The sequence below is a fragment of the Pseudomonas sp. RIT409 genome (genome assembly GCF_003052515.2).
In the GTDB taxonomy this organism is placed as follows: domain Bacteria; phylum Pseudomonadota; class Gammaproteobacteria; order Pseudomonadales; family Pseudomonadaceae; genus Aquipseudomonas.
This window is the reverse complement of the sequence record NZ_QARE02000008.1, coordinates 115,344-173,014: the sequence shown is the minus strand read 5'-3', so window position 1 is coordinate 173,014 and position 57,671 is coordinate 115,344. Positions and strand designations below refer to the sequence as shown.

General features: G+C 59.0%; 34 protein-coding genes (2 of these 34 cut by a window edge). 21 read left to right on the top strand and 13 right to left on the bottom strand.

Going from position 1 to position 57,671, the window contains the following annotated elements:
* The 4 genes from DBP26_RS12630 to DBP26_RS12615 all read left to right on the top strand — a co-directional run.
* Nucleotides 1-1,271, top strand: the 3' portion of a protein-coding gene (locus DBP26_RS12630) for an MFS transporter (protein WP_108238185.1). It extends 55 nt beyond the left edge of the window; 1,271 of the gene's 1,326 nt are visible here — the last part of the coding sequence; its start codon lies beyond the left edge, outside the window; its stop codon occupies nt 1,269-1,271.
* Nucleotides 1,272-1,343: 72 nt separating this feature from the next.
* Nucleotides 1,344-1,634, top strand: a complete 291-nt coding sequence (locus DBP26_RS12625; RefSeq protein WP_108238186.1) for a DUF5629 family protein — start codon at nt 1,344-1,346, stop codon at nt 1,632-1,634.
* Nucleotides 1,635-1,891: 257 nt separating this feature from the next.
* Entirely contained in the window at nt 1,892-3,058 is a 1,167-nt protein-coding gene (locus tag DBP26_RS12620; RefSeq protein ID WP_108238187.1) for a lactonase family protein, read from the top strand.
* Between the two features lie 188 nt (nt 3,059-3,246).
* On the top strand, nt 3,247-3,429 hold the full coding sequence (locus DBP26_RS12615; protein ID WP_108238188.1) for a hypothetical protein: 183 nt from the start codon (nt 3,247-3,249) through the stop codon (nt 3,427-3,429).
* A 299-nt stretch (nt 3,430-3,728) separates the two neighbouring features.
* Here DBP26_RS12615 and DBP26_RS12610 read toward each other — a convergent pair whose 3' ends face one another.
* Together DBP26_RS12610 and DBP26_RS12605 are read right to left on the bottom strand one after the other, a co-directional pair.
* Complete coding sequence (locus DBP26_RS12610; protein ID WP_108238189.1) at nt 3,729-5,846, bottom strand: TonB-dependent receptor; 2,118 nt, start codon at nt 5,844-5,846, stop codon at nt 3,729-3,731.
* Nucleotides 5,847-5,996: 150 nt separating this feature from the next.
* The gene (locus DBP26_RS12605) at nt 5,997-7,916 is read right to left on the bottom strand and encodes an IucA/IucC family protein (protein WP_256600485.1); all 1,920 of its coding nucleotides are present in this window, start codon (nt 7,914-7,916) and stop codon (nt 5,997-5,999) included.
* A 342-nt stretch (nt 7,917-8,258) separates the two neighbouring features.
* On the opposite strand from DBP26_RS12605, the gene DBP26_RS12600 reads away from it, so the two are divergent.
* Complete coding sequence (locus DBP26_RS12600; protein ID WP_108238190.1) at nt 8,259-8,450, top strand: hypothetical protein; 192 nt, start codon at nt 8,259-8,261, stop codon at nt 8,448-8,450.
* Nucleotides 8,447-8,677: a hypothetical protein gene (locus tag DBP26_RS12595; protein ID WP_108238191.1), complete on the top strand. Its 231-nt coding sequence runs from the start codon at nt 8,447-8,449 to the stop codon at nt 8,675-8,677. The genes DBP26_RS12600 and DBP26_RS12595 overlap by 4 nt, the downstream gene beginning before the upstream one ends.
* A 103-nt stretch (nt 8,678-8,780) precedes the next feature.
* On the opposite strand, the gene DBP26_RS12590 is transcribed toward DBP26_RS12595, so the two are convergent.
* From DBP26_RS12590 to DBP26_RS12555, 8 genes are all read right to left on the bottom strand, one after another.
* Nucleotides 8,781-12,425 carry an AAA family ATPase gene (locus DBP26_RS12590; protein ID WP_108238192.1) on the bottom strand — a complete coding sequence of 1,215 codons (3,645 nt, stop codon included), beginning with the start codon at nt 12,423-12,425 and terminating at the stop codon, nt 8,781-8,783.
* Nucleotides 12,422-13,663: an exonuclease SbcCD subunit D C-terminal domain-containing protein gene (locus DBP26_RS12585; protein WP_108238193.1), complete on the bottom strand. Its 1,242-nt coding sequence runs from the start codon at nt 13,661-13,663 to the stop codon at nt 12,422-12,424. The genes DBP26_RS12590 and DBP26_RS12585 overlap by 4 nt, the downstream gene beginning before the upstream one ends.
* Before the next feature lie 70 nt (nt 13,664-13,733).
* Complete coding sequence (locus DBP26_RS12580) at nt 13,734-15,407, bottom strand: BatD family protein (protein WP_108238194.1); 1,674 nt, start codon at nt 15,405-15,407, stop codon at nt 13,734-13,736.
* Nucleotides 15,404-17,146 (bottom strand): VWA domain-containing protein, encoded by a 1,743-nt coding sequence (locus tag DBP26_RS12575; RefSeq protein WP_108238302.1) that lies wholly within the window; start codon nt 17,144-17,146, stop codon nt 15,404-15,406. The genes DBP26_RS12580 and DBP26_RS12575 overlap by 4 nt, the downstream gene beginning before the upstream one ends.
* An 8-nt stretch (nt 17,147-17,154) precedes the next feature.
* Entirely contained in the window at nt 17,155-18,222 is a 1,068-nt protein-coding gene (locus DBP26_RS12570) for a VWA domain-containing protein (protein ID WP_108238195.1), read from the bottom strand.
* On the bottom strand, nt 18,215-18,709 hold the full coding sequence (locus DBP26_RS12565; protein WP_108238196.1) for a DUF4381 domain-containing protein: 495 nt from the start codon (nt 18,707-18,709) through the stop codon (nt 18,215-18,217). Before DBP26_RS12565 ends, DBP26_RS12570 begins: the two co-directional genes overlap by 8 nt.
* On the bottom strand, nt 18,706-19,650 hold the full coding sequence (locus DBP26_RS12560) for a DUF58 domain-containing protein (protein WP_108238303.1): 945 nt from the start codon (nt 19,648-19,650) through the stop codon (nt 18,706-18,708). Before DBP26_RS12560 ends, DBP26_RS12565 begins: the two co-directional genes overlap by 4 nt.
* 4 nt (nt 19,651-19,654) lie before the next feature.
* A complete protein-coding gene (locus tag DBP26_RS12555; protein ID WP_108238197.1) occupies nt 19,655-20,614 on the bottom strand; it encodes a MoxR family ATPase in 960 nt (319 codons plus the stop codon).
* A gap of 381 nt (nt 20,615-20,995) precedes the next feature.
* Between DBP26_RS12555 and DBP26_RS12550 the strand changes: the two genes are divergently transcribed.
* The 4 genes from DBP26_RS12550 to DBP26_RS12535 all read left to right on the top strand — a co-directional run bounded on the left by DBP26_RS12550 (nt 20,996) and on the right by DBP26_RS12535 (nt 37,539).
* Complete coding sequence (locus DBP26_RS12550; RefSeq protein WP_108238198.1) at nt 20,996-25,996, top strand: Tc toxin subunit A; 5,001 nt, start codon at nt 20,996-20,998, stop codon at nt 25,994-25,996.
* Between the two features lie 141 nt (nt 25,997-26,137).
* The gene (locus DBP26_RS12545; RefSeq protein WP_108238199.1) at nt 26,138-28,624 is read left to right on the top strand and encodes an Ig-like domain-containing protein; all 2,487 of its coding nucleotides are present in this window, start codon (nt 26,138-26,140) and stop codon (nt 28,622-28,624) included.
* Between the two features lie 110 nt (nt 28,625-28,734).
* On the top strand, nt 28,735-32,967 hold the full coding sequence (locus DBP26_RS12540; protein WP_108238200.1) for a neuraminidase-like domain-containing protein: 4,233 nt from the start codon (nt 28,735-28,737) through the stop codon (nt 32,965-32,967).
* Between the two features lie 33 nt (nt 32,968-33,000).
* Nucleotides 33,001-37,539, top strand: coding sequence for a neuraminidase-like domain-containing protein (locus DBP26_RS12535; RefSeq protein ID WP_108238201.1), 4,539 nt, complete (start codon nt 33,001-33,003; stop codon nt 37,537-37,539).
* Here the strand turns inward: DBP26_RS12535 and DBP26_RS12530 are convergent.
* Nucleotides 37,518-37,877, bottom strand: coding sequence for a hypothetical protein (locus tag DBP26_RS12530; protein WP_108238202.1), 360 nt, complete (start codon nt 37,875-37,877; stop codon nt 37,518-37,520). The two genes, DBP26_RS12535 and DBP26_RS12530, sit on opposite strands and share 22 nt — an antisense overlap.
* 425 nt (nt 37,878-38,302) lie before the next feature.
* Here DBP26_RS12530 and DBP26_RS12525 point away from each other — a divergent pair, with 425 nt between their 5' ends.
* From DBP26_RS12525 to DBP26_RS26950, 6 genes are all read left to right on the top strand, one after another.
* Nucleotides 38,303-43,159: an NAD-glutamate dehydrogenase gene (locus DBP26_RS12525; RefSeq protein WP_108238203.1), complete on the top strand. Its 4,857-nt coding sequence runs from the start codon at nt 38,303-38,305 to the stop codon at nt 43,157-43,159.
* Between the two features lie 258 nt (nt 43,160-43,417).
* Complete coding sequence (locus tag DBP26_RS12520; RefSeq protein ID WP_108238204.1) at nt 43,418-47,689, top strand: RHS repeat-associated core domain-containing protein; 4,272 nt, start codon at nt 43,418-43,420, stop codon at nt 47,687-47,689.
* Between the two features lie 6 nt (nt 47,690-47,695).
* The gene (locus DBP26_RS12515) at nt 47,696-48,019 is read left to right on the top strand and encodes a hypothetical protein (protein WP_108238205.1); all 324 of its coding nucleotides are present in this window, start codon (nt 47,696-47,698) and stop codon (nt 48,017-48,019) included.
* 198 nt (nt 48,020-48,217) lie between these two features.
* Nucleotides 48,218-48,541 carry a hypothetical protein gene (locus DBP26_RS12510; protein ID WP_108238206.1) on the top strand — a complete coding sequence of 108 codons (324 nt, stop codon included), beginning with the start codon at nt 48,218-48,220 and terminating at the stop codon, nt 48,539-48,541.
* A gap of 310 nt (nt 48,542-48,851) precedes the next feature.
* Nucleotides 48,852-49,343: a hypothetical protein gene (locus DBP26_RS12505; protein ID WP_108238207.1), complete on the top strand. Its 492-nt coding sequence runs from the start codon at nt 48,852-48,854 to the stop codon at nt 49,341-49,343.
* A gap of 193 nt (nt 49,344-49,536) precedes the next feature.
* The gene (locus DBP26_RS26950) at nt 49,537-49,686 is read left to right on the top strand and encodes a hypothetical protein (RefSeq protein WP_158541388.1); all 150 of its coding nucleotides are present in this window, start codon (nt 49,537-49,539) and stop codon (nt 49,684-49,686) included.
* A 680-nt stretch (nt 49,687-50,366) separates the two neighbouring features.
* Here DBP26_RS26950 and acnB read toward each other — a convergent pair.
* Entirely contained in the window at nt 50,367-52,967 is a 2,601-nt protein-coding gene (acnB, locus tag DBP26_RS12500) for a bifunctional aconitate hydratase 2/2-methylisocitrate dehydratase (protein ID WP_108238208.1), read from the bottom strand.
* Between the two features lie 394 nt (nt 52,968-53,361).
* Between acnB and DBP26_RS12495 the strand changes: the two genes are divergently transcribed.
* Both DBP26_RS12495 and miaE read left to right on the top strand, forming a co-directional pair.
* Nucleotides 53,362-53,829, top strand: a complete 468-nt coding sequence (locus tag DBP26_RS12495; protein ID WP_108238209.1) for a DUF1289 domain-containing protein — start codon at nt 53,362-53,364, stop codon at nt 53,827-53,829.
* A 107-nt stretch (nt 53,830-53,936) separates the two neighbouring features.
* A complete protein-coding gene (gene miaE, locus DBP26_RS12490; RefSeq protein WP_108238304.1) occupies nt 53,937-54,542 on the top strand; it encodes a tRNA isopentenyl-2-thiomethyl-A-37 hydroxylase MiaE in 606 nt (201 codons plus the stop codon).
* Nucleotides 54,543-54,587: 45 nt separating this feature from the next.
* On the opposite strand, the gene DBP26_RS12485 is transcribed toward miaE, so the two are convergent.
* On the bottom strand, nt 54,588-55,259 hold the full coding sequence (locus DBP26_RS12485) for a class I SAM-dependent methyltransferase (protein ID WP_108238210.1): 672 nt from the start codon (nt 55,257-55,259) through the stop codon (nt 54,588-54,590).
* A 264-nt stretch (nt 55,260-55,523) separates the two neighbouring features.
* Here DBP26_RS12485 and DBP26_RS12480 point away from each other — a divergent pair, with 264 nt between their 5' ends.
* The 3 genes in view from DBP26_RS12480 to DBP26_RS12470 are tightly spaced (at most 10 nt apart) and all read left to right on the top strand, a layout consistent with a single transcriptional unit that may run on beyond the window.
* Nucleotides 55,524-55,997, top strand: coding sequence for a MarR family transcriptional regulator (locus DBP26_RS12480; RefSeq protein WP_108238211.1), 474 nt, complete (start codon nt 55,524-55,526; stop codon nt 55,995-55,997).
* Nucleotides 55,994-57,514 carry an efflux transporter outer membrane subunit gene (locus tag DBP26_RS12475; protein ID WP_108238212.1) on the top strand — a complete coding sequence of 507 codons (1,521 nt, stop codon included), beginning with the start codon at nt 55,994-55,996 and terminating at the stop codon, nt 57,512-57,514. Before DBP26_RS12480 ends, DBP26_RS12475 begins: the two co-directional genes overlap by 4 nt.
* 10 nt (nt 57,515-57,524) lie before the next feature.
* A protein-coding gene (locus DBP26_RS12470) for an HlyD family efflux transporter periplasmic adaptor subunit (RefSeq protein ID WP_108238213.1) crosses the window boundary here: on the top strand, nt 57,525-57,671 show its beginning. It continues 1,122 nt past the right edge of the window; 147 of the gene's 1,269 nt are visible here — the first part of the coding sequence; the start codon lies at nt 57,525-57,527; the stop codon falls past the right edge of the window.

Below are 57,671 nucleotides of genomic sequence, written 5' to 3'. Positions count from 1 at the left end.
GCATCTACCGCAAGGTCAGTTGGCGCATCGTGCCGCTGTTCATCTGCTGTTTTCTCTTCGCTTACCTGGACCGGGTGAACATCAGCTTCGCCAAACTGCAGATGGCCAGTGACCTGGGGTTCAGCGAGACGGTTTACGGCTTGGGCGCCAGTCTGTTTTTCGTGGGGTACTTCCTGTTCGAAGTGCCCAGCAATGTCTTGCTGCACAAGATCGGCGCGCGAATCTGGATCGCTCGCATCATGGTGTCTTGGGGTGTCGCATCGGCGTGCATGATGTTCGTGCAGACCGAATTCTGGTTCTACACGCTGCGCTTCCTGATTGGCGTCATGGAGGCGGGCTTCGTCCCAGGGGTGCTGTATTTCTTCACACAGTGGTACCCAAGCACCCGCCGGGCGCGGGTCAATTCCTATTTCAAGAGCTCCATTTGCCTGTGTGGAATCGTGGGTGGTCCGATCGCCGGGTTGATTCTCGGTCACTTCGATGGCGTCATGGGCATGGCGGGCTGGCGCTGGTTGTTCTTGCTGGAAGGCATCCCTTCGGTGCTGCTCGGCGGGGTGGTGTTCTGGCTGGTCAAGGACCGGATCGAAGACGCCCCCTGGCTCAGCGCTCAGGAAAAGCAGGTGGTGCTGGCGCGCATGGCCAACGAATCCCGGCCTGCCACATCGCAAACGGTCAAGGACATCTGGAAGCACCCGACCACGTATGTGATGTCGGCGATCTATTTGTGCCTGGTCATGGCGCTGACAGGGCTGTTGTTCTGGATGCCACAACTGATCAAGAGCGCGGGCGTGGTGGACACGATGAACATCGGGCTGCTGACCGTCATTCCTTATCTCGGGGCGGTCATCGGCAACCTGCTGATCGGCGCCAGTTCCGACCGCCATCGCGAGCGTCGCTGGCACATGGCAGGCTGTGCCACCCTCACGGCGCTCGGCTACTTGGTCTGTGCGCTGTTTCCAGCGCAGTTGTTGCCACTGATGATCGGGATGACGCTGATCATGACCGGCATCATCGCCTGGATGCCGATCTTCTGGACCATCCCGCCGCGTTTTCTGACCGGTATCGCGGCCGCCGCTGGGATCGCGCTGATCAACTCCCTGGGCCAGCTAGGCGGCATCATTGCGCCGTTCATGGTGGGGCGGATCAAAGACCTCACTGGCACGGCCACACCGGCGTTGTTCGCACTTTTCGCCGTGAGCGTGTTGGCAATCGCCCTGATCGTCTGGGGCATACCGGCGCGCTATTACGCGAAGGAGGCCAGCGCCGAATGACGGGTCGATTGTCTGGGAGCGCGACTGACTTTTGGCCTATCATTCGCGCTTTACCCTATGCGAAGCCTTGCCATGACCACCACCCCTGAAAATCTGCGTGCGGTACTGCAACAAGCCCTGACCGCTCACGGCATGCTGGAAATCGACGGCCTCCACGCGTTCGAGTTCACCCTCGACGAAGGGCTGCAAATCGAAAGCATGGACGGCCGCGAGCGCAAGGTCTGGCGTTTTTCGCTGGCGCAGGTCGACACCGCGGAATTCGACGAGACCTTGCAAAGCTGGGTGATCAACGACGGTAACGCCGACCACCGCCTCGTGGTGCTCGAGGCGTTCTCGGCGGGGGATGACGAAGAAGACGAATGAGTACGGCTGTTCTCCACTCGCGAGTTTGGCTTGCCCAGGCCGCACTCGGACGGCCTGGCCCGCAGCGACCGGCAAGCCTGCCCATCCCCTCTGCTTGATACACCCCGGTTTCAAGGCGGCTGTGCCGCCGGCGTAAAGGACACACCTGGCCACCGCGTCTGCTCTGTGGGGGTGGCAACTACCTCCCGTGCTCCGCTGTCTTAGCCCTGACTCACGCGTGAACGCGCGCCAACACTATCAACAACGAGATAGCTCAAATGACTCCCCGACTCTTGCCCTGGCTGGTGCTTGCCAGCAGCCTTACCGCTCTTTCCGCTCAGGCTAAAACCATGACCGATTACGATGTGCTGGTCGGCGCTTATACTGCCGGTGCCAGCGAAGGTATTTACCGCTATGGCTTCAATACGCAAAGCGGGCAGCTCGATGCCTCCCCGCGCCAAGTGATCAAAAGCGAGAACCCCTCTTGGCTCACCCTCTCCAAGGACCAGCGTCATCTGTTCGCCGTCAACGAAAACGGCCCAGGCCAGACTGACGTGGTGGGCAAAGTCAGCAGCTTTTCCATTGACCCCAAAACCCACGCCGTTTCGTTCATCAATCAGATCGACAGCAAAGGCGAAGAGCCTACTCACTCCAACCTGAGCGCTGACGGGCGTTTCCTGTTCGTCGCCAACTATGCAGTCCATCCCGATCCGGGGGGTTCCCTGGCGGTAGTACCCGTGGGCAAGGACGGCAAACTGGCCCCGGTCGTTCAGACCGCCACCCACCCCGCGAGCAAGGTCAATCCCGAGCGCCAAGCGTCGTCCCATGTGCACGCGGCAGTGCCCACGCCGGATGGCAAATACCTGGTCGCGATGGACCTGGGTGCCGACAAGCTGTTCGTTTTCAACTATGACCCTCAACAGGCCCAGCCCCTCAAACCTGCCAAAATGCCCGCCGTGGAGCTGCCACCCGGGAGCGGCCCACGCCATCTGCTGTTCAGCAAAGATGGGAAACACGCTTGGCTGACCACGGAAATGAGCGCCCAAGTCGCGGTGTTCGATTATCACGACGGCGTGTTCAAACGTACGCAACTGGTGGACTTGGCCAAGCAGGACGGCCAGCAATACCGCGCTGCCGGCGGCCTGCACACATCGCCGGACGGCAGGTTTCTGTACGTGGCCAACCGGGGTGAGGTCAACGAGTTGCTGGTGTTCAGCATCGACGCCAAGAACGGGCAGTTGAAAGAGATCCAGCGCCGCTCCGTGGAAGGCAAAGAGCCTCGTGAATTCGCCTTCGACCCCAGCGGCCATTTCGTATTGATCGCCAATCAGAAAAGCAACCAGATCGTCACTGTTCGCTTCGACGCCCAAACCGGTCTTCTGGGCGAGACCGTGCAGAAAATCGACTTCGATTCACCCTCGGATTTCCGCTTTCTGACCCGCTAAGTCATTCGGAGCGACACATTGCCGCAGGCTGCAGCCCTTAAAGAACAAGGGCTGCAGCCATGTATTAATTGGCGTGATATGGGCTAGTGGCAGAAAAGATTTTTTCTGAAAGCAGCTCGGGCGTAACTTTCATTCCACGGCCACGACGGTCAAGACTTGAAACGAAACACGACACCGAGGTATGCATCATGAACTTCAATCTCTTCTCCATCATCGCCGCCTCTGCCATCTCCGCTTCTGTCGCATTGCCTGCCAGTGCCAGCGTTGAAGTTGCGGAAAAGAAAGTGGCATCGACCCAGAGCTACACCCCGAAATACCTGCAGCAAAGTGCCAACTTCTACGCCGCTCTGGATCATAAGACTCAGCAATGAATAACCCTGATCCGATGAACCCATTCCCCATCTACGATGCACACGAAACTGGGGAATGGGTTCCTGACCAACTTGGTCATCCTCGCCGGAAATAATGGATTGTCTGCACTGAAAGAACGCTTTCGCGAGCAACTTCGCCTTCAACAGGTTGACGCGACCCACTGACCACTGCGTGTCAGGCCATGTGTCAAATGTGGGCGAGCTTGCTCGCGAAAGCGTTGAATTCCCTCCCTTTGGTCCCCGTCAGCTGACTAAGCGACGGGGATTTTTTTATGCGCAAAAAAGACAGAGTGGGTAGCTTAGAAGTCCAGTGCGTAACTAACGCCCAATGTCCGGCCTTGGGCGTGTGCGTAAGGCGCACGTGACGTTGCCTGACTGAACAGTGAATAGTATTGGCGATTACACAGGTTGTAGATTCCGCCCTCCAGCCGTCCCACCGACAAAGACGTCGACCCCATCAGATCGAAGACTGTATAGCCGCTGATTTTGCGCCCGTTGTTGTCTTTCGAGGCGGCGTCATAGTTGCCGAGGTGAAGGGCTTGGAGCCGAACCGAATAACGATCAGGTGCATATTCGGCAAAGACTGTGGTTTTGGCGGGTGATACGCGTGTCGCGGGCAGGTCGACCCATTTCCCGGTTTGGCGCGTTTCTCCCTTCGTCCACGCGTAAGTTCCACCGGTCATCAATGCGTCAGTCAATCGATGCTGCAGATCGACTTCAAATCCTCGCACCCGTTCTTTCTGATTGATCAGACGCAACGCCCGGGTTTGTGCGTCGTAGAACTGCGTGACGTCAGAGGTGTTCTCATACACGGTGATCTGACTTTGCCATCTGTCTACCGTTGCGCGCCAGCCCAATTCATGGCTATTGACCTTCAACGCCTGTGCGTTGAGTTGGCTGATGTCATACGTACTGCTGACTTCACGCAAGTAACGTTGGATATCGGGCAGTGAGAAGCCTTGGCTGAAATTGGCGAAGACTTCCTGTGTCTCGTCCAACCGATACACCGCACCCGCGTTGTAAAGTGTGGCGTCGTATTTAAGGGTCTCGCCGGGCAGCGTCGACCAGCGCCCGGTTCGTACAATTTCGCCATAAGCGATGCTGTCACTGACATCACTTTCAATCCAGGTTCTGCGTACCCCGCTGCGCAGCGTCCAATCGCCCAGTTCATAGGACGCTTGGGCAAATATTGCCTGGGTAGTGGTGATGAGGTCAGGCCCCAACTCATACGTGGTGCCGGTCTTACGATAGGTCAGCCCATCGATCATGTACTGGTCAGCACGCTGGCGGGAGCGTTCGTGGTCATAATCAGCCCCCCACACAACCCGACCTGTGGCGCGTCCAATGTCAGGGAGAGCAGATTGGATCGCAGCGCGTAAGCCGTACACATCCTGCACGCTGTTGTTATCGGAGAAACCTGCCTTACCCCGACGAACGGCAGGAAAAAAGAGTGCATCGCTACGCCGCCAGTAACCTTCCATTTGCAGGTCCTGCGCAAAAAATTCGTTGTCGGTGTAGCTCAGATTGATGGCCTGTTTGTGCGTATAAGGCTGATCCTCCAAATCGAGGCCCTTGACTGCTACGGCTTCACTCAGGTTTTTCGGATCCTTGATGTAGCGGGTATGTTGTTGGTCCTTATAGTCTTGCAACCCCAACTTGAGTGCGCGTGTGGCGTCGAGTGCATAACCGAATCGGGCCAGTAGGTCATACGTTTTGGTGTCCATGTTGCTGCCCTGCGACGTGTCCTGCGCAATACGTTTACCGTTGCCATCGAATTGATCGTTGCGCTGGCTAAGTGCTGCCGAAAAATATCCGTCCCACGCACCTGATTGCCCCGTGGCGCTTTGGAAGACGTCATAAGACACCCCTCCAGAGCGAAGCGTGTTCCCGGTCGCTACGCCGACTTTGCTGCTGAATCCGAGCGCTTCTCCGTTGTTGCGTTTGGTGATGATGTTGATGGTCCCCCCTGATGCTCCCGCGCCATTAATGCTGCTGGCGCCTGAAACCACCTCGATACGCTCGATGCTGTCGGCAGCGATGCTGTTCAACTGCCGGTAATTGTCCCTGGTCGATTGCTGTGATACCCCGTCAATCAGTACCAGTAGGCCACGCCCTCGCAGTGACTGGCTGAAGTTGCTCATGCCTCCTGTCCCAGGGGCAAGTCCCGGTACCAATTGTCCGATGATGTCCGACACCCTCCGCCCGGCCATGCTTTGCTGGCGAATCTGCTCGGCATGGATGACCTGCACAGAACCTGGGATCGACGCGATATTTTCCCGGGCTCGCGTCGCAGACACGACCACTTCAGAAAGATTGATCGCGCCGGGCGTTTGGGTGTTTTCGCTTCGTTCGGCCGCTAACGGGAGAGTGACGTAACCGAACAGAGGCAGAAGAAAGGTGAATGTGTGTTTTGTCATTGTGGGATGTCGCCGACTGGTATTGGGCTGGACGGGAACACGGGAGCGTGGGTTTAACGAATGGCGCGGACGATCATCGATAAGTGTCCGACACGATCTCCCGATTGGCCCCATGAGGGTGTAAAGAGCATCGCGGGCATCCCGCTTGGCTCAAACCGCATGAAGGTCATGGTTCAATGGGTTTTTCAGACGCCCTGTGATGTCGGTACGGCTGTCAACCAGACGCATTCGAAGGAGTGATTTCGCGGGCCAGTCGTGAATCAGCAAAGCAGCCCTTTCGGTTTGCCAACGTTGAGGTTCCGCTCGCTCCCTTAAATCGTCGAAGCAGCAGTTGACGTGAGCACTGAGGACCTCCCACAGATCCGATTCAGCGACCGCCCAATGCTGGGCAATCAGTAGAAGCAGTTCGCCGAAGTGGCACATGAAAGCGGCGTGCAGCAGTTTGTCTCTAACGATGCTGGCGTCGTCATACAGTGTCATTTCCGAGTCTTCCAGTTGCAGATCGAACCCACGCTGATGCAGGGTTGTTTTATCGATCCGAATGTCACCGAAATCACGCAGCAACAGGCGAGAGGGATGCCCGTCCGCTCCCATGATCATGAGGCTGTTTTGCTGGTGGGCTTCAAAGGCGACGCCGTACAGCACATACATTCCGAGAATTCCTGGTAAGGCGGCGTACAGGTAACAGTCCAGGAACTGCAAGACGGCCTGCGTGGTATCAGTGCCTTCGGATAACGACACCCAGTGACGTAGGAGTGGTTGATGCTCGTGGTCCATGGCGAACAGACTGCCAACAGGAATCGCGATTTCTCCCGGCTCAAGGGAGTCGCTCAGGTTTGCCCGGTAAAGCGCAGACAGGTGGCGTGCGCGGTCGTCAGAAACGCCAGGCGCGCGGAAATGCAAGCCAGTGTGTTCAGCGACTATCGTCAGTTTCTTCTGAAGGCCAGGCTCGCTCTTCAATATCTTCATCAACAGAGCCGATACCCTCGGCCCCATGCATGCAGACCTTGGTGAGACCGTACGTTGAGCACTGGTCAGGCCCAGACCTACAGGTAGTTTGACCATCGGGGCGGGGGCGCTGGCTTCGGGTAAAACCGTACGAAAGGACATCGTGGGGTGTGCGATGAATGCGGTTATCCGGGTGACGATTAATAGTTGATCTCGGATTTCAGCGGCAAAGAGTTTGGGTAATGTCTTCTCGGCCTGCCATGGGTGGACAGGCAAGGCGATGTAGTCGTGAGCGTTCAACGCCATCGCTTCAAGCTGTCTGCCCAGTTCATGCATGGGTCCGGGGAGCCAGCGCATCAGCTCGGATGAGTAGTCCGGGAAATCAGGGAGTGATTCGATATGCATGAAGTCTCTGTGTACGGCGTACAGCAAGACATTGAAGCTCGATTCGAACTCCGGCGAGTAATCAATGACTTCTGAGGTTGCTAACCCCAATTTGGTTTTACAGTTGGGATGCCATGGATGTCCCGTTGTCCCCCACTGCTCCAGAAGCAGGCTGACATTGATGGCGTTTTCTCTTCTCAGCCCGGCTAAGAACGAGCGGGTGTTATTTTTGATGTAGGCATTTTTAAGACGTGTACTCCAGGCATCATGAAAGGCAATACATAGGGTGTCATTCATGAAGCTGTTATCGATTTCCTCTGAAAGCCGAACAAGAGAATTAATGTTTGTGGAGAGGGTCAGCGCAGGTAGAAGCAAGTCAAGGAGTTGCGCAGGGAGGTAAACACGCGCGACAGGTTGGTCGTATGGGTGGCTATATATGCCACCCGTCAGCGACCACGCATTCATCCGGTGTTGGATGAGGCCATCGAATACCAAATGGTGTGTAGGGCTCAACGCTAAGCGATAGCCGTGGGGGATTCTCTCTAGTGAGTCCGAACTTAATATGCCCTCTCTCAATAGTGCTTGTAACAGTCTCTGCAAGCTTCGTTGCGATGAGGTATGAGCGGCGTGATTCAGTCGCGGTGCATCAATATCGTATTTTTTGAAAGAGGGATGATCTATGGCTATCCCCCATTGAGTGAGGATTGTGTCGGGAATTGAAAAAGGCGCTGCGATCACATTCGAATCCTTGGTAATTCATCATCACACCCTCTTCAGCAGGGAATGATGATAATGATTATTATTGGCTCTAGCGAGAGGGGCGCAATTTAATTGGTTAGGAAGTTGTCGTCTGTCGGAGAGGTGCCATAGATATCGAAGGAAGCTTCTGATAGGCCGTGTGAAGGCAAGGGAATGGATTTCCTAAGCCATCATTCGCAGCGTAAGAGCCGCTCTATTGGCTGGATTTACTTCGTTAATAATCAACTTGGTTGATCTTTTGAATCGTTCCTTATCGTTTTTCAATATCACGCGCGCCGGGCATTCTTGCCGCCAGAAAAGAAACATCCTGGAGCTGCTGTCATGGCCACTGCCATTCTTCATTCACTTAAACAGGGCGCTTATACCGCCATCGCTTTGTATGTCGTTTTCATCGCAGTGGTCACTGTCGTCAGTCTGAATCCACACTTAGGCGAACCTTCATCGGTGGCCGCGCAGTCGTCTGTCGTTGCACTGGACCGTGCAGCCGATCAGGCGAAGGGGCGTGCATCGTGAGAGGCGCCAACTTTTGGGTCATTGTGTTTTTCGCCCTCATCAACAACGGGTGCTCGTTGCTGGGCCATGGCGAGGGATCGGTCGGCGGTGTGGCTCGGAGCATGGAGTTCAAGACGGAGGTCGCGCAGGACATCGAGATGCTGCGGGCCCAGCGATTGACCGCAGGCCATCCACCGCCCAAACAGGGTGAGCTGTTTTCGACGATCTTCCAGTGGTCGGTGGCCTAGCGATTCATCCAGGCCACGCGTCTGGCCGAAGTGCGTGCGTGCCCGCGATCGTGATCGTCCTCAAGCAGGGCCTGGGGACGATAATCGCGCGAGCACATGGCCGTCACGAAGTGACTTCTAGCGTACTGAGCCCATTGCCTTGGCGACGGACCTGAATCTGCACCGGGATGCGTTCGTGCATTTCCTGGACGTGAGAAATGACGCCGACTTTGCGGCCTTGAGCCTGCAATCCGTCGAGGGCGTCCATGGCCAGTTGCAGCGATTCAGGGTCGAGGCTGCCAAAGCCCTCGTCGATGAACAGCGATTCGATCCTCAGCGTGCTCGATGCCATGGAGGCCAGACCCAAGGCCAGCGCCAGTGACACCAGGAACGTCTCCCCGCCTGACAGGGAGTGGACCGAGCGCAGCTCGTCGCCCATTTCGGTGTCCATCACCAACAAGCCCAGCAGGCTGCCGCCGCGTTTAAGGCGATAGCGACGCACTAGTTGCTTGAGTTGGGCATTGGCGTGGTGCACCAGCAAATCCAGGTTGTACGCCTGAGCGATTTTGCGGAAGGTGTCACCGTTGGCCGAGCCGACCAATGCGCTGATGCGACCCCAACGCTGGTATTCGGACGCAGCGGCAGCGATCCGCGCCTGCAGCTCGCGGCTGGCGTCGCGGCGGCGATCATCCTCGCTGAGCTGCGCGCGCAGGTCGGCGCAGGATTGGTCATGGATCGCTGTTTTCGATTGAGCTTCCTCCACGGCTTCCAACAGTTGCCTGGCATCGCTGAGGTCGCTGTGTTGCGCCTGATGCTGCTGGACCTGCGTCTCGCGCTCTTGCACCAGAACCTTCGCCTGTTCCAGTGCCTTTTCGCTCTGTTGCAACCGCTGACGGAGCTGGGTGACACCGTCGTCGCTCAGGCTCAGCAGCACGTCCAGCGCCGCGTCGTCCTGTTCACCGTGCTCATCGCGCCAGGCCGTGATCTGGCTGTCGAGATCGGCGACTTCCTGTTCGAGCACGCGCTGGCGCTGTTGTTCGCCTTCCAGCTCAGCGGTCAGTTTGATCAAGCCGCTGCGGGCGTGTTTTAAGGCTTCAGCGGTATTCGTCTGAGCTTGGCGCGCTGATTCGACGGCTTGTTCCAGATGCTGTTGCCATTGCTCGGCACTGGCGTGTCCGCCCAAGAGGCCCTGCAAGCGTTGCTGCACCGACTGCTGATGCTGTTGGCGCTGTTCGACACGCTTTTGCAGGTCTTGATACTGCTGCTGACGACCTTCTTGGGCAAATCGCTCACGCTCGAGGTGCTGCGCCCGCGCAGCATGTTCCTGCTGCTCGTCCTTCTGTTGATCGAGGTGCTGAATGCGTTGAGCGATGGCGGTGTCCAGTTGCACGAAGCTTTCGGTGGCCGAGGCGCGCCACGCCGTCAGGCTTTCGCTCGGCAGCAAGGGCTCGAACTCCTGCAGCGCTGTTTCGAACGCCAGGTTGTCCTGGGAAATGCTGCGCTGTTGATCCTCCAACAGTTTCATCGCCTGTTGACTGGCTTCCCGGGCGTCCTGGACTTGCTGCTGAAGGGCTTCGGCGTCGCGCTGCACTTTCAACAGTCGGGCCTGGCGTTGCTCGGCGCTGAGCACCTCTTGGGCCAATTGGTGCAGACGCTCGCTCAGCCAATCGCTGCGCAGGTGTTCGGGTTGCTCAAGCAGGCGGGGATACAGAGGATGGGCTTGCAGCTCCGGCGTCAGCTTCTGCAGTTGCTCGTCGAGTTGGTCCAGCTGCGGTTTGGACTGTTTGAGCTGAAGGTTCAGTTCGCCCACTTCGGCACGCAGTTCGGCGAGTTGTTCGCTCAGCCGACTGACCTTCTGACGAGCCATGGCTTCTTCGTTTTCATCGTGGCCGGACAACGCCTGCAGCAGGGCATCGGACTGGTGGTACGGGTGTTCTTCGCTGCCGCAGACAGGGCAGGGCTGGTGATCCACCAGTTGCTCGCGCAATTGCTCGACGCTGGCGCTGAGAGCCAGACGCTGACGTTGCAGCAACTCCACGGTGGTCTTGAGCGCCTGCTCGGCGGCGTCGTGTTCGCTTTTGAGCTGCAAACCTTTGGCAATGCCTTGGGCGCGACGCTCGGTGGCCCGTTGTTGCTGGCTCTGCACTGTACTCAAACGTTCGGCGATGTCCTGATGCCGCTGCCACAAGCGCTCCAATGCGTCACTGGCGCTGTGCTGCTGACGGTTGTCCTGCAACAGTTGCCCGAGCCGCTCAATCTCTTGACTCACTGCGTCGGCTTTGACTTCGGCGTCGTCATACAACGCCTGCAAGGCGGTGCGACGCTCGCTCAACGCCTGCTCGGCGAGGGTAGAGGCCTGCTCCAGCGCAGGCAGCTCGTCGCGGCCCTTATTCAGCCGCGCGCTGACCAGCACGACCTGTTGCAGGCGAGGGCGGTAGGCGACCCACGACTGACTCAGGGCGTCCAGCGCCGCGCTGTTTTCCAAGTGCTCGGCAATGGTGTGCAGGCGCGCTTCGACGTGTTGCTGCTTCTCGTTCAACTGGTCGAGCGCGGCCTGCCCGTCCTGGCTTGCCTGACCGGCAACCCGGGCCTGTTCACTGAGGTGATGCAGTTCGTCGTTCAGGTGATTGAGCTGAACCTGTTGCTCGAACGCTTCGTTCAGCGCCGGTCTGGCGGCGTGTTGCTGTTCCTGTGCCTGTTGCAACGCAAGCTGGTCGGCGGCGCTGCGCGTCTCCAGATCCGAGAGCGTGGCTTGGGCGCTTGAGTGCGCTTGAAGGTGCTCTCGAACCTGTGAGGCGAGCGTTGTCAACTGAAGGTCGAGCTTCTGACGTTGGCCGAACAAGTGCCGTTGGGGCGCGAGCCGTTCCAGCCGGGTCAGTTGCTGGCGTTCATCGCTCAGGCCTTCCCAGGTTTGTTGCGCGCGAGTGAGCTGTTCGTTGGCGGCCAGATGACCGTCACGTAGACGGTTCAATTCGCTGAGCCATTGTTGTTTCAGCTCCAGTTGCCGTAACTGCGCCTGAGCCAGCTTCAACTGTTGCTGCGCGTCGTTGAAACGGCCTTCCAGCACGGTGCGCTGCTCCGCGTCCAGAGGAGCGAGATTGCCTGCCTGGGCATTGAGGGCTTTCAGCGCCTCTTCGGCTTCCTTGCTCTTGCTGTAGGCGCGTCGCCCTAAATGGCTGTAGATCGCCGTGTCCGTCAGCTTTTCCAGCAGTTCACTGCGCTCACGGTCGTCGGCCTTGAGGAAGGCACTGAATTCGCTTTGGGCCAGCATCACAGCGCGGGTGAACTGTTCGAAGTTCAGGCCCAGTCGGGCTTCGAGCAAGGTTTTGTATTCGGTTTTGTTCTGGCTGCTGAGGATCTGATCGCTGTCCAGATCGGTCAGGGTTTGGCGGCTCTGTTGCAGCTTTTTCGTCGCATTGTCGCGGGCGCGGTTGGTTTCCCAGCGCGCGCGGTAACGGCGCTTGTCGATGCCGACGAAGTCCACCTCGGCGTAACCGCTGCCGGTGCCGCGACGCAGCAGGTTGCGCGGGTCGGCCGTGCTGATGTCACCGTCGATTTCCGGCACGCGCGACTGGCCGATATCGTTCAGCCGCGGAATCGCCCCGAACAACGCCAGGCACAAGGCGTCGAGCAGGGTGCTCTTGCCCGCGCCGGTCGGGCCGGTGATGGCGAACAAACCGGCGCTGGCCAGTGGCTCGGCGGTGAAGTCCAGTTCGAAAGGGCCGGCCAGAGAGGCCAGGTTTTTCAGGCGAATGGCGAGGATCTTCATGGCTGCTCACCCTCGAGCTGCACGTCCTGCAGCAGGGTGGCGAAGTCCTGCAAGGTCTGCTCATCCACCTCCGTCCCGTAGCTGTCGAGCCAGGCGCGACTGAACAGTTCTTGCGGCGTGAGCTGGTTCAATTCGATCAAGTCGCGCGCGTCTTCGTCGGGGCGAGGGCCTTTCCCCGCGTATTCGGCGGCGATCCGCACCAGCCGCACGGCCTTGTTTTCCAGGGCGGCTTCGATCTGATTGCGCAGGTCCGGCTGCGGCTCATCCAGCTTGACCCGTACCTCCAGCCATGGCTGGCGGTCAACGTCGGCCAGTAGGTCGATATCCGGCAAGTCCTTGAGCTGCAGCAACAGTTCCGCCAGGGGCGCGGGCCCGACCCGTTGCAGATTGACTGCCCGAGGGATCAGCATGGGTTGGACGCTGACCAGTTTTTCGCCCTCGCACTCGATTTCCAGGATCTGGTGCTGGTAGCCAATTTCCGAGAATGACAATGGAATCGGCGAGCCGCTGTAGCGAATGCGATTCTCGCCGTTGACCTTCTGCGGTTTGTGCAGGTGCCCCAGCGCGACATAGGTGATGGCGTCGCCGAACAAGCTGGCGGGCAAGGCTTCGGCGTTGCCGATGATCAGGCTGCGCTCGGAGTCCTCTGAAACGGAGCCGCCTGCCATGTGCGCGTGACTGATGGCGATCAGCGGCTGGCCTTTCTTGCGTTTCTGCTGAGCGGCAGCGATGAGCTTCTCATGCACCTGGCCGATGCCGTGCAAGTAGTTGTCGCCCAAGGCCGGGCCGGTCACTTCCGCCGGGCGCAGGAACGGCAGCGCCAGGCACCAGCCCAGCACCTTGCCCTTGGGGTTGGTGAGCGGCAACAGCAGGCGTTCTACGTCAAGCACCCCGTCGTCGAGCCACAGCACGCGGCCTAGCGCGTGGGTGCGCAGGCGGCGCATCAGCGGGGCGGGCAGCTCGATGCGTGAGCCGGAGTCGTGGTTGCCCGCGATCATGACGATGGTCAACTGCGGGTTGCGCTCATGGGCGCTGACGATGAAGTCGTACAGGCGCTCCTGGGCTTTGACCGGCGGGTTGACCGTATCGAAGATGTCGCCCGCGATCAGCAGCACATCAGGCGTACGCTCGCCCAGACGGGCCAGCAGCCATTTCAGGAAACACTCATGTTCGAAGTCCCGCTCCTGGCCATGGAGGTTCTGGCCCAGATGCCAGTCGGAGGTGTGGAACAGACGCATTGATTTACCTTGGTTCTTTGGGGGCGCGCGACCGCACCGGCGGGCTGCCGTTCTGCGACGAGTCGCTCATTCACTTCGGATACAACGGCGGAAGGCTGTCCACGGCGTTGCCATCCACGGGTTTTTCCACGGCGGGCAATGCCCTGACCGCTTTCCACAATTCTTCGCCCAGCCACAGCTTGCCGGTTTCGCTATAGAGCGCGCCGTTCAGCCCGTCCAGCGCATCGGACAGCGGTACGAAACGAGCGGCCATGTCGGCCAGGGTTTCCGGTTGCTGGCGGGCCCAGGCATCGAGGGCTTGGCGGGTGGCCTGGGGATCGTTGGCCAGGCAAGCGCGCTTGAGGTCGTCCAGCACCGTCCGTGGGCTCGGTCCGGCCTGGGCGGCGCGGGTCAGGGCCGGTTGCCAGCGCGCTCGCCACCACAGCCCGAACCCCAGCAACGTGGTGAAGGCCAGCAGCACAGTACTCAATTGCCATGGCCACACGGGTGGGCCGATGACCGTGACGCCGAGGTTATCGCTGACCGGCATGTCCACCGCCAGCGCGGGGTTGGTGCTCACCTGCAGTGTATGAGCGGGCAGGGCACTGTGCTCCAGATGGTCTTCCAGCGTGTTCCACCAGACCACGTCGACCGCCGGAATGTCGATTGCGCCAGGACGATTGGGCACCAGCGCTTCACGTTCCTCGCGGCTCCCGACCAGGCCCCGCTCGTTCACCTGATTGCTCAGTTGCGGCTGGTCGGGATAGCGGCGCAACGCGCTGACATCCGTAGCGGGCAGCGGCGGCAACTGCGCGCTGGACAGCCCCTCGGCCGTCATCACCAAGGTGCGCGTCAGGGAGTCGCCGATCTGGGTGTGGGCCGGGTCGGGATTCCAGTTTTCGCTCAGGCTGATGCTGCGTGCTGGCAACCAGGGTGTATTGGCCGGGTAATGCACCGGTTGCGGCTTGACCTTCAACGACAGCGGGTCGGACGTCACCCGAATCAACTTGCCCGGCTTGGGGCTGGTGGCCATGGCAGGCTGGCGGGTGGCCTCGCCCTGTTCGGGGATGTCCTGGACCATGGTCGCACTGAATGCCTGCGACGGGATGGTCAATTCGCCGCTCTGCTGCGGGTACAGCGCGTAGCGCATTTCGATCACGCCATGGCGAATGCCATTGATCTGCTTTTCATAGGTGCGCGTGTCGCCGAGCTTCTCGATGCGCACGTCGGGCAACTGCAGCGGGGTCAGGTTACTGTCGTCGAACAGCGACACCGAATGGTAGATGCGCACGGTCAGTACGGCTTGCGCCTGCACGTACACGGTGTCCTGGTCCAGGCTCGCTTCCATGAACACCGGCGCAAGTTGCTGTTCCTGAGCCTGCCCGGACGCTTCGACCACTTGCAGGGTAATCGGCTGGCTCGTCAATTGACCCAGCTTGAGCGGTGGAATTTCGATGGAGCCGCTGTGACGAGGCATCAGGGTGATCAACCAGCGGGTGGTGGCGTGGACATTGCCTTCAAGCGTCGTGAGGCTGTTGAGCTGGCGTGTGTCGCGCACCTCGAAATCAGCCTCAAGCGCGCTCATGTCTGGCTTGCCGAACAGGGTGGCATCGTCGGATTCGAGCGTCAGTTCGACGGTTTCACCGGTATTGACCCGAGTGCGATCGACACTGGCCTGCAGCGCGTCGGCGGGCGTGTCGGCTTGCGCCACGACGGCGAACAGGCACCACAGCCCGGCGATCATCACAGAGTGCACACGGTTCATCGGGTCTTGTCCTGATGCTGCTGTTGTTCATACCAGAATTTGCGCCGCAGCAACTCACCGGGTTCATCGGGAATCTGCCGCAGCCATTGTTCCAGTGCCTGACGTTGCTCGCCGCTGAGGTGGGTATCGGCAGGGCGGGTTGGAGCACGGGTCGGCTCATCAGCCTCCGGTGAGGCGTCAAGCGCATCGTTGCTGCCGCTGGCTGCAGACAAGGCTTGCGAGCCGTTGGCATTGTCATCTTCGTCGTTTTGCGCCGGTGCCGACTGACTCGACGAGGTCTGCCCGGAACTGTCCGGGTTCGGCGAGTCAGCATTCTCGGCAGTTTGGTTCTTGCCCTCACTGGCGTCTTCGGCAGCGGCCTGCTCGTTCTGCTGTTTCATCGCTTCGACCAGCGCCTTGTTCGCAGCGGCAGCGGGAAAGTCTGGCTGACGGTCGAGCGCCTGTTCATACGCCTCGATGGCCGCGTCCAACTCGCCACCCTTGGCCAGCGCGTTGCCGCGATTGTAATGGTCGGCGGCGCTGTTGCCCTGGGCGAAGCGCTGAGCGGCAGCGGCGTAATCCCCCGCTTCGTACAGCGCAACGCCTTGCCACTGCGTGTCTTCGAAGCGTTGCGCAGCTTCGGCCGGGCGGTGGCGCTGCAGCAAACGTTGCCCCTGTTGGTCGGGGCGCCGCCACAGGTTCTGCAGAAAGTCGTTCTGTAAATCGGCGGCCTGGCTGGGCGGCGGCATCAGCATCAGCAGCGGCAGGCAGAGCAGCCAGCCGCGACGACCGGCACAGGCTGCCAGCAGCAACAGGGGCAGCAACAGCCAATAGCCTTGATCGGCCCAACTGTCGAGTTGCAGGGTCTGCCCCTCGCCGCGCATGTCTTTCGGGCCGTCGAGCAACCCCAGTTCCCGCAGGTCCTGGTCGTCCAGGCGCAGCGTCGTGTAATGGCCACCCAGCCCGTCGGCGAAGTCCTTCAGGCTGGCGCTGTCCAGACGCGGCACCATGATTGCACCCTGAGCGTCCTTCAGAAAGCCCCCCTTTTCCTGAGTGACCGGCGCGCCTTCGGCGGTACCGACCCCCAGCATCAACAATTGCGGCGCGTGGCCAGTCATCGCCTCACGGATGCCTTGCCGCTCGCTCTCGGACAACGAAGAGCCGATCCACAGCACACGGCCAAGACCCAGATCACCCTGTTTGAGCAGCGCAAGGGCTTTACTCACGGCCAGATCGGCACGCTGACCCGCTTCGGGCATGATCGACGGGCGGATCGCGTCCAGCAGATTCTGGCTGGTTCCCAGATCGTCCGACAGGGGCACGAGGGTATGGGCGCTGCCGGCGTAGACGATGATCGCCGTTTGCGAATCGCTGCGCAGTTGCAACAGATCCAGCAACTTGCGCCGTGCCTGCTCCAGACGCGAGGGCGGGCTGTCGGCCGCGAGCATTTCAGGCGTGAGCTCCAGCAGCACCACCAACGGATCGACAGGCCGCTGGCTGGTTTGCTCGACGCGCTGCCAACTGGGGCCGAGCAGCGCAAGCAACGCCAGCAGCCAGCCCAGTGCCAGGGCGATCCACGGCAATTTGCTTTCGCGCCCGTTACCGCCACTGAGCAGCACCGAATGGAAAGCGCTCGGCAGGATCATTTGCCAGCGGCCGATCCGCTTCTGCCGATGCCAAAGCCGCCACACCAGCCAGCCCAGCAACGGCGCAAGCAGCAACCAGCCGGGGCGTAGCCAATGCGGCCAGCACGCGATCAACGAAGCGATCATCGACGCCTCCGCAGGCGCTGGAAGCGCTGACGCCACTGAGGCACTTGATGCAACACCGGCCGACGCGCAAGAAAACGATACAGTGGGTTGTGCGGCCAGCGTTCATGGATGACCAGCAGAACGCTCAGCGCCAGCGCGAGGGCGAGAGGCCAGTGATACAAGGCCTGCGCGGGGCGAGCCTGGGTCGGTTGTTGAGTTACCGGCTCGAGGGCGTCCAGCGCTTTGCCGATCTGAGCGAGTTGTGCGCCATCGCGGGCGCGGAAATACCGGCCGCCCGTGATGGCGGCGATTTCCTGCAGGGCCGGTTCGTCCAGGTCCAGGCTGGTGTTCAAGCCCAGAATACTGGTCGCCCCCTTGTCCGGATCGGCACCGATGCCGATGGGGTAGATCTTCACGCCTTCCCCGGCTGCCAACCGTGCGGCGGTGGCCGGGTCGATCTGCCCGGCGTTGTTGGCACCGTCGGTGACCAGAATCAGCACACGGCTCTGCGCCGGGCGCGAGCGCAGACGCTTGAGGGCCAAGCCGATGGCGTCGCCAATGGCGGTGTTCTTACCTGCGATGCCGATGCGGGCTTCGTCGAGCCAGACTCGGACAGTCTTGCGGTCGAAGGTCAGCGGTGCTTGCAGGTAGGCCTGGCTGCCGAAGAGGATCAGGCCGACGCGGTCGCCCTGGCGATGCTCGAGGAAATCCCCCAGCAGTTGCTTGACCAGCGTCAGGCGGCTGACCTCATCGTTTTGCCAGACCATGTCCGGGTAATCCATGGAGCCCGAAACGTCCACTGCCACCAGCAGGTCTCGTCCACTGGCCGCCACCGGGAGGGGATCGCCCAGCCATTGCGGGCGGGCCGCCGCCACCAGCAACAACAGCCACAGAATGATGAAGGGCAACTGCCGACGCCAGCCGGGCAGATGGGCGCGGGCGCGGCGTCCGGCCAGCCCTTCGAGTTCGTCGAGAAAACTGACCTTCAGTGCGGCTTCGCCGCTGTCGGCCACCGGCAGCACGAAGCGCAGCAGCCATGGCAGCGGCAACACGACGAAGATCCACGGCCAGGCGAACTCAAACATGTTTGCGAATCCATGTCTCGACCGACTGGGTCAGGCCAGTGATGGCCTTGTCGTCGAGCTTGCATTCGGGTTTGTAGGCGCCTTCGACGAGCACCATCCAGCGTGTGAGCCCGGCGGCCGGACAGCGGTTGTCGAGAAACGCCAACCATTTGCGCCCGTTGAGGGTATGGCTCTGGGCGTGGGGATAATCGTGGCGGCATAAGCGCTTGAGCAGGCCATTGATCTGTTGCAGCCAGGCGCCCGCCGGTGCGCCATCATAGGGCTTGGGCATTTGCGCCAATTCCTGAAGCGCGGCCTGGCGCCGGGGATCCAGCGGCTGTTCGGCCACTTCCTTGACCGCTTTTTTCGGCAACCAGACGCGGGCACGCCACAGGCCGTAAGCCAGCAATGGGAGTAGGCCCGTCACTATCCACCAGCCCGGTGCAGGCGGCCAGGCACTCACCGGCGGTGGCAGGATCAATGGCTGCAGTTGGTCCAGGACGCTCATGTGCGCTTCACCGGCTGGTTCGCATTCAGGTAGTCGCGCAATTGATCGACCATTTCCTGTTGGGTGCTCAAAGGGATCATCAGCACCCGCAGCTTCTGCGCGAGCAACTCCCAGCGTGCCTGACGCGCTTCGCCCTTGGCGCGGTAGGTCTGGCGCAGGTCGGAATTCAGCGTATCGAGTTCCAGCCGCGCCCCGCGGTCGTTGAATCGCAGCAGCCCGGCAGCGGGGAGCGCGTGATCCAACGGGTCGGACACCGGCAACAGCAACAGGTCGCAATGACGCGAGAGCAGGGCCAGTTGCTGCTCCGCGGAATCGGACAGCGTGCGCTCGTCGCACAGGATGAACACCAGGCTGCCCGGCCGCAGCACTTCGCGGGCCCGGCGCAACGCCACGCCAAAGGTATCGCGGTCTGCACCCGCCTCGGTGTGCAGCGATTGGTTGGCTCGCACCAGCCGGTTGAGCAATTGCAGCAGGCTCTGTTTGCTGCGCCGTGGTTTGATCTCGTAGTGCTGGTTGTCACCGAACACCAGGCCGCCGACCCGATCGTTGTGCCCCAGCGCCGCCCAGCCGATCAAGGCCGCCGCCTGGGCCGCCAGCACCGACTTGAACATCAGCCCCGAGCCGAAGAACAGCCGACGGCTTTGCTCGACCATGATGAAAATCGGCCGTTCGCGCTCTTCATGAAACAGTTTGGTGTGGGGCTCCTGGGTGCGGGCGGTCACTCGCCAGTCGATGGTACGGACGTCGTCGCCGGCCTGGTACACCCGGACCTGATCGAAATCCACCCCGCGACCGCGCAATTTCGAGTGATGCAACCCGATCAGTGGGCTGCGCCGGCCGGGTGACGAGAACAACTGGACTTCCCGTACGCGATGACGCATCTCGATCAGCTCGGCGAGGCTGATGCGGATGCCCGGTTGGGAAATCTGGTAGGGTTGCATGGGGTCAGGCGACGGCCACGACATCGAGAATGCGCTGGATCACGCGATCCTGATCGATGCCCGCCGCTTCTGCTTCGAACGACAGAATGATGCGATGGCGCAAGACGTCGAAAACCATGGCCTGAATGTCTTCGGGGCTGACGAAATCGCGGCCGGCCAGCCAAGCGTGAGCCCGGGCGCAGCGGTCCAGGGAGATCGAGCCGCGCGGGCTGGCGCCGTAACCGATCCACTCGGCCAGCTCGGCATCGAATTTCGCCGGAGTGCGGGTGGCCATGACCAGTTGCACCAGGTACTCCTCAACCGCGTCGGCCATGTACAGGCCGAGGATTTCCTTGCGCGCCGAAAAGATCGCCTGTTGACTGACGCGACGGTCGGGCTTGGCCTCGCCATTCAACGCTTCGCCGCGGGCTTGCTGCAAGATTTTGCGTTCGACGTTCGCGTCCGGGAAGCCGATCTTGACGTGCATCAGGAAGCGATCAAGCTGCGCCTCGGGCAAGGGATACGTGCCCTCCTGCTCGATGGGGTTTTGCGTGGCCATCACCAGAAAAAGCGGCGAAAGGTCGTAAGTGCTGCGCCCGACGCTGACCTGCCGCTCGGCCATGGCCTCCAGCAGTGCCGATTGCACCTTGGCAGGGGCTCGGTTGATCTCGTCGGCCAGCACCAGGTTGTGGAAGATCGGCCCTTGCTGGAAGACGAAACTGCCGGTTTCCGGGCGATAGATTTCGGTGCCGGTGATGTCGGCGGGCAGCAGGTCAGGGGTGAACTGAATGCGATGGAACTGGGCTTCGATGCCCTCGGCCAGCTCTTTGATCGCCTTGGTCTTGGCCAAGCCGGGGGCGCCTTCGACCAACATATGGCCATCGGCGAGCAGCGCGATCAGAAGGCGCTCGACCAGCTTCTCCTGCCCCAGAATCTGAGTGGAGAGAAAGGTTCGCAGCGCGATCAACGCTTCACGATGTTCCATCGATGACGGTTCCTGGCAGGTAGGCAGCAGCGCCAAAACGGCACCGACGCTGGGGGCGTTACTTTAATCCATCCCAAGGGGTGGCGACCAATCGGCTGAGGGGTTTTTTCAGTGTTTGGGGCTGTTTGCACGTAAAAACCAGAGATGTCTGACAGCTCGCGGTTTTTCTTCGTGTGATTAAGAGGATCAAACGGCAGGTAACGGCTCAGTTCGATGTGCCGCGTGGCTCGCCCAGGGCTCGCTTCCCGAAGTGAGTGACCTCGTTTGAATTGACCGCCGGTCCACTTCTGTATGCGTCATTCTCTACCCGTGCTTAGCTGGGTTTATGGGCTTGTGCAGTGACCATCTCAAGGAAGCAACTACTCAGGATGAGTCACTGCCATGAAGAAGAAAGCTGGGAAAAAATCCGCCAAGACCCCCTCGGCTCTGGATGTCTTGCTTAACGGGGCCGCGCAGAGAACGGACAGTCTTTCCTCGTTGACGGATCAATTCAGCTCAGTGATGAGCTTGGCCCGTGCCGACATTCCTCGCTTGATGAAACAAAACCCACAGATGCACATCAGCGAGGCTCGCGATGTGCATGCGCGTGCCCAAGCCATGTCTGTCGTGATTGCCCGTCAATTTCGTGAACAACGATTGACGGCATCGGTGCGCCAGGCCAACACGCCGCCCACGGGCATCAAGGGGCTGGTTGACGGACCCACTTACACCGACATGTTCAACCCGGACTGGGCCAACCACTGCCCGCCCGATGCCATCGAGGCCACCACGTCGCCGGTGGCCTATCTGGCCGATCTCTATCGTTATGCTCAAGAACTGGAAGCCACGGGCAACGAGGCCGAGGTCATCCCCCTCAATGAGCGCCGTCCCGACCTTAAGGATCTGGTGCTCGATCACACGGCGCTGAACCGGGTCGAACCGACCATCGTGCTGGTCAACGAGATTCTGGAAAAATCGATACGTACTCACCTTGATGGCATCGGCCTTGAAGAGAAGTCAGTCGATGATGCGCTGCTGGAAGCGCGGTATCCCAATGCCTTGCCGTTTGAGCGGTATACGAGCCAGATCAATTACGCGCTCGGGCGAAAAGACCGCACACTGGGGGACGCCATTCGTGCGGCGGATCCCGCCTATCCGTATTTCAAAGAGACGGGTGTGCATTCGCTGCTATCGGACACGGTGTTGATTCAGGACACCGGGTTGGGTCCGGTTCAGCAAGGATTGTTGCTGGAGGCGCCGTACTTCCCAGCGACAGAGGACTCCACTCATTCCCCAGGGGTTAACCCATGGCGGATGGATCCTCGAAGCCAACGGCTGATCCTCAAAAAGGCAGACGACGAGGCGCCCACTCGCTTTTATCTCGACAACTTTGGCGTCGCAAGTCTCCTGGACCTTGAGGACACTCAGACGTTTTGTTTGCGCACGGGCCTGAGCACTGACGATCTGGACGCATTGCTGAGCGTGGGCGCCTACGCACCCAGCCGTTCGGCCAACGTGCCAGGCGAGGACGATATCGATGCCAGCCTGTCGGGGTCGGTCTACATCAACGCCGGGTTGGCACCCGCAATGAGCATCGAGACCCAGGCTGGCGACACGCAAAAAGGCGTTGGCGCTCGGCATCGGATTATCAACCTTACACCTGATCGTCTGGACCGCATGAACCGCATGATTCGGCTCGCTCGTTGGCTGGATATCCGGTTCGATGAGGTGGATTTGCTGCTGGTGGCGTCTATGCAGGCCGAACAGCGTGCAGCCACGCTTACACGCCGCGTCAAGGCCGAGGCTCATAACCCCTGGTTGATTACCCAAGACACGTTGCGAGCCTTGGGGTTGTTTCAAGTCGGACGCCGCTTGCACGGTCTGCTCGCAGAAGATTTCGCTGTGCTGCTGTACGGTCTGACGGTTTACGGACGCGGTAAAACAGCGTCTCAGTTCGACCGGGTATTCAACGACCAGGCATTGTTTTCGATGCCGCTTATCCTGGATGAAGCGCCGTTTACCGCCCTGCCAAAAACCGAAGCAGAGCGCCAGAAGATCGACCATTTGTGCGCGGCGTTGGGGATGACATTTGAGGTCTACCGTTTCGTGGTGAAGGCGGTTGAGCAAAGTTTGGCAGGCGAGCCGTTGCGGTGGTCTAGGGAAGTGGTGTCGGCGTTTTATCGGCTGGTGCGCCTGCCCCGGTATCTGGATTTGGGGACGGTAGAGACGTTGGCGTTGCTGGAGCTCCTGGATGAAGGTGGCAGCCACTTGGTGTCCAAAGTGGCAGGTGTTTCGCAGATCGCTTCCTACTACGCCTCGGGCAACACCGATACGCTGAGTGTGATTCATGCTTCCGTTAACGCAGTTGCCTGGCTCAGGGAGCACCGCTGGTCGATCGCCCAGTTGTGCAATATGGTCCTGCCATCTCTCACCCGGCCGGTGGCCACCGAGGCCGAGCAAGAGTTACTGCAGCACATGCAGTCTCGCCTGACATCCGCTTTGATCACCGACAGCAGTTTCGCCGAGGTGGGTACTCCCCATGTGTCGGTGGCGAAGGCCGCCGATGATCAGGACAACCTGTATGCCAGCGAGCCAATCGATTGGTTCGCGCTGCTCAGTAACTTCATTGACGATGGCAGCACGATGTCGACGTCCAAAGGGCTGGTGAAGTATCTGACGGGTGAAACAGAGGAGACGTTCGAGAGTGCGTTGAGCGCAGAGGTCAGTAAGGTATTAGCGAGCGTGGGGCTGCCCGTGGAAGAGCTTCACCCCAAGATCACCAATATGATCATGCGTGCCCGAGGTGCTCAAGAGGCACTGTTGATGGAGGGTCTGGGCGGTTATTTGGGCGTTTCCGCCGATCTGGCCAGAGTTCTGCTGTTCTGGTCCGGTGGCAATCGTCACCAGGTGCTCAAGGAAGTGTTAAGGGTTTATGGCGCTCATCCCGCCGGGCAGGTCGCGATTGGTGATGAAGTGCTGATAGTGCTTGAGGCGCTTGTGAAAGAGGCGGCACTGGTGACGCACCTGAGGCTCAGCGCTGCGTTCATCGCGCAATTACTTGAGGCACCGCAATGGTTCGGGCTCAGTGACGCCAAGCTGTCGATGCAGTTGATTTATTTCAGTAGCCAGTACTCAGCGCTGCTGCGGCTGAGTGAGCAGAGCGAAGACTCGCTGCTGGATTACTTGCGGCTCATCAACACGCTGTGGGGAAGCGCCACAGAGGGTGACAAACGACTGATCAGAGACAGCGCTTCAAACAGGCTGGCCAGTTTCTTGAAATGGGGTGTACGTGAGGTACTGGACGTCGCCTACGCGCTGAACCCAGAAGGCATTGTATTTACCCTCAAAGACCTGGACACCGTGGCGCGATTGAGCCAACTCAGCCGGCAGACCGGCCTCGATGCCAATGCACTGCTGGCGTTGTCCCGATTGGTGCCTACCAGTCCCGTGGAAGCCTATCGTCAGGCTGCAGAAAAGGCGCTGAGTTCTCTCATAGACAAAAACTCAAGTACCCAAGAGGAGGCGGGTCAAAGTCGCTCCAGCGCAATCACCGTGACACCGGATTACTTGGTGGCCAAACGTCCAGAGGACAAGGCGACTTACACGATCACGCTGCGCGATGTGATGGGAGAGCCGTTCAAGAACGTGACTGTGGGTTGGAGTACGACGTTGGGCGAGCTTGACCAGCTTCAAACCACCACTGACGAGAACGGCGCGACTTCAACGACGTTGAAGAGCGGCGCGGTCATGGGGGTTGCTGCGGTAGTCGCCAGTTTTGGGTTGGGTGAGCAGTTGAAAGCGCCCGTGGTGACGATCGATTGTGACGAAGCATCCATTGACTTCGAAGGGGCGGAAATCGGCCCCACCGAAGCGCTTTCTAACAAGCTGGAACCTGTTCTTTGCTCCGTCGCCCTGGTTGATAAATACGCTAATAAAGCGATCGATCGTCCGGTGGAGTGGTTTGCGTCATTGGGCGAGTTTCAACGCTACCAGACGTACACTGACCATGATGGCGTCGCGCGGGCCGAGTTGGTCAGTGGCCCGGCAGGCGTATCCGAAGTGATGGCCAAGTACCGCAATGGCGCTGTCGAGCCGTTCAATCCGGTCGAATTCATCAGCCACCCTTACTTTCAATATGTGAAATTCATGGAAGTGGCCGTCGTTGGAATCAAGGTCTCGGTCACGTGTTCTTTGGTCGAACTGAATGGAACACCCAGGGCCAACGAGGTGATCACTTGGACGGCGCTTGACGAAGACGGAAAGCCCTTTGGAACCTTGACCGGAAGTGGCGGTAAAACAGATGCTCAAGGCATCGCGACGGTCACCTTTCTGGCCGACACAGTCGGCCATGTTCGAGTGACTGCCACGGCCAATGCCTTGACCCCCAAACCCACAAAGACTTCTGAACTGACTGCCATTAATCCGCAAGCCGAAATCATCCGGCAGGCCACCCGTCACGATGACTTTCTGGTGGGCAATAGCGACCCGGAAGTTTTTTCGGTTTGGGTGGCGGCCGGTGAGACTCCCGCAGTCGGTGCATTGGTCAGTTGGACTACCGCGGCGGCGGGCAAAGCCCGCAAAAAGGCGGACGCTGTCACGAGTCGGACAGATCGAGACGGAAAGGCTACCTACAGCGCGAAGTTCACCGAAGGCAACCATGTGGTCACCGCAACGTTGAGCGGAACCAGCAAAAGCGTGAAGTTTAATGTCTTGGCGCGCAAGCAAGTTGAATTTGAGATCACCTTCGACGGCGAGTTGCTGGACCCTCTGTCGCCTGATTTGATTTCCCGGATTGCCGAGTATGAATGTGTCATCAAGGTCGTTGACAGGGAAAGCAGAACGCCATTGGCGGGTGTCTCGTTCGAAGTGGACTTCGTCGATGCTGATCCTCAGTTGATGGGGCTGTACATCGCGGGGCTGGGCAAAAAATACAAATCGGCAGTCGAAGGTATAAAGTTGAAGGTCAGTTCCAATTCCGGCGACCGGGGAACGTTTACCTTGCAGACCAAAACCGGCTATTTGCTGGAGGAGCTGCATCCCACTTATCGACTGGGATGGATATACAAATACTCGTCGGCAACACTTCGATCGGGCGGTGTACTGGATTTGAAATGGATATGTGTCGTCACTGATCTTGATCCTTACGACGGTGCAGTGATTGATCCGCTAGGCGCTGTCGAGTTCTCGGTCCCGGCTAAGAACATAAAAGTTGTGTTGCCGGTAAAGCTCGATGGACGTCCATTACATAACAAAATCCCCGACACAAGTCTTCCTGCGCTGGCGAATGGCGATGTGACGACAACGTCGCGTCTGGTGGCGCTTGACGGTTATTTGGTCATGTTGCCAGGAACGCAGCCGCTCACCAATGTATCAGCATTGAGGTCCAAGCGTACAAAAACCTGACCGTAGTCGATCATGTTTACCCATGGTTCGCACGTTCGTACACCGTCCATCGATTGGCGGTTAGATGCAAAGCGCGTCTTGATGATCGTGCGCAGGCGTCTATAGAAATGACGGTTCTGTTCAGTTAATGAGAGGCAGGAAATGAACAATGTCAAGCAAGGTGATAGTTATAGTTTTCTTATGACGATGAAAAGTGGCCTGCAACTTGTAGGGCATACTGATTTATTGGGCAGGGATATTCGTTATGTCCTCAACGTCAAGACTGTCGCGGATGACGGCAGCGCCTTGGCGGGGAAAACCTATACGTTAAATTCGACTCACGGAAGCGCAAACAAAATCAATATTCCACAAGTCGGTATGGAGATGGTGTCCACCGCGGATGGAAATGATTTCCTTATTTACGGTAAGCCTGCCGAGTCCGAGGGCGATTATAACCTCATGCAGTGCGAGTTTACCCTGTCTTGTGATAGTGGCTCCGGTCAACCCTCTGAACAACTCACGTTCAAAATGGGACGTCTGGCGTACTGGGGAGCACCCCGTATACTCGCGAGTGATGACGTAAAGAACGTGATATTCAAAACCAAAACCGAGTGGGCGGGAGAAGGCACGCCAGGTGCTCTATGGGGGTGGGGCGATAATGTCGAAGATTGCACGATTAAGTTTCCGACATTGAATATTGAAGTCGAGAGTCCCACCCAAACCGGCAGCGATGGTAGCGCGAGCGTTGAGCTTCCTGTCGAACTGGGCAAGTTTTCCACTGCGCCAGACGTCGCGCCGGTGGAGATTTTAGCCAAGGTGTCGAAGAGCGGCTACACGGCGATCTCGCGATACTATGAAGAACGTGAGTTGTATTACTTCGCGTCCGTCAAGTTTACCGCTCCACCTGTATACGTGGGAGTTGCAGCAGAAGTGACGTGCGTGCTCATCGGGTTGAACGGTAAACCCAGGGCAGGGGAAATGGTGAGTTGGAGTGCCAGCAAGGGGGCCATGCTGGATGCGACAAGCGTGACCGATGCAAACGGCATTGCGGCATCTCGTTTTCTGACAGATGAGATCGTAGACGTGACAATCACCGCAACGGCTGAACGAATGAGATTGAACGGCAGCAGCCAGTTGGTGATCATTCAACCTCTAGAGATAATTAGTAATCAGGCGAGCGCTACTCAGTCTGTGGTTGGCATCTCCCCTCCAATTAAATTTTCAGTATGGGTGGGGGGAGCAGGCACGATGTTTTCGGGTGTAAAGGTAGATTGGTTGTACGATGGTAGACCTATGGTTGTCGATTACTCTGATGCCGCCGGGCGGTCAGATTATGACGTTGCGATAGATGTAGGAGAACACAAAGTCACCGCTCGGCTGACCTCGTCCCAGGTGTCGGTCGACTTTCTCGTCACGGGTTACACCGTTGCCATCGGTGAAGTGTCCGGCGGCTCAAGCAACTACATTGTCGGCCTGTCGGCGCCTGAAGTATTCAGTCTGAAATTTGTCGGGGGCGCGCAACCCGTGCCGGGTATTAGAGTCGATTGGTACCTGGCGGGTGTGAAATTAGGTGATTCTGTTTCCGGTGAGGATGGTAAAGCTACGTTCAGTCATTCATTTGAGGCGGGCACCCATGAAATCACGCCATTAGTTTTGGGTCATCCAGAATTGAGACACTCCTTCAGAGTTGAAGCTTACCCCTTGGTTGTTGCTCGTCAGGAAGCCAGTGCGACGCAATACCTTGTGGGTTCCTCAGAAACTATCGAGTTTTCAGTCTGGCTGACGGCCAACAACAAGCCGGTCGTCTGTGGCGATGTGCAGTGGGCAATTGACGGCGCACCTCAACGTGAAAGCTCCCTGGATATAGAGGGGAAAGCAACCATTGATTTGACGTTCGATGAGGGCGAACACGTGGTGACGGCATCCATTGCTAATCATAATTCGCTGGCCACGTTCAATATTGTATCGTTGGCATTGGGCTTTGATGTCGTTATCACCCCAGCGAGAATTAGAGATCCTGATGCTCCCGATCTTTTATGCCGAGGTGTTGAATATTATTTGGATGTGCTGATTGTCGATGAGCAAAAAAAACCCGTTCCCGGTATTCCATTCAGAATGAGCAGTTCGGGTGACGATTTGGAGTCTAATGCCATCGAGATTTATAAATTGAACACTGAGCAAGTATCGGGTGCCAATCCTGTTCGATACTACCTGACCTCGAAAGAGTGGTCGATCCCTACGAATTTTACTCTCGCATTGGCAGCAGATCAGCGAGTGTTTGAATGGAGAAGACACTATCGTATGGGTTGGATTTATCTCCCGCTTCGTGTCGATGCGAGTATCACTGGTCGGCGAATTTCTGCATTTTGGACAAACTCAACCTTGTTATCTCACTACTCAGGCGAACCGCTCGATTTCGGTCCAATCGAGGTGAGCAATGGCGATCCAGTTGTGCTTCAAGGAAAGGTGACTCGATTATCTTTGCCCGTCGCTGGCCATGTATTTTCCTCCGATGACAGCACACGAAGCGATGCGTCTCCGCTGGAGGAGGTTGATGTTGCAGGTAAATTTACATTTAGCCGAAAAGTCCTACTTGATGGCTTTATGGTTTTTGTCGCGGGCGAGGCGGTCGGTCACATCGTGCCTTAAGTCTTACTGCCGTATTTCCAATAACAGGTTGTGCATGTCGGGTTGATCAGTTGGTGGAGACCGTCGTCGGTCGGGTGCAGGCATACATTGCTTCGATAGGATTGAATGACATGGACTATGACGCGCAAATGGATCAAGCGCTTCGCGACGCCCTCGTCGCCTACTACCTCGGCCAACTCATCCCGGCGCCGGAGTCCAGCGCGCCGGATAACATCATCACCCCCGACGACCTCTACGAATACCTGCTCATCGACAACCAGGTATCCGCCGATGTCGATACCAGCCGTGTCGCTCAAGGCATCGCCAGCCTCCAGCAACATATCCATGCCATTTACGGCGGCATGGAGCCCGGTTTCGCTCAGATCCCGGATACTGCCGCGCATCGTAAACAGGTGAATGAATGGCACGAAACGATGAGCCAGTACAGCGTCTGGGCGGGTTATCAGGCGCTGGTGGATTACCCGGAAAATTACTTGGACCCCTCGTTGCGGCAGGGCAAGACCGAGGCCTTTCAGGCGCTGGAAAGCGAGCTGTCCCAATCGCGCTTGACGGCGGACAGTGTGCAGAACGCCGTCAGCAACTACCTCGCGCGATTCGAGGAGGTCAGCAATCTGCAAACGGTGTGTTGCTACATCGACGGCGTGGACTTCCGGCAGGCTGATTACTATTTCGTCGGGCGTTCTGCGACCGACACGTCGCGTTATTACTGGCGCAAGGTGGCCATCGACCTGGACGACAGCAGCACTCGGGTGCCTCCCTCAGCCTGGAGTGAGTGGAAACCTATCGACATCCAGTTGGCCGGGCACGTGACGCACGTGCGCGCAGCGGTGGTCGATGGCCGTCTGCATCTGGTATGGCTGGAGCAGGTACGCCAGGCGCTGGATGCGGCTGACACGCCCGTATCGGGTAGCTTTCTCTATCGGCTGAACGCCAGCTACTTGCAAAACACAGGACGTTGGAGTGATGCACTGATCCTTCATGAATGCCTCATGCCGTCGTTCGAGGACCTTGATCGGCTCGACTATGTGTTGATCGCAGCGCTTGATGATCGTGTCACCGGGCAACCGTGTCTGGCGGTGGGGTTCATCCAAAGCAAGCTGTTTACGCCGGGCACCTATGCGTTCTTGCATGTCAGGGACAAGCACTGGCAACCCGTGAACCTGTCGACGGCCTCACGCACTTCGATGTTCGCTGCTTTGGTGAAACAACTGGGGGACGGTGGCGCAGCGGCGGCGCAGCACGTGATGGTAGGAGCCGAGGGAACCACGGAGCAAAATGCGAAGGTCTGGATCCTCGACAGCGTAGTCTGGGATGAGGTTGGGGATAATCACGAGGGCGCGCTCAGTCGCTATCTGGAGGTCGAGACGCCCATCACGTCTATTGAAGGCGCTTGTACGATCAATGCGGTAGGCGTTTGCAACACGCCGTGGTACCAAACGGGCAACGAGGGCATTCCGTTTCGCGGAAATTTTGGCCTGTGGAAAGGCCAGCCCCGATCGCCTTACTCTCTGACACTCAACGGCGCTGCGCGCACGCCCGTCATGCCGATCGGCTGGTCGGCCGATGCAGGGAACCCTAACGCTTACACCCTCCGGTTCGGTATGCATGATACGACCAACGGGTTGGGCTACCGCTCGTTTACCGTGACCCGTAAAGAGCGCTCGAAGGCACCGATCACTCGGGTGACAGATGAGGGCGGGAATTTTCTGGATCTTGAAGGGCTGGCACTTCCCAACCTGCGCTTCATTCGGCTGAACAGCACCTTCGCTGGCGAGCTGGTACGCAAAGCCGAGCGCTCCCTCGACGGGGTGTTGGGCTGGGAAACTCAGCACACGCTGGAGCCGCCCACTCCGAACGCCGAAGGTGAAACCAAAGATGAGCCTTGGGTGCCGGTCGACTTCAACGGTGCCAATGGTCTTTATTTCTGGGAGCTGTTCTTTCACCTGCCGCATCTGGTGGCGTGGCGGCTGCATCATTCATTCGAGTACGCAGGGGCCGAGCGCTGGCTCAATTATCTGTTCAACCCGCAGGTCCGCGTCGCGCCGTTGTATCCCCCGCCTGATCAGGTGGACTGGATGCCCTACTGGACCAGTCGCCCGCTCGGCTTCGCCGATGATCCGATGCAGGACATCGCCGCGCCTAGAGACCCAAACGCCATCGCCTATGGGGCTCCGTCACATTATCGCAAGGCGATTTTCACGCTGTATCTGGACAATCTGATCGCCTGGGGTGACTCGCGCTATCGGCAGGTGACCCGTGACGCCCTCAATGAGGCGAAGCTGTTGTATGTGCGCGCCATTTCGTTGCTCGGCCCCTTGTCCAAGGGGCGAAGTATCAGCCAGTGGGCACCGATGTCGCTGCAAGACGCCGCGCGGCATGAGACTGAAACCTTTGACGCCTTTGAGGCCACCCGTTCAACCGGATTGTTACAGGGCATACCGCGTCGTGTGTCGCAGGCGCCGTGGGTGCGTTTGGTGGATGCGCCGTGGTTCCGGCTGCCCGTCAATACGCGGCTTCTCGACCTCTGGGACACGCTGGATGCGCGGCTGTATAACCTGCGCAATAACCTCACTCTTGACGGTCAGCCGTTGTCGCTGGCGCTGTATGAAATGCCTGCCAATCCGCTTGACCTGCTGCGGGCGCAATTGGCGGGGGGTGGTGCGTCACTTCGGCGTTTGGGCGCGCAGGCGATCATCCCGCCCTACCGTTTCAGCGCCATGTTGCCTCGTACGCGGCAGGCGGTGGATACACTGACCCGTTTTGGTGAACAGGTGTTGCGGAGTATGGCGAGCGCCGACCGGGCGGAGCAGGACGCGTTGCAACAAGGCCATTGGCTGGAGCTGGCCGGGTTCGCGGCACAACTTGCCGGATTGGCCGTCGAGCAAGCTGAACGTAGTCTGGAGGTGCTGACGGCGAGGCAGGATCAACTTCAATTGCAGATCGGTACCTACGACAACTGGATCGCTCGCGACGTCAGCGTTGCCGAACGTGACGCCGAGGCAAAGTTAGAGCAGGCCAGTGCCATGCGCATCTCGGCTGCGGGAATGCGGGCGGGCGGTCATGGTATGGGCACGGCACCCAACACCATCACGTTTTTGCCGGGGCTCGTCCCGATCCCGGTTCCGGGCGGCTGGAATTGGGGTGGTCCGTCTTGGGCGGCGGCGTCTGCGGCAGAGGCTACGGGCATGTATCTCTCAGACAGCGCTGATTCGCGCTTGCGCGCCGATGCCTATAACCGGCGCAGAGACGAGTGGACGTTCTTGAAAGAGCAGGCGCAACAGCAGCTCGAGCCGCTTGCGCGGCAAATGGAACAGGCTCAGGTCTCGACGGTGGCCGCCAAGGCCGCGCGTGACCGCTCGTTGAAAGCGTGCGAACAGGCACAGGCGCTCTACGCTCTGATTCGCAACCGTGCCACCAACGGCGCTTTGCACCTGTGGATGCAAGGGCAGATGTCCACGCTGTATTTTCAGGCCTACGACGCGGTGCTTTCGATGTGCCTGGCGACCGAAGCGTGTTGGCAATACGAGATGGGCGATTACCAAACCGCGTTCATTCCGACCAGCGCCTGGGTCGACAATCGACGCGGGCTCACAGCCGGGGAGAGCCTGAGCCTGGGTCTGCTGCAAATGGAATCGGCTTTTGTCGCGCGTCACGAAAGGCGACTGGAGTTGGTCAAAACCGTCTCGCTGCGCACGCTGTTGAAGGACCACCCGGCGCGCGGCACAGAGACAGGATGGCCGGCGGTGCTGGCTGAGCTGCGGAAAAACGGTGCCATCGAGTTTCAACTGAAGCCTTCGTTGTTCGATCTGGATCACCCAGGCCACTACCTGCGCCAGTTGGTCACGGTGTCGGTGTCGCTGCCAGGCAGTCTCGGACCGTACGAAAACGCCCGCGTCACACTGGATCAACTGACCAATAGCTGCCTGCTCAAACCGGATCTGGGCGGTAGCAAATATCAGTACAAGCAGGTGGACGAATTGCCGGGTGAAGATGAGGGCTCCGATCCACGCTTCGTGGTCGCGAATAAACGCGTCAATCAGCGGGTGGCGATCTCGGCTGATCGACAGGATCCGGGTGTGATTGGAGCGTCACCGACGGACGAGCGTTACCTGCCGTTCGAAGGGACCGGGGCGATCTCGAGCTGGCTCATGACGTTTCCACGGCACGCTCAGCCGCACCAGCAATCGCTGATTGACGGGTTGCAGGATGTCATTCTGCACCTACGGTATCGCGCACTGGACGGTGGGCCGGTTTTCGCTGCGCAGGTCAAGGATCTGATTCCCGTCCAGCGCCGCACGCCTCAGTCGCTTACTCAGCAGGGCCAACCTTTGCCCGCCGTTTGAGAAGGGCACATCAACGGAAGATGGGAGTGCATCATGGACCAGTCGATCATCGGTGTTCTCGAGCAGCAGCGGCGTGATGCGCTGGTGGCGTGGTACCTGGGGCAATTGGTGCCCAAAGGTGAGCGATTGACGCGGGTGCTCAACGAGAACGATCTCTACGAATACCTGCTGATCGACAACCAGGTCAGCGCACACGTTGATACCAGCCGGGTGGCGCAGGGCATCGCCAGTGTTCAGCAGCATATTCATGCCATCTACAACGGTATGGAGCCCGGCTATGGCTCGTTCGACAGCGATGCGATGGCATCGTGGCGGGAGAGCATGTCCCAGTACAGCCTGTGGGCGGGCTACCAGATGCTGGAGGACTACCCGGAAAATTATCTTGATCCGACACTGCGGCTGGACAAGACATCGATGTTTAAAGCGTTCGAGGGTGAATTGGCTCAGGCCCGTTTGTCTCGCGACTCCGTGCAACAAGCGCTGGGCAATTACCTGCAAGCGTTCGAGAGCGTGAGTAATTTGCAGGTAGTGGGGTGCTACGTTGACGACGTGAAGTTTATCAATGCCGATTATTACTTTCTCGGTCGACAAAATATTGAGCCCTTTGGCTACTACTGGCGCTCGTCCCGTCTTTATAAGAATGCAGATGATCAGCAAGGGCAGATGGCGAGCTGGACCGAATGGAAAACGGTTGAATCCATCATGGGCGCAAACGTGAAACATGCGTGCCCAGTGGTCATGGACGGTCGGCTCTATGTGGTGTGGGCGCAAAGTGGTAAGGCGTTAGTCGATGCCGAAGGAAAGAAGTCCGGGGAATTCGAATACGCGATCAAAGTGTCCTGGCGGCGACTGGATGACACATGGAGTCCTCCCGTTGAGTTGTATAAGGACAAGGCACCTGATGAATTGTCGGCCAATGACATTGACAGTCAATACGCGCTGACCAAGGGCTACCGACTGACGGTCAGCGCGGATCATCGCAACCGTAGTCGGTCGCGCTTATTGATCGGGTTCCGTTCGGTCGGGTTTAAGACCGACTTGAGCGTCCACTTGGCATTTGACGAGTTTCTAAATCCTTTGACGGCCACCACTGATGAGGGCGTTGCCACGTTGTTGGCGTTGGTCGCAGGTGTGGATGTGCGGCGTGCCGGATTCTGTGTCGATCAGCTGGATCCTGACCCCAAGACCAAGAACCACTGGAAAATCGTGTCGGTGGTGTGGGACAAGGCTGAGCCTCCTACGACAATGGGCTCGGAAGAATTCGGCATCAACCAGCACCTTGAACTGCAAGCGCAATGGCGCGCCGGAAAAGTGGAGCTGCGAGGCTATTGCAATAAGCCGGTTCTGCAAAACAAACTCACCTACTTTGAGTTCGTCGGAGCTGCTCAGGGATTCGATCTGGATGTGAGCTACTCTGTAAAGGGGCTCCTTGAAGGGCTTACTTTGCGCGTAGAGGCGATTCGGCGAGTCGCGAATGTAAGATTGGTCCCGTTTGATATTTATTACCTAGAGGAAAAGATCGCGTCTTTCTCTCATGAAGACCTTTATTCATTAGGCCATACGCTGGATGGCGAACGGCTGATGGCTGTAAAAACAATTGATAAAGACGCTGATCAATTCGATACGCCGACATTCCAAACGGCGTTTTCAGTCGTCTGGATTGGGGGTGTAGAACCCCTCCGTCTGTGGGTCAAGGTGTATAAGGATGTACCGCTGGTCATGGATGCAGATTTTTACCACTACCGAAACGCTACTTTGTACAGTGAGGCGGTGACGCTTAACGGTGCTGCACAATCTCTGACTGCCCACGCCTGGCCTGCGAGTGAACCAGCCACCCGGACTTATCAATGGGGTGGGGATGCCGGCCAGCAAGGTCGAACCAAATTCGGTCTGAACGGCTTTACCGTCACCCGCGAGGCGATCACCGGCCCGGCACCCGTGGTATCGGTCACCACGGAAGGTGCTCAGTACCTGGATCTCACGACTCCGGCGCTCGGCGTCGGAAACGTGCTTGTTCGCCTCAACACCCTGTTCGCCAAAGCCCTCACTCGGCGTGCCAGCGTGTCCGTGGAAAGCGCGCTGTCGTGGGAGACCCAACACACCGAAGAGCCTTTGTTGACCGGGCAAGTTGCCCCGGTCTACGTCGACTTGGCGGGTGCCAACGGCCTCTACTTCTGGGAGATTTTCTTCCACGTTCCGCACTTGGTGGCCACGCGGCTGCAACAGGAGTTCGACTACGCGGGAGCGCAGCGGTGGCTCGAGTACCTGTTCAATCCCCAGATGCGCGTGGCGCCGTTGTATCCGCCGCCTGCCGAAACCGACTGGCTGCCGTACTGGACGTGTCGACCATTGGGACTGGCGGACAACCCGGCGATCGAACTTGAAGGCTTGACCAATCCCGACGCCATTGCCCGGGGCGCGCCTTCGCATTACCGCAAGGCGATTTTCATGGCCTATCTCAATAATCTGATCGCCTGGGGCGACATGCTCTATCGCCAAGTGACCCGCGACACGCTCAACGAAGCCAAATTGTTGTATGTGCGAGCACTTTCGCTCTTGGGGCCGCTGTCCAAAGGCCGCAGCATGAGTCTCTGGGCCCCCGTATCCCTTGCTGATGCCGCGGCGGAGGCAACGGAGACGTTCGAGTCTCTTGAGGCTTCGATGGGGAGGGCCGTTGCAGACCTCATCCCTCTGCCCGGAACGGCAAGGCCCTGGCTGCGCTTGCTGGACAAAGAGGTGTTCCGTCTACCCGTCAACACCCAGCTTCTGGACTTCTGGGACAGGCTTGACCTGCGTTTGCACAACCTCAGGCATAACCTGACGCTGGACGGCAAACCGCTGCAACTGGCGTTGTATGAAGCGCCTGCCAACCCGATGGACCTGCTGCGCGCGCAACTGAATGGCTCGAGCGTCAGCGCGCGACGCTTGGGATCGTTGGCGATTATCCCGCCCTATCGCTTTCGCGCCATGCTGCCGCGGGCCGTGAGTGCGACCGATACCCTGGTCAGGTTCGCTCAGCAAGTGTTGGGTTACATGGAGGCCAAAGACCGCGCCGAGCAAGACGAGCTGCAGCAGGGGCATGTGCTGGACGACCTGGCAACCTTTGCCGAGCAGCTAAAGACCTACGCCATCGAAGAAGCGAGCAAGGGCATCGAGGTCTTGCAAGCGAGTCGTCGGGTCATTGAAGCGCGTAAGCGTTATTACGATCAGCAGATCACGGAGGATGTCAGCGCCCTGGAGCGGTCTGCTCAATCACAGCGTCAGGCGGCAATGATCAGCATGACCACGGCTCACAGCCTTAACGCGGCCGGGCATCTGGCGAACCTGGCGCCTAACCTGTTTGGCGGTGCCACGGGGGGGATGCAGTTGGGCAGCGTCATGTTCGCTTCCGCCGAAGGGTTGGATGCCGCAGCGTCGACGCTGACGGAGCAGGCGCAGCAAGCATTGATCAGCGACTCGCAGTTGCGTCGCCGGGAAGAATGGCAGCGCCAGGCCGCCCAGGCGGACCTCGAATTGGCCGTTACCGATCTGCAAATCGATGCACAACGGGTAGCGTTAGCCGCGGCAAAAGCGAATTTGGCGCAGGCCTCCAAGGCGCGGGAGCACGCGCAAACGCTGTATGCCTTTATCAAGAACCGCACAGCTGGGGTGGGCTTGTACCGCTGGCTGTTGAGCCAGATGTCGACCCTGTATTTCCAGGCCTACGACGCCGTGCTGTCGTTGTGCCTGAGCACCGAAGCCAGTTGGCGGTACGAGGTAGGTGATCGCGACACACGCTTCATCTCCGCTACGGCCTGGGTCGATAACCGCTTTGGCCTGACAGCGGGGGAGACGCTCAAGCTCGGGTTGTTGCAGATGGAGTCAGCCTTTCTGAGCCGACATGAGCGGCGTCTGGAAATCAGTAAAACCGTCTCGCTCAAGGCATTGCTCGCGCAGGCCACACCGGCCTCCAGTCTGGCACCCGCTGCTTGGGAGGACGTGCTGGAGAGCTTGCGAACCACCGGAGAAATCGAATTTCAGCTCAAGTCATCAACGTTCGACAAAGACTATCCCGGCCATTACCTGCGGCAACTGACACGGGTCTCCGTTTCGCTGCCAGTGGTGCTGGCACCGTATCAAGACATTCGTGCGACCTTGAGCCAACAGAGCAGCAGCTACCTGCTCGAACCTCAGATCGATAACGTCAAACACCTGTACAAACAAGCGGGCGATTTGCCGGAGAATGAGCAAGGGGAGGATACCCGGCAAGACCAACTGGTCTTCAATCCGCGTGCCAATCAGCAGATCGGGCTGTCCACGGGCGTCGATGACGATGGTCTGTTCATGCTCGACTTTGGCGACGAGCGTTACCTGCCGTTCGAAGGCACTGGCGCGATTTCCCGCTGGACGCTGAGCTTTCCCCATCACGAGTCCGATGAACAGCAGGCGATGTTCGACACCCTTACCGATGTCATCCTGCACATTCGGTACCTGGCCGTGGATGGCGGCAAGGCGTTTACTGCCGAGGTCGAAAAGCTGGTCGCTGCGGTCGAGGACGGCCAGACCAGGCGTCAGCCGACTTCGCTGACGTAAGTGCCGACGTCCTTGAGCAGAATCCTCAACGTGGCGTCCAGTGCTACCAACTCCTCAGCGGACATACCGTGTCCGATCACAAAGAGGTGTTCACCGCCCAATGGCTGAGCGTCGGTGGGGTCAATCTCCACGGTCAGTTGCGTGGCGGTGAGCGTCACCGTCAGGTTCGAATCGACGTAAAGGGTGTCGTCACGGAAGGTGATGTGGACCTCGTCCTCGTCCGGGAAACGCCCCAGCAGGAACAAGTCACCGTTTTCGACATGGCAAAAGGCCGTCGCCAGGTCATCTTCTTCGTCGTCGCAAGGCTCATGAAAGAACAGGTCGGTGGTCATGCGCATGGCGATGTTCCTATGGTTCGGATCGGGACAAACCGAGATTTTGCCAGTCCTCGATGGATTTAGCTCGCGGCCTCTCACTATTCCTGTTCGGCATGGGCCATGCCGTTTCGCAAGGCGATGTCCGAATATGTCGCAGCCCCGCAAGCAGCGGCGGGGTTGCTCTGGGTAAGCTTCATCGTAGATGAACGAACCTGCGCTGCTGTCCCTCCGGGCGCACGCCCCGTTCGTCATTGGCTCCAAGGATGTGACGACGCACACACGACGAGCGTTAGTACCTATGCACGGGGGCGTGTCGGCCGCCTTGTCACGATCTGCCAACTATCATCGAACAGGGCTCACGCAACAGATACCCTTCGACCCATGCATGCACGACCCGAAACACGCATCTCTCCTATATAAAAGCCAAGCCAAGCGGAGTACCACAGATGGCGTTCTTCACCGCAGCCAGCAAGCCCGACTTTCAGCATCAACTGCGAGCGGCACTGGCCCAGCACATCAGCGAACAGGCACTGCCACAAGTGGCGCTGTTCGCCGATCAATTCTTCGGCATCATTTCGCTGGACGAACTGACCCAGCGCAGGCTTTCGGACCTTGCCGGCTGCACCCTGTCAGCCTGGCGGCTGCTCCAGCATTTCGAACACAACGCCCCGCAAGTGCGCGTCTACAACCCTGATTACGAGCGTCACGGCTGGCAATCCACCCATACCGCCGTCGAGGTGCTGCACCATGACTTGCCGTTTCTGGTGGACTCGGTCCGTACCGAGCTGAACCGTCGGGGCTACAGCATTCATACGCTGCAAACCACGGTGCTGAGCGTTCGTCGCGACGAAAAGGGCAATCTGGTCGACCTGTTGCCAAAAGGCGCAACTGGCGAAGGCGTTTTGCAAGAGTCGCTGATGTACCTGGAAATCGACCGCACCGCCAACCCATCTGAGCTCAATGTACTGGCCCGCGAGCTGGAGCAGGTGCTGCGCGAGGTCCGTGTTGCGGTGGAAGATTTCGAGCCGATGAAAGCCAAACTCCGTGAGTTGCTGGCCGGCATCGACGCCACCGAATATGCCGTGGATGCGGATGAGAAGTCCGAAGTGAAGGTTTTTCTGGAGTGGCTGGCGGACAACCACTTCACGTTCCTGGGCTACGAAGAATTCACAGTCGAAGGCGGCAGTGAAGGCGGGCAACTGACCTATGACCCGGCGTCCTTTCTCGGGCTGACCAAGCTGCTGCGCGCGGGCCTTACCCAAGACGACCTGCACATCGAAGGCTACGCGGTGAACTACCTGCACGAGCCGACGCTGCTGTCGTTCGCCAAGGCTGCCGCGCCGAGCCGCGTGCACCGCCCGGCCTATCCGGATTACGTGTCGATCCGCCAGATCGACGCCAGCGGCAAGGTCATCAAGGAGTGCCGTTTCATGGGCCTTTACACCTCTTCGGTGTACGGCGAGAGCGTGCGCAATATTCCGTACATTCGCCACAAGGTCGCCGAAGTCGAGCGTCGGTCCGGTTTTGACGCCAAGGCGCATTTGGGCAAGGAACTGGCGCAAGTGGTCGAAGTGCTGCCGCGCGACGATCTGTTCCAGACGCCTGTGGATGAACTGTTCAGCACCGTCATGTCCATCGTGCAGATCCAGGAACGCAACAAGATTCGCGTGTTCCTGCGCAAAGATCCTTACGGCCGTTTCTGCTACTGCCTGGCCTACGTGCCGCGGGATGTCTATTCGACCGAAACCCGCCAGAAGATCCAGCAGGTTTTGATGGAGCGCCTGAAGGCGAGCGACTGCGAATTCTGGACGTTCTTCTCCGAGTCGGTACTGGCACGCGTCCAGCTGATCCTGCGGGTGGACCCAAAAGTCACCCTCGACATCGATCCGCAACAGTTGGAAAGCGAAGTCATCCAGGCCTGCCGCTCGTGGAAGGACGACTACGCCAGCCTGATCGTCGAAAGCTTCGGCGAAGCGCAGGGCACCAACGTGCTGGCCGACTTCCCCAAAGGCTTCCCGGCCGGCTATCGCGAGCGCTTTGCAGCGCATTCGGCAGTGGTCGACATGCAACATCTGCTGAACCTGACCGATGCCAAACCGCTGGTGATGAGCTTCTACCAGCCCCTGTCAGGCGACAAGGCGCAGTTGCATTGCAAGCTGTACCACGCCGACACCCCGCTGGCGCTGTCTGACGTATTGCCTATCCTGGAAAACCTCGGCTTGCGTGTGTTGGGGGAATTCCCGTACCGCCTGCGCCATACCAGTGGCCGCGAATTCTGGATTCACGACTTCGCCTTCACCTATGCCGAAGGTCTGAATCTGGACCTGCAACAGTTGAACGACACGCTGCAGGACGCGTTCGTGCATATCGTACGGGGCGATGCAGAGAACGATGCGTTCAACCGGCTGGTCCTGACTGCAGGCCTTCCTTGGCGCGATGTGGCGCTGCTGCGTGCCTACGCGCGGTATCTGAAGCAGATCCGCCTGGGCTTCGACCTCGGCTACATCGCCAGCACGCTGAACAACCATGCCGACATCGCCCGCGAACTGACGCGCCTGTTCAAGACCCGTTTCTATTTGGCGCGCAAGCTGTCCGGCAACGACCTGGACGACATGCAGCAGCGTCTGGAGCAGGCGATCCTCTCGGCACTGGACGACGTTCAGGTGCTCAACGAAGACCGCATCCTGCGCCGCTACCTGGACCTGATCAAGGCCACCCTGCGCACCAACTTCTATCAGACCGACGCCAACGGCCAGAGCAAGGGCTATTTCAGCTTCAAGTTCAATCCCCGTCTGATCCCCGAACTGCCCAAGCCGGTGCCCAAATTCGAAATCTTCGTGTACTCGCCACGGGTCGAAGGCGTTCACTTGCGCTTCGGCAACGTGGCCCGCGGCGGGCTGCGCTGGTCCGACCGCGAAGAAGACTTCCGTACCGAAGTGCTCGGCCTGGTCAAGGCCCAGCAGGTCAAGAACTCGGTCATCGTGCCTGTCGGTGCCAAGGGCGGTTTCCTGCCGCGCCGTCTGCCGACCACCGGAACCCGCGATGAAATCCAGGCCGAAGCGATCGCCTGCTACCGCATCTTCATCTCCGGCTTGCTGGACATCACCGACAACCTGAAAGAGGGGGTGCTGATACCACCGGCCAACGTGGTGCGTCATGACGACGATGACCCGTACCTCGTCGTGGCTGCGGACAAAGGCACCGCGACCTTCTCCGACATCGCCAACGGCATCGCCATCGACTATGGCTTCTGGCTGGGGGATGCGTTCGCCTCTGGCGGCTCGGCGGGGTATGACCACAAGAAGATGGGGATCACCGCCAAGGGCGCGTGGGTTGGCGTGCAACGTCATTTCCGTGAGCGCGGGATCAACGTCCAGCAGGACAGCATCAGCGTGATCGGCGTGGGCGATATGGCCGGTGACGTGTTTGGTAACGGTTTGCTCATGTCGGACACGTTGCAACTGGTGGCGGCGTTCAACCACCTGCACATCTTCATCGACCCGAATCCGGATCCGGCCACCAGCTTTGCCGAGCGCAAGCGTCTGTTCGACCTGCCGCGTTCGGCCTGGACCGACTACGACACCCGTATCATGTCCGAAGGGGGCGGCATTTTCCCGCGCAGCGCGAAGAGCATCGCCATCACCCCGCAGATGAAAGCGCGCTTCGACATCACCGCTGACAAGCTGACCCCGACCGAACTGATGCATGCCCTGCTCAAGGCGCCGGTCGATCTGTTGTGGAACGGCGGCATCGGCACCTACGTCAAGGCCAGTTCGGAAAGCCACGCCGACGTGGGCGACAAGGCCAACGACGCCCTGCGCGTCAACGGGAACGAACTGCGCTGCAAGGTCGTGGGGGAGGGCGGTAACCTGGGCATGACTCAACTGGGCCGCGTCGAATTCGGCCTGCTGGGCGGAGCGACCAACACCGACTTCATCGACAACGCCGGTGGGGTCGACTGCTCCGACCACGAAGTGAACATCAAGATCCTGCTCAATGAAGTGGTGCAGGCCGGTGACATGACCGAGAAACAGCGCAACCTGTTGCTCGAGAGCATGACCGACGACGTCGGCAACCTGGTGCTGGGCAACAACTACAAGCAGACTCAGGCCCTTTCGCTGGCGGCGCGTCGCACTTACGAACGCATTTCCGAATACAAGCGCCTGATGAACGACCTGGAGTCCCGTGGCAAGCTGGACCGCGCTATTGAGTTCCTGCCTTCCGAAGAGGAACTGGCCGAGCGCATCAGCGAGCAGAAAGGCCTGACCCGTGCGGAGCTGTCGGTGTTGATCTCCTACAGCAAGATCGACCTCAAGGAAGCGCTGCTGGAGTCCCGTGTGCCGGATGACGACTATCTGGCCCGCGACATGGACACCGCTTTCCCACCGTCGCTGGCATCGAAGTTTGCCGATTCCATGCGCCGTCACCGCCTCAAGCGCGAAATCGTCAGCACCCAGATCGCCAACGACCTGGTGAACCACATGGGCATCACCTTCGTGCAGCGGCTCAAGGAGTCGACCGGCATGAGCGCCGCCAACGTGGCCGGTGCGTACGTCATCGTGCGTGACATCTTCCACCTGCCACACTGGTTCCGGCAGATCGAGGCGCTGGACTACAAGGTACCGGCTGAAATCCAGTTGGCGCTGATGGACGAACTGATGCGTCTGGGGCGTCGTGCCACCCGCTGGTTCCTGCGCAGCCGTCGCAACGAACTGGACGCGGCACGTGACGTGGCTCACTTCGGTCCGCACCTGGCCGCGCTGGGCCTGAAACTGGACGAGCTGCTGGAGGGGCCGCCGCGTGAAGCCTGGCAAGCGCGCTATCAGGAGTACGTCGCGGCTGGCGTACCTGAGCTGCTGGCGCGTATGGTCGCGGGCACCGCGCACTTGTACACCTTGCTGCCGATCATCGAAGCTTCGGACGTCACCGGCCAGAATGCAGCTGACGTGGCCAAGGTGTACTTCGCGGTGGGCAGTTCGCTGGACGTGACCTGGTACCTGCAGCAGATCAGCGCCTTGCCAGTGGAAAACAACTGGCAGGCCCTGGCTCGCGAAGCGTTCCGCGACGACATCGACTGGCAGCAACGGGCGATTACGGTGTCGGTGCTGCAAATGGCCAACGGTCCGGAGGACGTGGAAGAGCGGCTGAACCTGTGGCTGGAACAGCACCTGCCGATGGTCGAGCGCTGGCGCGCCATGCTGGTCGAGCTGCGTGCTGCGAGCGGTCATGACTACGCCATGTACGCCGTGGCCAACCGTGAGTTGCTGGACCTGGCCATGAGTGGGCAGGTGGCGGTGGTTTAGACGCGTTAGCTTCGAGTCTTAAGCGGCAGTCTGCAAGAAACAGCCCTGCATCGAGAGATGCGGGGCTTTTTTGTTGGCTTGGGATTTTTACTCTGATGCCCTAGCGTCGTACATATCCGACTCCCGAGTAAGAGCCCAAGACAAGCGCCTGTAGTCCCTTTCTGAAAGAATCGTAGCCCCTCGTTTTTGTGTTTCAGCGCCCGGACAGTCGCACTGTAAACCCCTAGATTCCGCGCTTTTCTCAGCGCGGATCACGGAATGTCTGACGCCCTTTGGGCTGCCCGCCAAGGCGATGCCCTCGCTCACAGTTCGATCGCCGCCGACCTTTTCGGCGGTGCATTGCAAGTCATCGCCACGGTTGGCGCATCGGTTCTGGTGACCACCGCGATTGTCGCGGCGGCCGGGGTCACGGTCGCCACCGGTGGTCTGGGCGCCTGCGTGTTGGGCGCTGTCGTCGGCGCTGCGGTGACGGTCGGTATGGATCTCACCGGCGCCAATGACGCCTTGAGCACGTTTTGCGAAGGGGTGGCCAACGATCTCTTTCCGCCCACGGTATGCGCGCACATCACCAGCGGCTCACCCGACGTGTTCATCAACGGTTTACCCGCTGCACGTGCGGCTGGGTCGATCTCTGAAGCATCGGTCGAGCTGCCGGAAGATGAAGCGCCAGAGGGCACCTTTCTCGACATCGCCAAGGGTTTCTTTTCGGAACTGTGGCGCCCGACTGTCGCCACCCCGCAGCCCGGTGCTGTGCCGCAATCGCTGGACTGGATCGCCTGCGACAAACACCCCGGCCTGCCCGGGCAGTACCTGGCTGAAGGCTCGGATTCGGTATTCATCAATGGCCAGCCCGCCGTGCGCAGCGGGGACCGCAGCACCTGCGACGCGGTGGTGGTGTCTTCCGGGCAGATTTCCCCCAATGTGCGCATCGGCGGCGGCAAGGCGGTTGTCCGAACCATCCGCAGCGGCAAGACGCCCGGTGTAGGGCTCGCGGTTTCAGCGCTGATGGCGCTGCGCGGCGGCCCGGCGAGATTTGTCAGCAATCTGCCGTGCCTGTTGGTGGGGGCGGCCAGTGGCGCTGCTGTCAGCGCTGCCGCCGGGGCGTTGGCTCGGGCAGTGACTGCCTCGCCGAATCCGGTGCACGCCGCCACCGGGGCCAAGGTCTTGGGCGGCAGTGAAGAGCTGGACTTCGTGCTGCCGGGCGTGTTGCCGATCGAGTGGCAGCGGTTTTACAGCAGCCGGGATGCGCGACGCGACGGACTGTTCGGCGCGGGCTGGAGCGTGGCATTTGAAGTGTCTGTCGAGGTCGAGGCCCTCACGGAAGGTGGCGAAGGGCTGATCTATATCGACGAACAGGCACGGCGCATCGACATGGGCACGCTGGCACTGGGGCGTGCAGTGTTCAGTGCGGGGGAGGGGCTGGCGGTCAAGCGGCATACCGACGGGCGGGTGCTGATCGAAAGCGAAGACGGCATCTACCGGCTGTTCGAGCCGAATCTGGTTGAGCCTTCACGCCTACGTTTGAGTCAGCTCGGTGACCGCAACGACAACCGAATTCATCTGGTCTACGACGCGGAAGGCCGTCTGGTTCGGCTGCACGACACCCTGGATGTCGTGCGTCTGACGCTGGTTTATTCGCGGCAATGGCCAGGCCGGGTCGAGCGTGTCGAACGGTCGTTCGATGACGACTCTTCAGAGGTGTTGGCCTCGTACGCTTACAGCGATCAAGGCGATCTGTGTGAGGTACGCGACGCGCTGGACAATGTGCAGCGGCGGTTCAGCTATGACGTTCATCGGCGCATGGTCGAGCACCGGTTACCCACCGGGTTGCGCTGTTTTTATGAATGGGCGCTGGTCGACGAGCGCGAGTGGCGCGTCGTGCATCACTGGACCGACGAAGGGGACGAATACCGCTTCGCCTATGACCTGGACGCAGGTTGCACGGTCATCGTCGACGGCCTGAATCGCCGCAGCGTTCGATGCTGGAACGCCCAGCATCAGATCACCGAGTACACCGACCCTCTTGACCGGACCTGGCATTTCTCGTGGAACGATGAGCGGCAGTTGCTCAGCGCCACTGACCCTCAGCAAGGCCGGTGGACCTTTGTCTACGACGACGCGGGCAACCTGACGTCGACCGAGGATCCCCTCGGGCGCATCGAATCCACTCACTGGCTGGAACATTGGTCGCTGCCCAAGGTGGACACCGACGCTGCAGGCCATCAGTGGCAATACCGCTATGACCGGCGGGGCAATCGCACCCATGAGGTGGATCCACTGGGGCAGGTTACCCGTTATCGCTTCGACGAACGGGGGCGGGTCATCGAGGTCATCGACGCCAAGGGTAAAAGCAAGACCCTGCGCTGGAATGAGTTCGGGCAACTGACCGATTATCTGGACTGCTCGGGCCACAAGACTGAATTTCGCTATGACCGGCGCGGGTTTCTGGACCGACGTACCGACGCCCTCGGCGAGCGCACGCAGTACATGCACGATGCGCTGGGTCGTTTGCAGCTGCGCGAATCGCCGGTCGGGCGCGTCGAGCGTTTCCTGCACGATGACAGCGGTTTGCTCGTCGGTTATGTCAATGCTGCGGGGGAGATCACCCGCTATGGCTACGACCGACGAGGACGGTTGCGGCAGCGTCAGGACCCCCACGAGCGCACGGTCGAGTACCGCTACGACGCCTATGGCCGACTCGAAACGCTGACCAACGAAAACGGAGAATGCTACCGGTTTGCCTGGGATGCAGCGGATCAACTGATCGCCCAGCAGGATCTCGACGGCAGCCAACGCCAGTATCAGTACGACGCGCTGGGCGACGTCGAATGTGCCACCCAACTGGCGGGTCTGGACGCCATCGTTCACCGCTTCGAGCGCGATGCCGTCGGACGCCTGATCGCAAAAGTGACTGACGATGGCCGCACGGCGTATGCCCACGACCTGCTCGATCAGTTGATTGACGTGACCTTCACCGACAACGAGGGTGAGCGACGCAGCGTTGGCTTCGCCTACGACGCACTCGGCCGCCTGGTCAGCGAAACGACCCCATCGGGCACCGTTCTTCATCGCTACGACGAACTTGGCAACCTGATCCAGACGCAAACCCCCGATGGGCGCTGGATCAACCGCTTGCTTTACGGCAGCGGCCACCTGCATCAACTGAACCTCGACGGCCAGGTAGTCTGCGATTTCGAACGGGATCGGCTGCACCGTGAGGTGCTGCGAACCCAGGGCAAGCTCCTCACTTGCAGCGCCTACGACCGCAGCGACCGCCTGCACTCACGCACCCGCCAGCACGAAAGCCGCCCTCGGCCTTTGCCCGCTGACAGCACAAAAACCTACGAATACGACCTGACCGACAACCTCCTGACCCGTGTCGAGCAGCAGCGTCATGGCGAGCATCGGACCCTGTTCGGCTACGACTCCAGCAGCCGGATAATGACCGCCCAAGACAGCGTCAGCCGGCTAGTGGAGCGATTTACCTACGACCCCGCCGCCAACCTGGTGGCCGGCGAATCCAGCAAGACGCGGGTCACCCAGAACCGACTGCTGACCTGGCAGGACAAGCACTACCGCTACGACAGCTTCGGACGCCTGAGCGAAAAACGCAGTATCCGGCGCGGGCTGCAACGCTTCGTCTACGACGCCGAAAGCCGCCTCATCGAAGTGCAAAATCCCGATCGCCACGTCGTGCGCATGACCTACGACCCGCTGGGCCGACGCATCGGCAAAACCCTGCACCACCCCGACGGCCGGATTCTCTGCGAAACGACCTTCCTCTGGGACGGCCTTCGCCTGCTGCACGAAGAGCAAAACGGACTGCCCACCCTGTACCTGTACGCGGACGAGAGCCACGAACCCCTGGCCCGCGTCGACGGCCGAGGCGAACACCAGACACTGCGCTACTACCACAACGACCTCAACGGCCTACCCGAACAACTCACCGAACCCGACGGCCACCTCGTCTGGCGCGCGCGTTACCAAGTCTGGGGCAACACCACTGAAGAAACCCGCGAACCCCACTTTCCCGAAAACCAGAACCTGCGCTTTCAGGGCCAATACCTTGATCGCGAGACCGGCCTGCACTACAACACCTTCAGGTACTACGACCCGGACATAGGCCGCTTCACCACCCCCGACCCGATTGGGCTGGCGGGCGGGCTGAACCTGTATCAGTACGCGCCGAATGCGATTGGGTGGGTGGATCCGTGGGGGTGGTGTAAGAAGGTCGTACGTGTGCGGCATTACACAAACAGAAAGGGAATAGATGGCATTAGAGAATCAGGAATAATCATCGCGAGAGATAACAATCGAGTTTATGTAGAGCCAGCCAAAAAAAAACCTTTGAGCGAAATAGAAGCCCAAGTGACACTTGGAATTACAAGAGGCAGGGGTAAGCACTTCGTAGAAACTGATGTGCTTGAAAGCGAATTGGAATGGATACCCAACCCTAGATATCACACTAAAGAGCTCACAATCAAAGGGAACGTAACTCTCAAAAACCCCACTTTCACGATAAGGAGATAAAATGGAATGAAAGTAGAAAATGAGATAATCAAACTCGAGGGCGCACAGCTCATTGATGCCCTGTGCGAAATAGAATACATAATGATCTCATTAAGGGAAATGGGTCGTTACTACTATCAAAACGTGCAATCCCCACCAACGGATGAAACACATCTTGAGTATGCGCTAGAGACGACTAGATTTATCGACGAAAACCTGATATTTGACAGGCTTAATAAGGTAAGAGCCATACTGTCCGCACCTTTCAACAGCGAGCTTGGAGATGATGATATGGATGACATAGAGAGAGCTATTGAAACTGTAAAGTTTTGGAGTAAGCCAGGCGATTGAATACGAATACGTCCAATACAATTTCCTACTTATAGCAAATCATGGGCCGAGGACTGGTAAGGACGTTTTGCACTAGTGAGATCACCATTAAATTGCGAACATCTTTCTCGCATCGACCGCCAAATATTCCGGCCTTTGAGCTGACCGTGAAAGGGGATGTGGTGTTGGATAACCCCGCTTTTGTCATTAGGACGTGATATGAAAAAGCAAAACGAAGTGGTGTCGTATAAAGGCGAGGTGGTAATTCAGGCGCTGTGTGAAATAGAGTATATTCTTATCTCGCTTGGCGATATGGGGAGTTATTATTATCTGCACCCAGATCGGCCGCCTACCCCGGAGACAGATCTTGAGTATGCGCTTGAGACTACGAGGTTTATAGATGAGAATGGTATATGTGATCGTTTGAATAAGGTTAGAAGCATACTCTGTGAACCTTTTGATCATGGGGTGGGTGATGATGATATGGATGACATTGAGCGTGTGGTGGATAAGCTGAAATTTTGGCGCAAGCCTGGTGATTAGTTTGGTAAGGCTAGTTGAGGTTTTATTTTCTGTTGTTTCGAGTTTTAAAAGGCACTCGTTGGCGGGGTGGATAATGAATTGTTTTGACGGGCTGTCTCTGATGATGCATTTTAAGTTGAAAATGACCTGGGAAAATTTTAAAGCTAAGATTGGTTATAGTTCAGATGCTAATGTGCTTCTCAAAGAGTCAAGGGGAGAAACTTCGACAGTGGCGCGATCGCTAGGTCAATGTTGGAAATGATCTCCCGCATTATAGGTGGAGAGATGGATCACAAAATGTGGGTCATGTTTTTTTCAAGGACTAGCCCGAATGGTGACGCCGTACCCAGGTCGCTTGCTTGACGACGAACAAGGCTTTCGAGTTTTGAAATGCTACATTTATAAATTTGTAAGGAACAGGATAGAGCGAAAACCTAGGTTCGATCTCGAGAAGAAATCGTTTACCGAAAAAAAATATTTTTGGTTTAACACGTGGCGGCCGTTATCAGGTTCGTATCACGAAGATAGCTATATTGAAAGCTTTGAAGCGGTTAAAAAAGAAAGCTTTATAGCCAAGGAGAGAAATGTATATCTCATGCCGCAGTACACACAAGAAAAAACGGCTAAAAAAAGGAAAAGCTATGTATACCAATGTTCAGGGTTGGACGTGGCGCACTATCTTTCTGTTATGACGCTGGAGGATTTGCAAAATATTACTATTTTTAGTAGCCGTTTCGATTGGGCGGTTGACTTGTACGAAGATACGCTGCCGGGGCATAAAGATGATATGGATGTACTGGTTTATGTTAAGCGCCCTGCATGAGTGTGGTGTTGAGTTTTAAAGAGGTGTGCGCCGGTTCTAGGCAGTGATGAGTCATAATTATGTTTAGATAGTTTCATTAAAATTAACCCTGCTTCGTAGAAAATCAAACTTGGATTTTTATGGCAAATACCTATCGCGCAACTGGACCGCAAAGGCAGAACGGTCCCCGGTACGTCGAAGGGCGCCTGGACCTGTGGCTGGACACCCTATCCCATTGGTCGAGCGATGGGGCGCGGTGCTAGTCAAAGGTTGCGCCGCACGTGGCCATGGCTACGCAATGCATGCGGTGGCCAACCCTGAGTGGCTGGACCTGGCCATGAGTGGGCGGACGGCGGTGGTCTGAGCGATCAGCTACGGGCTGTAAGCCGCAAGAAAGAACCCCGTGCCGAGAGATACGAGGCTGTTTTGTCGGTGTAGCTTGAGGCCGCTATGTGGATGCCCTTCGGGCCAATCGCGGGCAAGCGCGCTCCTACACCTATTTAAACGTATCGCATCTGAGAGGCCGCGTCTTAGCCTTGGCGAAAGCCGTGAACACTTTGTGTCAGTTATCAAGGCCACCGACACGGTCTATCAGTCCATGGCGCGGGCCAATCGCGGGCAAGCGCGCTCCTACACCTATTTAAACGTGCCGCATCTGAGAGGCCGCTTCTTAGCCTTGGCGAAAGTCGTGAACACTTTGTGTCAATTATCAAGGCCACCGACACGGTCTATCAGGCCATGGCGCTGGCCAATCGCGGGCAAGCGCGCTCCTACATTTGCTTGAACGTGCCACATATGAGAGGGCCGCGTCTTAGCCTTGGCGAAAGCCGCGAAGATGCTGTGCCAGGTATCAAAGCTACCGACTCGGTCTATCAGGCCATGGCACGTTGCAACAAATGTAGGAGCGCGCTTGCCCGCGATGTGCCCGAAGGGCACCCCTGTAGGGCCTTCGAGTGAACCCCACAACGCCCGATTTCGCCCCGCAACACAACAACCCCATAAAAAAACCCCGCCGAAGCGGGGTTCTTTCAGAGCATCAATACCTTACGCCTGAACCACCGGAATCTTGGCGTTAGCCGCCGATTCACGGAATTCGGCGATCTGGTCGAAGCTCAGGTAACGGTAGACATCGGCCGACATGCTGTCGATCTTGCCCGCGTATTCCATGTACTCCTCGACGGTCGGCAGGCGACCCAGGATCGAGGCCACGGACGCCAGTTCGGCCGAGGCCAGGTAGACGTTCGCGCCGTCGCCCAGACGGTTCGGGAAGTTACGGGTCGAGGTCGAGACCACCGTGGCGTTGGCGTTGACGCGTGCCTGGTTACCCATGCACAGCGAGCAGCCTGGCATTTCCATGCGCGCGCCGGCCTTGCCGTAGATGCCGTAGTAGCCTTCTTCGGTGAGTTGGTGAGCGTCCATTTTGGTCGGCGGCGAAAGCCACAGACGGGTTGGCAGCTGACCTTTGACCTGATCCAGCAACTTACCGGCAGCGCGGAAGTGACCGATGTTGGTCATGCACGAACCGATGAACACTTCGTCGATCTTCTCGCCAGCCACGCTGGACAGCAGGCGAGCGTCGTCCGGGTCGTTCGGCGCGCAGAGTACCGGCTCCTTGACATCGGCCAGGTCGATTTCGATGACTTCGGCGTATTCGGCGTCCTTGTCGGCTTCCAGCAGCTCAGGATTGGCAATCCAGGCTTCCATCGCCTTGGCGCGACGCTCCAGGGTGCGAGGATCGCCATAACCTTCCGCAATCATCCAGCGCAGCAGGGTGATGTTGGAGTTCAGGTACTCGGTGATCGACTCTTTCGACAACTTGATGGTGCAACCGGCGGCTGAACGTTCAGCCGAGGCGTCGGACAGCTCGAAGGCTTGTTCGACGGTCAGGCTTTCCAAGCCTTCGATTTCCAGGATGCGGCCAGAGAAGGCGTTTTTCTTGCCTTTCTTCTCGACGGTCAGCAGGCCTTTCTGGATCGCGTAGTAAGGAATGGCATGAACCAGGTCACGCAGGGTGACGCCGGGTTGCAGCTTGCCTTTGAAACGGACCAGGATCGATTCCGGCATGTCCAGCGGCATGACGCCGGTGGCCGCGGCGAACGCCACCAGGCCGGAACCGGCCGGGAAGGAAATGCCGATCGGGAAACGGGTGTGCGAGTCACCACCGGTACCGACGGTGTCCGGCAGCAGCATGCGGTTCAACCAGCTGTGGATGATGCCGTCGCCTGGACGCAGCGAGACGCCGCCGCGGGTCATGATGAAGTCGGGCAGGGTGTGGTGGGTCTTGACGTCGATCGGTTTTGGATACGCAGCGGTGTGGCAGAAAGACTGCATGACCAGATCGGCGGAGAAGCCCAGGCACGCCAGGTCTTTCAGTTCGTCACGGGTCATGGGACCGGTGGTGTCCTGAGAACCGACGGTGGTCATCTTGGGTTCGCAGTAGGTGCCCGGGCGGATGCCCTCGGTGCCACATGCCTTGCCGACCATTTTTTGCGCCAGGGTGTAACCCTTGGTGCTGGCTGCAGGTTCTTCAGGGAGCTTGAACAGGGTCGAAGGTGGCAGACCCAGTTCGGCGCGCGCCTTGCTGGTCAGGCCACGGCCCACGATCAGCGGGATACGGCCGCCCGCACGAACTTCATCCAGCAGGACTGGTGTTTTCAGTTCGAAGGTGGTGATGACTTCGTCGCTGTCGTGTTTGCACACTTTGCCCGCATACGGGTAAACGTCGATGACGTCGCCCATGTTGATGTTCGAGACATCGAATTCGATGGGCAGAGCGCCCGCGTCTTCCATGGTGTTGTAGAAGATCGGAGCGATCTTGCTGCCGAAGCAGAAACCACCGGCACGCTTGTTCGGCACGTAAGGGATGTCGTCACCGAAGAACCACAGCACCGAGTTGGTGGCGGATTTACGCGAAGAACCGGTACCGACCACATCGCCAACATAGGCGATCGGGAAGCCCTGGCCGCGCATTTCTTCGATTTGCTTCATCGGGCCGATGGAGCCTTGCACGTCAGGCACGATACCGTCGCGGGCCATTTTCAGCATGGCCAGTGCGTGCAGCGGGATGTCTGGACGGGACCAGGCATCTGGTGCGGGCGACAGGTCGTCGGTGTTGGTTTCGCCTGTGACTTTGAAGACGCGCAGGCTGATTTTCTCGGCCAGGGTCGGACGCTTCTGGAACCACTCGCCGTCTGCCCAGGATTGCAGCACGGCCTTGGCGTGTGCGTTGCCGTTCTTGGCCTTTTCAGCGACATCGTGGAAGGCGTCGAACATCAGCAGGGTGTGCTTCAGTTGCTCGGCGGCGACCGGCGCCAGTTCGGCGTCGTCCAGCAGCTCGACCATGGTCACGATGTTGTAGCCGCCCTGCATGGTGCCGAGCAGTTCTACGGCGCGTTTCTTGTCAAGCAGTGGGGAAGTGACTTCGCCCTTGGCCAGAGCGGAAAGGAACCCGGCCTTGACGTAGGCAGCTTCGTCAACTCCAGGAGGAACGCGGTTAGTGATCAGGTCAAGCAGGACAGCTTCTTCGCCAGCCGGTGGGTTTTTCAGCAGCTCGACCAGGCCTGCAGTTTGTTCGGCGTTAAGCGGCTGGGGCACGATACCCTGGGCGGCACGCTCTTCGATGTGTTTACGGTAGGCTTCAAGCACAGTATTACCCTCATCAGTGGTCCCAAATGGGTGTCCGGGACGCTCATCCAGAGAAAGTCCGCATCCGTGCCCGTAAAAGACTTCGTGAGTCTTTAGGCAGCACGCTGACGATCTCCAACAGAAGCTGTTTTCAAAGTTTTACGCCTGCATGAGCGATTCCGAGGAGGGGACGCAGGCGAACCTGCGTCGTAGAACCGTACTGCCGGGTTGACTTGACTGTGCTCGTGACGCTTTGAAAACAGCTTCCAACGGACATTGGCGCCTTAAAAGGCCCGGTGATTCTACGGCAAAAAAAGGCGGAAGGTAAGTTAGCCCCTACATCTTCAGGGGTGAACCCCGTTAGACAAAGGGCTAACATGCAGGCCTGTTTCGTCTGTGTCCGTGTGTCCGCGCCATGCCCAATCAAGTGATCAAGACGCCCTGCGTCGGCCTGTGTTCAACCGTCTACGGAGACCTCGTGTGCCGCGGCTGCAAGCGCTTCCACCACGAGGTGATTCACTGGAACGGCTACAACGAAGAGGAAAAGCGCGCGGTCTGGCTGCGTCTGGAACACCTGCTGGTGCAAGTCATGGCGGCGAAAGTCGAAGTGTTCGATCCGGCGCTGCTGCGCCAGCAACTGGAGCAACGCAAGATTCGTTTCGTGGCGCAGCAATCGGAATACTGCTGGGCCTATCAATTGATCGCGCGGGGAGCACGGGTCATCAACAACATCGAGGCGTACGGCATGGTGCTGTTGCCGGAGTTCCGCGACTGGGCGCTGCCCGAGCTGCGCGATGCCATCGACCGAGAGTTTTTCCTGTTGTCCGAGGCCCATTACGAACGCTATATCGCGCCGGGGTTTCTGAAAGACGCGATGGGCTGAGGCGCTAGCGCCCGAGCTGTCCCTGGCAGGTTTCATCGGCAAGGCTGGCTCTGCGGCCTGAGCGCCGTATAATGCTGCGCTTTGCCTATCAGCCAGTTGTGAATGCCATGCAGATGTATCCGGAAGTCAACGCTTTCCTGCTTTGCCCCACCCCCGCCCGTTGGGTCGAGGCCGCCCTGCAGAATCTGGATGTGCTGTTGATCGATCACGCCAACAATGAAAAGAAAGCCGCCGGTGCGGCGTTTCAGTTCATGTTCCAGTACAACGACAAATTCGATCTGCAGGCCAAGATGTCGCGGCTGGCCCGCGAAGAGCTGCGTCACTTCGAGCAAGTGATCAGCATCATCAAGAAGCGTGGCATCCCCATGGCCAACATCAGTTCGGCCCGCTACGCCGGGGCGCTGCGCAAGCGAGTGCGCAACCATAACCCGTACCGCTTGACCGATGCTCTGATCGTCGGCGCGATCGTGGAAGCCCGCTCCTGTGAGCGTTTCGCCGCGCTCGTGCCGCACCTGGATGACGATCTGGCGAAATTCTATGCAAGCCTGCTCAAGTCCGAGGCCCGTCACTTTCAGGATTACCTCAAACTCGCCTACCTCTATGGCGAGGAGGCCGACGTCGATGGGAAGATCGAAGAAATCCGCCTGGCCGAGCGTGAGCTGATCGAAAGCCCGGATCCGGATTTCCGCTTTCACAGTGGCGTCCCGGCCTGACAGCGCACGGCACTGTCAGGCCTGACGTCGCCAAGTGTCGCTGAATCAGCCCACGCGCTGAATCACATAGCTGCTTTCGAAGCCGCGCACGCAACCCAGTACGTGGAAGCCCTTGAAGTAGCCTGTAGCCCTTAGCAGGTCGACGGCAGGGCCCACCTCGGGTGAGTGCAGGTAATCGCCGTAATCGTCGAATACGATGAATCCGCCTGGCACCACGGCTGGGGAGTACAACAGGAAGTCCAGCAAAACGTTGCGTCCGGCGTGGCCGCCGTCGATGTGCAGCAACGCCACGCTGGGATTCAGGTGATAGAAGCGCTCGGCACACAGCTCCGAATAGCCTCGCAGGACTTGCGCATTGGGCAGCAGCGCGTCCTTGTAATGGCTGAACTCTTCGAACTGGTTGGGCAACTCGAACGGGTCGATGCCGATGACACGGCGTTCGCGGTTGCAGACTTCGTTCATCAATACCAGCGATTTACCTTTCCACACGCCGATTTCCACCACGTCCCCCGGAATGCCTTCAATCAAGAGCGCGAGATAACCCAATAAGCGGACGTGGTCGTGAAACGAGAGTTCGCGGCGCGGCATGGCGCGCTCTGGAGGCAGCGTGGCCTGGGCTTGCTCGAAGTGCGAGCCGATCAGATCCCAGACCTGCGCAATGCTGTCGTTCAACTCGGGGTTACTGATGAAATCGTTGAGGTCTTGAAGAGTAATCATCTGGCTCGACTGCTTGGGATGAGAATCAAGCATGCAGCATGGCACGCCAAGGGCCGCGGCGACGCGGTGGTCTGATCATAGGCGGCGGGTCTTGAAAGTGAAAGCAGGGGAAACCCTGATGACGCAGACGAATCCCAGCCACTCATCCGCCAAGGATGGCAATGAGGAACTACAGATCCTAAAAATTGTTTCATTGTGTGTTTGCTGCTTAGGCAGTAATATCCACCCATATTCACTGCCTAGGCAGATAATGGGTGACTATCGATGGCACATTTCACGCCTGAGAATTTTCAAAACAGTTTGCTCGGAATGCTGATCGGTCGCGCGGATCTGCTGAAAAACCGCATCCTCGACAAGCACCTCGAGCCCTACGACCTAACCGCTCAACAATTCAAAGTGCTGGTGATCATTGCGCTATACGACGCTGATACGCCGGCCGATCTTTGCCGTTCGTTGTGTCTGGACAGCGGTTCGATGACGCGCATGCTTGACCGTCTTGAGCAGAAAGACCTGTTGGCGCGCACTCGTTCTGAGTCGGACCGCCGTCAGGTCCGACTGGTGTTGACCGAGTCCGGGAAAGCGCTTTCCGACCTGTTGCCGCACATTGGCGCCAAGGCCATGAATGAAATGGTCGGCGTGCTGGAGGATGACGAACTCGCCACGCTGGAAAAGCTGCTGACCAAAGTGTTGGTCGCTGCTGCCGATCCCATCACGCTTGCGCGGATTGCAGCCCGATGAACAGTCCATTCAGGCAAGGCAAGGCCTTGCACAACGCTTCGAGCGTCGGCGGCCGGACCGCACTGAGCCTGGTGTTCGTGGCACTGGTATTGGCCGGTTGCGCCAACTCCAGAGGCCTCGACACGCAAGCGGTCGGTCTGGACGCCAATAGCCTGCAGGCCGGACAGAGCCTGACCGGCGTCGCCCTGTCACCAGCGGCGTGGCCAAAGCGGGATTGGTGGGCGAGTCTTGGCGATCCTCAGCTCAATGGCCTGATCACCGAGGCGCTGCGTGACAGTCCAGACATGCAGGTCGCGGCTGCGCGTACCCATCAAGCCAGTGCGGCTGCGTATGCGGCCGATGCCGATCGCATGCCGACGGTCGATGCCGATGCCAGCGTGACCCGCTCACGCTTGGCCAAGGATCAGGACCCCCTCGGCCAAGGTGACCGCTACAGCACCTTGCGCAGCCTGGGAGCCAGCTTCAATTACACCTTCGATCTGTGGGGCGGCCAGCGTGCGGCGTGGGAAGCTGCCTTGGGGCAGGCCAGGGCGTATGAAGTCGATCAACGGGCTGCGCAGTTGACGCTCGCGGCCGATGTGGCGAGGGCCTACAGCGATCTGGGGCATGCCTATATCGTGCGGGACCTGGCCGCCGATGACCTGAAACGTACCCGGCAATTGCTGGAACTTGGCGCTCGCAGGTTCAAGTCGGGCATAGACAGTGAGTACCAGTATCAACAGACGCAAAGCCTGGAAGCTGGCTCACGCGAGGCGTTGGCGGACGCTGACAAGCGGCTGCGCAGCGCGAAGATCGCCCTGGCGGTCTTGATGGGCAAAGGTCCGGACCGTGGGGAAGCGCTGGCGCGACCCAGCGTTCTCAAGCCTGCGGTGGTGGCGTTGCCTTCCGTGGTGCCTGCCCAATTGCTCGGTCGTCGGCCGGACCTGGTCGCGGCACGCTGGCGGGTCGAGGCGGCGAGCAAGAACATCGAGGCCAGCAAGACCAACTTCTACCCGAACCTGAACCTGAGTGCCTCGGCTGGCGTGGAATCGCTGCTGGGTGATGCGATGTTCGGTTCGGCCAGTCGCTTCTTCAACGTCGCACCAGCCATATCGCTGCCTATTTTTGACGGCGGCCGACGTCGCGCCGATCTGGATGCGCGGGATGCCGATTACGACCTCGCGGTCGCGCAGTACAACAAAAGCCTAGTGCGGGCCTTGGGCGATGTCAGCGACAACATTGGCCAGTTGCATTCGATCGAAGGTCAGATCGACGCTCGCCAGCAAGCGACCGACGTCATCCAGAAGTCCTACAACACCGTCGTGCAGCGCTATTCGTCAGGTATCGGCAATTACCTCGACGTGCTGACGGTGGAGCAGCAACTGCTGCAGTCGCAACGCCAACTGGCTGATCTCAACGCCGAACGCATCGATCTTTCGATTCAGTTGATGCAGGCCCTCGGGGGAGGCTTCGAAGAAAGCCAAACCGGCGAAAACGCCGCCCCGGCCGTTCCGTCAACTGCCTCGCTGACTCATTAAGGTATTCGTCATGGCCACTGCCACTTCAGAAAACACTGCTGCAAACGAATCCAAGGACGGCAACGAACAGAAGCCGTCGCAGGATCAGAAGGACCAGAAAGGCGCGCCTGGCCAACCTCAGAAGAACCCGCGCAAGCGCAAGTTGCTGATGATCGGG

Coding starts and splice junctions, on each gene's coding strand:
- DBP26_RS12505 (WP_108238207.1), top strand. CDS start 48,852: ATGGTGACGCCGTACCCAGGTCGCTTGCTTGACGACGAACAAGGCTTT.
- DBP26_RS12545 (WP_108238199.1), top strand. CDS start 26,138: ATGAACAATGTCAAGCAAGGTGATAGTTATAGTTTTCTTATGACGATG.
- DBP26_RS12560 (WP_108238303.1), bottom strand. CDS start 19,650: ATGCAACCCTACCAGATTTCCCAACCGGGCATCCGCATCAGCCTCGCC.
- DBP26_RS12485 (WP_108238210.1), bottom strand. CDS start 55,259: ATGATTACTCTTCAAGACCTCAACGATTTCATCAGTAACCCCGAGTTG.
- DBP26_RS12615 (WP_108238188.1), top strand. CDS start 3,247: ATGAACTTCAATCTCTTCTCCATCATCGCCGCCTCTGCCATCTCCGCT.
- DBP26_RS12625 (WP_108238186.1), top strand. CDS start 1,344: ATGACCACCACCCCTGAAAATCTGCGTGCGGTACTGCAACAAGCCCTG.
- DBP26_RS12535 (WP_108238201.1), top strand. CDS start 33,001: ATGGACCAGTCGATCATCGGTGTTCTCGAGCAGCAGCGGCGTGATGCG.
- DBP26_RS12530 (WP_108238202.1), bottom strand. CDS start 37,877: ATGCGCATGACCACCGACCTGTTCTTTCATGAGCCTTGCGACGACGAA.
- miaE (WP_108238304.1), top strand. CDS start 53,937: ATGCAGATGTATCCGGAAGTCAACGCTTTCCTGCTTTGCCCCACCCCC.
- DBP26_RS12540 (WP_108238200.1), top strand. CDS start 28,735: ATGGACTATGACGCGCAAATGGATCAAGCGCTTCGCGACGCCCTCGTC.
- DBP26_RS12600 (WP_108238190.1), top strand. CDS start 8,259: ATGGCCACTGCCATTCTTCATTCACTTAAACAGGGCGCTTATACCGCC.
- DBP26_RS12495 (WP_108238209.1), top strand. CDS start 53,362: ATGCCCAATCAAGTGATCAAGACGCCCTGCGTCGGCCTGTGTTCAACC.
- DBP26_RS12510 (WP_108238206.1), top strand. CDS start 48,218: ATGAAAAAGCAAAACGAAGTGGTGTCGTATAAAGGCGAGGTGGTAATT.
- DBP26_RS12590 (WP_108238192.1), bottom strand. CDS start 12,425: ATGAAGATCCTCGCCATTCGCCTGAAAAACCTGGCCTCTCTGGCCGGC.
- DBP26_RS12620 (WP_108238187.1), top strand. CDS start 1,892: ATGACTCCCCGACTCTTGCCCTGGCTGGTGCTTGCCAGCAGCCTTACC.
- DBP26_RS12480 (WP_108238211.1), top strand. CDS start 55,524: ATGGCACATTTCACGCCTGAGAATTTTCAAAACAGTTTGCTCGGAATG.
- DBP26_RS12525 (WP_108238203.1), top strand. CDS start 38,303: ATGGCGTTCTTCACCGCAGCCAGCAAGCCCGACTTTCAGCATCAACTG.
- DBP26_RS12475 (WP_108238212.1), top strand. CDS start 55,994: ATGAACAGTCCATTCAGGCAAGGCAAGGCCTTGCACAACGCTTCGAGC.
- DBP26_RS12515 (WP_108238205.1), top strand. CDS start 47,696: ATGAAAGTAGAAAATGAGATAATCAAACTCGAGGGCGCACAGCTCATT.
- DBP26_RS12580 (WP_108238194.1), bottom strand. CDS start 15,407: ATGAACCGTGTGCACTCTGTGATGATCGCCGGGCTGTGGTGCCTGTTC.
- DBP26_RS12610 (WP_108238189.1), bottom strand. CDS start 5,846: ATGACAAAACACACATTCACCTTTCTTCTGCCTCTGTTCGGTTACGTC.
- DBP26_RS12555 (WP_108238197.1), bottom strand. CDS start 20,614: ATGGAACATCGTGAAGCGTTGATCGCGCTGCGAACCTTTCTCTCCACT.
- DBP26_RS12565 (WP_108238196.1), bottom strand. CDS start 18,709: ATGAGCGTCCTGGACCAACTGCAGCCATTGATCCTGCCACCGCCGGTG.
- DBP26_RS12570 (WP_108238195.1), bottom strand. CDS start 18,222: ATGTTTGAGTTCGCCTGGCCGTGGATCTTCGTCGTGTTGCCGCTGCCA.
- DBP26_RS12520 (WP_108238204.1), top strand. CDS start 43,418: ATGTCTGACGCCCTTTGGGCTGCCCGCCAAGGCGATGCCCTCGCTCAC.
- DBP26_RS12585 (WP_108238193.1), bottom strand. CDS start 13,663: ATGCGTCTGTTCCACACCTCCGACTGGCATCTGGGCCAGAACCTCCAT.
- DBP26_RS12550 (WP_108238198.1), top strand. CDS start 20,996: ATGAAGAAGAAAGCTGGGAAAAAATCCGCCAAGACCCCCTCGGCTCTG.